Annotated in this window: 43 protein-coding genes and 4 pseudogenes; 26 read left to right on the top strand and 21 right to left on the bottom strand. The window is 55.5% G+C overall.

Annotation, left to right across the window (positions count from 1 at the left end; genetic code table 11):
- The 4 genes and pseudogenes from AC559G_RS18865 to AC559G_RS18880 all read left to right on the top strand — a co-directional run.
- The coding region (locus AC559G_RS18865) for a VENN motif pre-toxin domain-containing protein (RefSeq protein ID WP_498913874.1) at positions 1 to 971 on the top strand (971 nt) is incomplete at its 5' end.
- Entirely contained in the window at positions 958 to 1,215 is a 258-nt protein-coding gene (locus AC559G_RS18870; RefSeq protein WP_498913876.1) for a hypothetical protein, read from the top strand. The genes AC559G_RS18865 and AC559G_RS18870, both read left to right, overlap by 14 nt.
- Before the next feature lie 35 nt (positions 1,216 to 1,250).
- Positions 1,251 to 2,060, top strand: a pseudogene (locus AC559G_RS18875) (VENN motif pre-toxin domain-containing protein); the annotation flags it as partial.
- Between the two features lie 5 nt (positions 2,061 to 2,065).
- The gene (locus AC559G_RS18880; protein ID WP_498913877.1) at positions 2,066 to 2,440 is read left to right on the top strand and encodes a CDI toxin immunity protein; all 375 of its coding nucleotides are present in this window, start codon (positions 2,066 to 2,068) and stop codon (positions 2,438 to 2,440) included.
- A gap of 53 nt (positions 2,441 to 2,493) precedes the next feature.
- Here the strand turns inward: AC559G_RS18880 and AC559G_RS18885 are convergent, their stop codons facing one another.
- Positions 2,494 to 2,757, bottom strand: coding sequence for a SymE family type I addiction module toxin (locus AC559G_RS18885; protein WP_498913933.1), 264 nt, complete (start codon positions 2,755 to 2,757; stop codon positions 2,494 to 2,496).
- Here AC559G_RS18885 and AC559G_RS18890 point away from each other — a divergent pair.
- The 3 genes and pseudogenes from AC559G_RS18890 to AC559G_RS18900 form a co-directional block, all read left to right on the top strand.
- Complete coding sequence (locus tag AC559G_RS18890) at positions 2,713 to 2,850, top strand: hypothetical protein (protein ID WP_498913878.1); 138 nt, start codon at positions 2,713 to 2,715, stop codon at positions 2,848 to 2,850. The two genes, AC559G_RS18885 and AC559G_RS18890, sit on opposite strands and share 45 nt — an antisense overlap.
- A 21-nt stretch (positions 2,851 to 2,871) precedes the next feature.
- On the top strand, positions 2,872 to 3,315 hold the full coding sequence (locus AC559G_RS18895; protein WP_498913879.1) for a hypothetical protein: 444 nt from the start codon (positions 2,872 to 2,874) through the stop codon (positions 3,313 to 3,315).
- A gap of 244 nt (positions 3,316 to 3,559) precedes the next feature.
- A pseudogene (locus AC559G_RS18900) lies at positions 3,560 to 3,796 on the top strand (VENN motif pre-toxin domain-containing protein); the annotation flags it as partial.
- 724 nt (positions 3,797 to 4,520) lie between these two features.
- On the opposite strand, the gene pspF reads toward AC559G_RS18900, so the two are convergent.
- A complete protein-coding gene (gene pspF, locus AC559G_RS18905; protein WP_498913881.1) occupies positions 4,521 to 5,528 on the bottom strand; it encodes a phage shock protein operon transcriptional activator in 1,008 nt (335 codons plus the stop codon).
- A 184-nt stretch (positions 5,529 to 5,712) separates the two neighbouring features.
- Between pspF and pspA the strand changes: the two genes are divergently transcribed.
- From pspA to tyrR, 7 genes are all read left to right on the top strand, one after another.
- A complete protein-coding gene (gene pspA, locus AC559G_RS18910; protein ID WP_121552559.1) occupies positions 5,713 to 6,378 on the top strand; it encodes a phage shock protein PspA in 666 nt (221 codons plus the stop codon).
- A 61-nt stretch (positions 6,379 to 6,439) separates the two neighbouring features.
- Positions 6,440 to 6,667: an envelope stress response membrane protein PspB gene (gene pspB, locus AC559G_RS18915; RefSeq protein WP_438596897.1), complete on the top strand. Its 228-nt coding sequence runs from the start codon at positions 6,440 to 6,442 to the stop codon at positions 6,665 to 6,667.
- Positions 6,667 to 7,026 carry an envelope stress response membrane protein PspC gene (gene pspC / locus AC559G_RS18920; protein ID WP_498913883.1) on the top strand — a complete coding sequence of 120 codons (360 nt, stop codon included), beginning with the start codon at positions 6,667 to 6,669 and terminating at the stop codon, positions 7,024 to 7,026. Before pspB ends, pspC begins: the two co-directional genes overlap by 1 nt.
- A gap of 91 nt (positions 7,027 to 7,117) precedes the next feature.
- On the top strand, positions 7,118 to 7,384 hold the full coding sequence (gene pspD, locus AC559G_RS18925) for a phage shock protein PspD (protein ID WP_095848788.1): 267 nt from the start codon (positions 7,118 to 7,120) through the stop codon (positions 7,382 to 7,384).
- Complete coding sequence (locus AC559G_RS18930; protein ID WP_498913886.1) at positions 7,365 to 8,762, top strand: YcjX family GTP-binding protein; 1,398 nt, start codon at positions 7,365 to 7,367, stop codon at positions 8,760 to 8,762. Before pspD ends, AC559G_RS18930 begins: the two co-directional genes overlap by 20 nt.
- Positions 8,759 to 9,820 (top strand): TIGR01620 family protein, encoded by a 1,062-nt coding sequence (locus AC559G_RS18935; RefSeq protein WP_498913888.1) that lies wholly within the window; start codon positions 8,759 to 8,761, stop codon positions 9,818 to 9,820. The genes AC559G_RS18930 and AC559G_RS18935 overlap by 4 nt, the downstream gene beginning before the upstream one ends.
- A 277-nt stretch (positions 9,821 to 10,097) precedes the next feature.
- On the top strand, positions 10,098 to 11,669 hold the full coding sequence (gene tyrR / locus AC559G_RS18940; RefSeq protein ID WP_498913889.1) for a transcriptional regulator TyrR: 1,572 nt from the start codon (positions 10,098 to 10,100) through the stop codon (positions 11,667 to 11,669).
- A gap of 95 nt (positions 11,670 to 11,764) precedes the next feature.
- Here tyrR and tpx read toward each other — a convergent pair whose 3' ends face one another.
- Positions 11,765 to 12,268 carry a thiol peroxidase gene (tpx, locus tag AC559G_RS18945; protein ID WP_095848784.1) on the bottom strand — a complete coding sequence of 168 codons (504 nt, stop codon included), beginning with the start codon at positions 12,266 to 12,268 and terminating at the stop codon, positions 11,765 to 11,767.
- Between the two features lie 247 nt (positions 12,269 to 12,515).
- Entirely contained in the window at positions 12,516 to 13,223 is a 708-nt protein-coding gene (gene mpaA, locus AC559G_RS18950) for a murein peptide amidase A (RefSeq protein WP_498913891.1), read from the bottom strand.
- Between the two features lie 165 nt (positions 13,224 to 13,388).
- Between mpaA and AC559G_RS18955 the strand changes: the two genes are divergently transcribed.
- Entirely contained in the window at positions 13,389 to 13,739 is a 351-nt protein-coding gene (locus tag AC559G_RS18955) for a hypothetical protein (protein ID WP_498913893.1), read from the top strand.
- 230 nt (positions 13,740 to 13,969) lie between these two features.
- The gene (locus tag AC559G_RS18960) at positions 13,970 to 15,592 is read left to right on the top strand and encodes a peptide ABC transporter substrate-binding protein (protein WP_498913895.1); all 1,623 of its coding nucleotides are present in this window, start codon (positions 13,970 to 13,972) and stop codon (positions 15,590 to 15,592) included.
- 74 nt (positions 15,593 to 15,666) lie between these two features.
- Here AC559G_RS18960 and AC559G_RS18965 read toward each other — a convergent pair whose 3' ends face one another.
- Positions 15,667 to 15,915, bottom strand: coding sequence for a hypothetical protein (locus tag AC559G_RS18965; RefSeq protein WP_498913897.1), 249 nt, complete (start codon positions 15,913 to 15,915; stop codon positions 15,667 to 15,669).
- 255 nt (positions 15,916 to 16,170) lie between these two features.
- Between AC559G_RS18965 and zntB the strand changes: the two genes are divergently transcribed.
- Positions 16,171 to 17,154: a zinc transporter ZntB gene (gene zntB, locus AC559G_RS18970; RefSeq protein WP_498913899.1), complete on the top strand. Its 984-nt coding sequence runs from the start codon at positions 16,171 to 16,173 to the stop codon at positions 17,152 to 17,154.
- A gap of 230 nt (positions 17,155 to 17,384) precedes the next feature.
- Here the strand turns inward: zntB and ttcA are convergent, their stop codons facing one another.
- The gene (gene ttcA, locus AC559G_RS18975) at positions 17,385 to 18,320 is read right to left on the bottom strand and encodes a tRNA 2-thiocytidine(32) synthetase TtcA (protein WP_498913901.1); all 936 of its coding nucleotides are present in this window, start codon (positions 18,318 to 18,320) and stop codon (positions 17,385 to 17,387) included.
- 289 nt (positions 18,321 to 18,609) lie between these two features.
- Positions 18,610 to 18,724 (bottom strand): annotated as a pseudogene (locus tag AC559G_RS18980) (hypothetical protein); the annotation flags it as partial.
- 239 nt (positions 18,725 to 18,963) lie between these two features.
- On the opposite strand from AC559G_RS18980, the gene fraE reads away from it, so the two are divergent.
- The gene (gene fraE / locus AC559G_RS18985; protein WP_438599313.1) at positions 18,964 to 20,007 is read left to right on the top strand and encodes a fructose-asparagine asparaginase; all 1,044 of its coding nucleotides are present in this window, start codon (positions 18,964 to 18,966) and stop codon (positions 20,005 to 20,007) included.
- A gap of 72 nt (positions 20,008 to 20,079) precedes the next feature.
- Here fraE and AC559G_RS18990 read toward each other — a convergent pair whose 3' ends face one another.
- Both AC559G_RS18990 and nifJ read right to left on the bottom strand, forming a co-directional pair.
- Positions 20,080 to 20,937 (bottom strand): arginase family protein, encoded by an 858-nt coding sequence (locus tag AC559G_RS18990; protein WP_498913904.1) that lies wholly within the window; start codon positions 20,935 to 20,937, stop codon positions 20,080 to 20,082.
- 191 nt (positions 20,938 to 21,128) lie between these two features.
- Positions 21,129 to 24,662: a pyruvate:ferredoxin (flavodoxin) oxidoreductase gene (nifJ, locus tag AC559G_RS18995; RefSeq protein WP_498913906.1), complete on the bottom strand. Its 3,534-nt coding sequence runs from the start codon at positions 24,660 to 24,662 to the stop codon at positions 21,129 to 21,131.
- A 293-nt stretch (positions 24,663 to 24,955) separates the two neighbouring features.
- Here nifJ and AC559G_RS19000 point away from each other — a divergent pair, with 293 nt between their 5' ends.
- Together AC559G_RS19000 and AC559G_RS19005 are read left to right on the top strand one after the other, a co-directional pair.
- Entirely contained in the window at positions 24,956 to 25,288 is a 333-nt protein-coding gene (locus tag AC559G_RS19000) for a DMT family transporter (RefSeq protein WP_095848774.1), read from the top strand.
- 261 nt (positions 25,289 to 25,549) lie between these two features.
- A complete protein-coding gene (locus AC559G_RS19005) occupies positions 25,550 to 25,816 on the top strand; it encodes a putative hemolysin (RefSeq protein ID WP_121552566.1) in 267 nt (88 codons plus the stop codon).
- A gap of 56 nt (positions 25,817 to 25,872) precedes the next feature.
- Here AC559G_RS19005 and AC559G_RS19010 read toward each other — a convergent pair whose 3' ends face one another.
- Entirely contained in the window at positions 25,873 to 26,865 is a 993-nt protein-coding gene (locus AC559G_RS19010) for a 2-hydroxyacid dehydrogenase (protein ID WP_498913907.1), read from the bottom strand.
- A gap of 383 nt (positions 26,866 to 27,248) precedes the next feature.
- On the opposite strand from AC559G_RS19010, the gene AC559G_RS19015 reads away from it, so the two are divergent.
- The 3 genes from AC559G_RS19015 to AC559G_RS19025 are packed head-to-tail and all read left to right on the top strand — an operon-like array spanning position 27,249 to position 30,386.
- On the top strand, positions 27,249 to 29,861 hold the full coding sequence (locus AC559G_RS19015) for an intermembrane phospholipid transport YdbH family protein (protein ID WP_498913909.1): 2,613 nt from the start codon (positions 27,249 to 27,251) through the stop codon (positions 29,859 to 29,861).
- Between the two features lie 17 nt (positions 29,862 to 29,878).
- Positions 29,879 to 30,055, top strand: a complete 177-nt coding sequence (locus AC559G_RS19020) for a YnbE family lipoprotein (RefSeq protein ID WP_413541211.1) — start codon at positions 29,879 to 29,881, stop codon at positions 30,053 to 30,055.
- Positions 30,056 to 30,065: 10 nt separating this feature from the next.
- The gene (locus AC559G_RS19025; protein ID WP_498913911.1) at positions 30,066 to 30,386 is read left to right on the top strand and encodes a YdbL family probable chaperone protein; all 321 of its coding nucleotides are present in this window, start codon (positions 30,066 to 30,068) and stop codon (positions 30,384 to 30,386) included.
- 84 nt (positions 30,387 to 30,470) lie between these two features.
- Here AC559G_RS19025 and AC559G_RS19030 read toward each other — a convergent pair whose 3' ends face one another.
- A complete protein-coding gene (locus tag AC559G_RS19030; RefSeq protein ID WP_498913913.1) occupies positions 30,471 to 31,076 on the bottom strand; it encodes an FMN-dependent NADH-azoreductase in 606 nt (201 codons plus the stop codon).
- 271 nt (positions 31,077 to 31,347) lie between these two features.
- On the opposite strand from AC559G_RS19030, the gene hrpA reads away from it, so the two are divergent.
- Complete coding sequence (gene hrpA, locus AC559G_RS19035; protein WP_498913914.1) at positions 31,348 to 35,235, top strand: ATP-dependent RNA helicase; 3,888 nt, start codon at positions 31,348 to 31,350, stop codon at positions 35,233 to 35,235.
- A 32-nt stretch (positions 35,236 to 35,267) separates the two neighbouring features.
- Here hrpA and AC559G_RS19040 read toward each other — a convergent pair whose 3' ends face one another.
- Together AC559G_RS19040 and ydgU are read right to left on the bottom strand one after the other, a co-directional pair.
- Positions 35,268 to 36,077, bottom strand: coding sequence for a trypsin-like serine peptidase (locus AC559G_RS19040; protein ID WP_498913916.1), 810 nt, complete (start codon positions 36,075 to 36,077; stop codon positions 35,268 to 35,270).
- Between the two features lie 113 nt (positions 36,078 to 36,190).
- The gene (gene ydgU, locus AC559G_RS19045; protein WP_095848765.1) at positions 36,191 to 36,271 is read right to left on the bottom strand and encodes a small membrane protein YdgU; all 81 of its coding nucleotides are present in this window, start codon (positions 36,269 to 36,271) and stop codon (positions 36,191 to 36,193) included.
- Between the two features lie 237 nt (positions 36,272 to 36,508).
- Between ydgU and AC559G_RS19050 the strand changes: the two genes are divergently transcribed.
- On the top strand, positions 36,509 to 37,420 hold the full coding sequence (locus AC559G_RS19050) for an alpha/beta fold hydrolase (RefSeq protein ID WP_498913918.1): 912 nt from the start codon (positions 36,509 to 36,511) through the stop codon (positions 37,418 to 37,420).
- 272 nt (positions 37,421 to 37,692) lie between these two features.
- Here AC559G_RS19050 and AC559G_RS19055 read toward each other — a convergent pair whose 3' ends face one another.
- The 7 genes and pseudogenes from AC559G_RS19055 to folM all read right to left on the bottom strand — a co-directional run bounded on the left by AC559G_RS19055 (position 37,693) and on the right by folM (position 43,815).
- Entirely contained in the window at positions 37,693 to 38,157 is a 465-nt protein-coding gene (locus AC559G_RS19055; RefSeq protein ID WP_498913919.1) for a lysozyme inhibitor LprI family protein, read from the bottom strand.
- Positions 38,154 to 38,642, bottom strand: a pseudogene (locus tag AC559G_RS19060) (DUF8812 domain-containing protein); the annotation flags it as partial. The gene AC559G_RS19055 and the pseudogene AC559G_RS19060, both read right to left, overlap by 4 nt.
- Positions 38,643 to 38,654: 12 nt before the next feature.
- A complete protein-coding gene (locus tag AC559G_RS19065) occupies positions 38,655 to 39,074 on the bottom strand; it encodes a peptidoglycan-binding domain-containing protein (protein WP_498913920.1) in 420 nt (139 codons plus the stop codon).
- A gap of 403 nt (positions 39,075 to 39,477) precedes the next feature.
- A complete protein-coding gene (locus tag AC559G_RS19070; RefSeq protein ID WP_498913922.1) occupies positions 39,478 to 40,974 on the bottom strand; it encodes a carboxypeptidase M32 in 1,497 nt (498 codons plus the stop codon).
- A gap of 26 nt (positions 40,975 to 41,000) precedes the next feature.
- Positions 41,001 to 42,305 (bottom strand): two-component system sensor histidine kinase RstB, encoded by a 1,305-nt coding sequence (gene rstB / locus AC559G_RS19075; RefSeq protein ID WP_498913924.1) that lies wholly within the window; start codon positions 42,303 to 42,305, stop codon positions 41,001 to 41,003.
- Complete coding sequence (gene rstA / locus AC559G_RS19080; protein ID WP_498913926.1) at positions 42,305 to 43,027, bottom strand: response regulator transcription factor RstA; 723 nt, start codon at positions 43,025 to 43,027, stop codon at positions 42,305 to 42,307. The genes rstB and rstA overlap by 1 nt, the downstream gene beginning before the upstream one ends.
- Positions 43,028 to 43,092: 65 nt before the next feature.
- Complete coding sequence (gene folM / locus AC559G_RS19085; protein ID WP_498913928.1) at positions 43,093 to 43,815, bottom strand: dihydromonapterin reductase; 723 nt, start codon at positions 43,813 to 43,815, stop codon at positions 43,093 to 43,095.
- 245 nt (positions 43,816 to 44,060) lie between these two features.
- Between folM and AC559G_RS19090 the strand changes: the two genes are divergently transcribed.
- Positions 44,061 to 44,474, top strand: coding sequence for a hypothetical protein (locus tag AC559G_RS19090; protein ID WP_498913930.1), 414 nt, complete (start codon positions 44,061 to 44,063; stop codon positions 44,472 to 44,474).
- Between the two features lie 24 nt (positions 44,475 to 44,498).
- On the opposite strand, the gene AC559G_RS19095 is transcribed toward AC559G_RS19090, so the two are convergent.
- A complete protein-coding gene (locus tag AC559G_RS19095) occupies positions 44,499 to 45,890 on the bottom strand; it encodes an amino acid permease (protein ID WP_498913932.1) in 1,392 nt (463 codons plus the stop codon).
- Positions 45,891 to 46,202: the final 312 nt, after the last annotated feature.

Raw genomic sequence — 46,202 nt, forward strand, 5'->3', positions numbered from 1 at the left:
CCAGCGAACTGAGCGAAAGCGAGAAGCAGACAATCAGCATGTTGGGCACACTGGCGGCAGGGCTGGCAGGAGGGTTGATTGGAGAAAGTAACGCGGATACGTTAACGGCAGCACAGGCCGGGAAGACGACCGTTGAGAATAATTTCCTCGGTGCAACATCCTCAGACAAACTCGATAAGGCCGTTGAGAAAATTAAGAACGGTGATAAGTCATTAGCTACCGCCAATGAACTTATTAAGCTGGAAAACGCCGACAAACGCAGTGATGCACTGGTTTCTAAATTTACTAAAGACCCTTCACAAATGAGTAGTGCTGAGCAGGCTGAACTGGCGGGATATCTGTGTGTTTATGCGTCTGAGATGGAGAGGGAGTACGGTTCTGCTGTTTCGCAGGAACTGGTCAAAGGTTTGCTCTCTGGACAGGATTACATGAAACGTAATCCTGACTCTGAAGCAATGTCTAAAGCTCAGACAATCATGAACACTTGGGGCTATCACAAATCGAATGCCAGTATTGGTGACACGCCGCTGATGTTTGGTGGTAATGTGCTAGGCACTACCATAAAAGAAGGTATGGCGCTTAATGCTGCAATCGGTGTTGGTGTTAATACAGTATCTCAGTTGTCTGGAAAAGAACCGTTCAGTTATGTCGATGCAATAATGGCAGGGATAACATCAGCGGCGGCGACAGGAAAAGGTATTGGATCATCAGCAGCTATAAATATGGCGGGAGCTGCGGTTGGCAGTGGCATTAAAGGGGAAAGTCCTACTAATTCGGTTATTGGGGCTGGACTAGGTTCTGTTGCGGGAAGTAAAGCGGAAAAATATATTACTGGTGGGTTATCGACAGCAGTTAAAGAAGGTACTGCTGAGGTTATTGGTGCTGTTGGCGGTTCTACCGCAAGTGAGATAGTCAGTGATGCTGCAAAAAATGCTCTTGATAAAGCGGAGCATAAAGATGAGAAAAAATAAGTTATATGAAATTATTGCCCTAATCTACCGTTGCTTTTTTGTGTTTTTTTTCATTTGTTTTATAGCAAGTAATTTGGGTTCGTTGCTGGTTTTTTTTAAGACTGGTTATTTTGAATTTAACTGGAAAGAAACTATTTTACTCTCCCTTAAAAAAGGGGGGGGGATCGGTTTAGCTCTTGGATTGGGACTATGGATAAAAGCAAGGCTACAAGAGCGTAAAAGCAGTAAAAAAACAAATCAGTAAGCTGGCAAATCCCAACCCGTGTCGTTGGGGCTGTTGTTGAGAATAACTATCTGAGCAGTAAACAGATAGATGCCTGGTCGGCTGAAATGAAATCCTGCTAGGCAAATGGCGGTGACTGTAGCGGTATTATCAAGAAGTACGAGGAACTGAGTACCGCTCAGCAACAACAGCTTATCAGCGACTGTGCAACCAGTCCGACAATTTGCCAGCAGAAATACGGCGACGTACTGACCGACAGTCTGGCCGTGAAACAGTCAATAGATCGTGCTCTGGATGAAGATATCCCGATCAAGATGGTCTACGATCTGACGGCGACTTTTGCACAACAAATGCAGGTTGAAGGTGTTGTCGCGACAAACAAAGTCTCTGAGGCGCTCCAGAAAGAATATGGTCTGGATAATATTCAGGCAGATATTATTGCGGGTGCGGGTGCGGGTGCGGGTGCGGGTGCGGGTGCGGGTGCGGGTGCGGCGGCGGCAGCATTCGGTGGGATTAGTAAGGCCAAGGGAAGTGCTCAACCGAAAATTGAACAAACTCTAAAACCGGAGAAAAACTGGGAAACTGCTCGAAACAAGGCATTGAACCTTGTAGGTAATTTAGGGGCAGACTCTAAACCAGTTGTCGGGCGTTTAGAAGTAAGTGCTGGAAATGGAAAAATTATTGGACGTCAATCTAGCGACGGAAAAGTTGGTTGGCGTGTTGATTATGATCCTGAAAAAGGTACCCATATTAATATATGGGATTACTCTCAAGGTAAAGGCCCTGGAAAAGCAGTGAAGCAAGTTATACCTTTTGAGGGTAATGAAAAGTCTTTTGAAACTATATTGAAGCAGCTAAATAGGTAGAAGAAATGACTTTATTTGATGAGTGTCGTGAAGCACTATGTGCTGATTTTCATATAGTTGAGGGGCAAGCTGAGCAGGAGGTTGTGGGTATTTTAAATAAATATCCACTTGTAAAAGGAAATATTGTTTGGTCAGAAATAAAACATTCAGATTATGAGAGTGTTGATGAGTTGTTGAACAAAAATACCATAATAAATGATGATGTTTTTGTTTTTGTAGATGATGCTAGCATTCCTATTTTCCGAACGAAGCTAAGTTTGATTGCTGAAAATATTTATGATGTCACGGCGTTATCACCAAAATTATTTATTTTTAATAATGAGATTATAATTCAGCCTTTATTTCCAACAGATGATTTTCGCTTAGGAATAAGCCAGTAACCTGAGGAAATACAAATCCCGCCCCTTAAAACAGGCCGGGATTCTTTTATCCGTCACTCAGCCACAATGCGTATCAGCAGTTGTCCGTGTTCAACGGTGATGACTACCGGGGTATCGGTGCCAAATCCCGCTGCTTCCAGCCAGTGGCCCTTGAGGTGCAGGCAGGGGCTGCGGCTGTAATAGCTGACCTTCAGGTGTCGTAATGCTTGGGGGGCGGGTTCTGACTCATGATACTGCCAAAATCCGTGGGAAAATAACGCAGGGTAAGCGTAATGAAAGCAGCAAGTAAATGGCTGACATGGTTGATTAGCGAGCAGGACAGCGACAACTACGACAGCGCGCTCCAGCAGGGTATCCAGGCGGCGACGGCGGCAGTGCGCCGTATCTGGCGGAGGTCATTCATAATATGACCTCCGCCAGATACGGGCAAAGTGAACACTGAATCCAACCTGATGGACCATGCGGTACTGGGTGCGGTGACCTCGGCCATTAATGGCAATGCTGCAATCGGTGTGGGTGTAAACACGGGGGTAAAACTTAGCGGGGATGATCCTTTCTGCTATGTTGATGCAATTCTCGCCGGTGTGACAGCTGCCGCTACTACAGGTAAAAGTTGGCAGGCATCAGCAGCTATCAATATGGGAGGTGCTGCGATTGGGAGTGCGATTAAAGGGGAAGATCCGACTAACTGTGTGATAAGTAATGCCTTTGGTAGTGCGGCTGGTAGTTTTGGGGGCAAAGTTGTTGATTCATTGCCTCCGGTAACTGATCAAGTGACAAAAGATGTTATTAGTGCAGTTACAGGTTCTACTGCTTCTGAACTTACAGGAAAAGCTGTAAAAGATGAGTTAGACAAGCGGGATAAGAAGCAATGAATCTCTTCAGCAAGGTTGGTATTTTTTGGCTCCTTTTCTTGGTTGTGTACTGTACTGCTTTAATCTCTGTTGTTCTTTTTATATGCCAGTTAGGAGTATCAACAATTTTCTACTTTAATGATGGAACATTCCTTTTTTCATGGGAAGATGCATTACATATCGCATTAAAAAAAAGGGGGCATTGCAGGAGTAGTATTAGGTGCAGGAGCATGGTTGAAAAATAAGCTGCATGAGCGTCATAGAAAAAATAGTCGTTGAGAATAATGCGATGAGCCTTGTCGCCAGAGGTTGTGTAATAGCTTCACCGTGTCGTACAAAGGTTGCAGAACAGTTACTGGAGATAGGCGAAAAAGCTGGGGTTGTTGGTCTTACCGGTGCTGCCATTAAGGATCTCGCTGACAAGATGACATCCGATGAACTGGATTATCTTGTCACGCTGGAGATGATGGGTAACGTAACGTTTCTCTCCGAAATTAATGACGATAAGAAAGAACCGGAAGTGCAGGTGCGTTATTATATCAGCTCGGCTTATTTATCGGCTGAGAAGTTTTCTTTAGTCATGCGAGGTCATTGGAGGATAGAAAATAAATTACACGGGCGTTTATATGTCGGTAGGAATGACTATACTTGACGAATAAGAAGAGGAGATGCGGCGGAATTATTTTCAAGGGTAATGCATATTGCGGTGAATATATTATCAGCAAACCAATTGTAATTGGTTAATCCACAAAAAAGGATGTGTTGAAATTCTTTGGACGGCCGAGTATTCCTCTGGAATATAATGAGACTAATAATTGGGTTTATCTTTCCGCTGTAAAAGACCGACGGATATATTTATTTGTTCCTGTTTTTTTGGGTAAAAAAGTTATGTTAAGTGTGAAATTCAATGGGGGTAATCTTGTTGAAGACATAATTTATAACGAAAACTAATATGATCTGATACGCAACCCCTGATTTTTATGGTTGGGGGTTGTTGTGTATATCAATCAGTTACCATTAATTTTCCAGTCGAATATCGGTTGCCCTGGCCCAGCGATCACATCGATCTTCTGGCCAATGATAAAGCCAAATTGTCCCAGCTCTCGTCCTTTGAAAACCACTTGGGTTGGCGAGCCAGGTTTACTGCCGTTGGGAAGAAACCATAATTCTTTTGTTAAGTTGTGGGACGTAGGCCTGGCTTATGTGATGTGCCACCCATTCGGCATCTATACGTCTTCGTCATGGCCGTTTTGCATTAACGCATGTTTTTTCAACATTCCGCGTAGCTGGTGGTAAGTCAGCCCGAGCAGATCGGCCGCTTTGCGCTGGTTAAAACGGCCCTGTTTAAGCGCCGCTTCCAGCAGTGCTTTTTCCTGCTCCAGTTGCCAGGCTTTCAAATCCAGCGGCAGCGCGGGCTGGCGGATATTCGGCTCGCTTTGGGCAGTTGGCGGCGGCGTATCGTGCCGTGCGAACGGATTGATGACGATCTCGTCCAGCTCGCTGTCGCTGGTGCCATGGCGGTAAACGGAGCGTTCGACCACGTTTTTCAGTTCGCGCACATTGCCGGGCCAGCCGTAGCCCAGCAGTGTGGCGCGCGCCCTGGCGGTGAACCCTGGGAACAGCGGCAGCGAAAGCTCCCGGCACATCTGAATGGCGAAATGCTCCGCCAGCAACATGATGTCCTGCTGGCGTTGGCGCAGCGGCGGCAATTGCACCACATCGAACGCCAGCCGATCGAGCAGATCGGCGCGGAACTTGCCCTGCGCGGCCAGCACCGGCAGATCGTCATTGGTGGCGCAAACCAGCCGCACATCCACCTGCAACGGCTGGCTGCCGCCCACGCGCTCCAGCCGGCCGTATTCAATCACCCGCAGCAGCTTTTCCTGCACCAGCATCGGCGCGGTTGCCAACTCATCAAGAAACAGTGTGCCGCCATCGGCGCGTTCAAAACGCCCCAGGTGGCGCTTTTGTGCGCCGGTAAAGGCGCCTGCCTCGTGGCCGAACAGCTCGGAATCCAGCAGATTTTCATTGAGCGCCGCACAGTTAAGTGAAATAAACGGCCCTTGCCAGCGGTTGGAAAGGTAATGCAGCCGATGGGCGATAAGCTCTTTACCGGTGCCGCGCTCGCCAATCACCAACACCGGCTTATCCAGTTTGGCCAGTTGCGAAACCTGTTCCAGTACTTCGACAAACGAGTTGGCCTCGCCCAGCAGGTTTTCGATCGGTGTCGTCATGATAAAATTCGCCAATGTTTGGTGAAAATACTCACTCTACAGCATGCCGCCAGAGAGTCAAAAATAAATATTACTTAAATTTCAATACAATAAAAGTTGGCACGGGTTTTGATTAATCCAGTAGCAAGCTGTACCAACTCATGTGGCGCTGTAGACGCCGCCAGAAACAAAGAGGAAGTGAATTATGGGTATTTTTTCTCGTTTTGCCGATATCGTGAACGCCAACATCAACACGCTGCTGGATAAGGCGGAGGATCCGCAAAAACTGGTGCGCCTGATGATCCAGGAGATGGAAGATACGCTGGTTGAAGTGCGTTCAACCTCGGCTCGGGCGCTGGCAGAGAAAAAACACCTGCTGCGCCGTATTGAGCAGGCGGAAACCCAGCTCAGCGACTGGCAGGACAAGGCCGAACTGGCGTTGCGTAAGGATAAGGAAGATCTGGCCCGTGCGGCACTGATCGAAAAACAAAAGGTCGCCGATCTGATTACCACGCTCAGCAGCGAAGTGGCCGCGGTGGAAGAAACCCTGAGCCGCATGAAAGGCGAGATTGGCGAACTGGAAAACAAACTGACCGAAACCCGCGCCCGCCAACAGGCGCTGGCGTTGCGCCACCAGGCCGCGTCTTCTTCACGCGACGTGCGCCGCCAGTTGGACAGCGGCAAGCTGGATGAAGCCATGGCGCGTTTTGAGCAGTTTGAGCGGCGCATCGATCACATGGAAGCCGAAGCGGAAAGCGTCAGCATCGGCAAAAAGAAATCGCTCGATCAGGAGTTTGCTGAACTGAAAGCGGATGACGCCATCAGCGAACAACTGGCGGCGCTAAAAGCAAAAATGAACCGTTCAGAGTAACGTAACGGCGTGGCCACAGTGAGTGTGGCCGCCCAATCAAGATGAATAAGAAGGAAAACCAATGACTGCCTTGTTACTTGCCATCCCGTTGACAATTTTCGTGTTGTTTGTCGCACCGATTTGGCTTTGGCTGCATTACAGCAATCGCCAGCAGAATGGTATGCAACTCAGCGGCCAGGAGATGCAACGCCTGGCGCAACTGACGGACAACGCCAAACGTATGCGCGAGCGCATTCAGGCGCTGGAAGACATTCTGGACGCAGAACACCCGAACTGGAGACAGTCTTAATGAGCAATCCGTTGGGCAGTAAAAAACTGTTTCGCGTGCCGGAAGAGGGCATGCTGAAAGGGGTTTGCGCCGGCCTGGCGCACTATCTGGACGTACCGGTGCGGTTGATTCGCGTGATCGTGGTGCTGTCGCTGTTTTTCGGGCTGTTTTTCTTTACCGTAGTGGCCTATATCGTACTGGCGTTTGTGCTGGACGAAGCGCCCTCCAGCAGCTTTGCCGGCGAACAGCAGAAAACGCCGCGCCAGTTGTTGGATCAACTGGAGTATGAGTTGGGCAGCGGCGAACAACAGTTGCGCCAGATCGAACGTTATGTCACATCCGACGCCTTCGGCGTGCGCAGCCACTTTCGCAATCTGTAACCCGCCTTACCCATCAAAGGCCCGCATCATGCCGGATGGCGGGCCTTAGGTGCGCCTGTTTCCCCACATCTAATGCCGGAGGGCAAGCATAATGACGAAAACCTTAAGCGCGAACGCCCCAAAATCGCATGCATTTAAACAAGGGGCAGGTGCAGTGTTGAAGACACTGGCGAAAGTGCTCATCATAGCGCTAATGAGCTATGGGCCAGCGGGCGCCACCTCATGGCTGCTGAAAACCGTTAGCCGCAAGCCGCTGCGCCTGATCCTGGCTATGATACTGGAACCGATGTTTCGCAAAGGGTTAACCAAGGCCTTTGGGCGCTTTGCCAAGGAGAACAATGAAACGACTGCAAAATGAGTTAACGGCACTGGTCAACCGGGGGATGGATCGCCACCTGCGTTTGGCCGTCACCGGCCTGAGCCGCAGCGGCAAAACGGCCTTTATTACCGCATTCGTCAACCAATTGCTACATATTCACAGCGGCGCGCGCTTGCCGCTGTTTTCGCCCGCACGCGAGGAGCGCTTGCTGGGCGTGAAACGTATTCCGCAACGCGATCTGGGCATTCAACGCTTTACCTATGATGAAGGGCTGGCGCAACTGTACGGCGTGCCGCCGAGCTGGCCGACGCCGACGCGCGGCGTGAGCGAGATCCGCCTGGCACTGCGCTACCGCTCCACTGATTCGCTGCTGCGCCATTTCAAAGAGACATCCACCCTGTACCTGGAAATTGTCGATTACCCCGGCGAATGGCTGCTCGATTTACCGATGCTGGAGCAGGATTACCTGGTCTGGTCCCGCCAGATGGCCGGGCTGTTGCAGGGCGAGCGCGCCGAATGGGCCAAACCCTGGCTGGCGCTGTGCCAAACCCTCGATCCGCTGGCGCCCGCGGATGAAAGCCGGCTGGCAGCGATTGCCCAGGCTTATACCGACTACCTGCTGCGCTGCAAAGCCGAAGGGCTGCATTTTATCCAGCCCGGGCGCTTTGTGCTGCCGGGGGATATGGCCGGGGCGCCGGCGTTGCAGTTTTTCCCGTGGCCGAATATTGATGACAGCGGCGAAACGAAGCTGGCCCAGGCGGATAAACAAAGCTATTTCGGGATGTTGCGCACCCGCTTTAACTACTATTGCCAGTCGGTCGTTAAAGATTTTTATAAAGAGCACTTTGTGCGCTTCGATCGCCAGATCGTCTTGGTTGATTGCCTGCAACCGCTCAACAGCGGGCCACAGGCGTTCAACGATATGCGCCTGGCGTTGACCCAACTGATGCAAAGTTTCCACTATGGCAAACGCACCCTGTTTCGCCGTCTGTTTTCCCCCACCATCGACAAGCTGATGTTCGCCGCCACCAAGGCCGACCACATCACTGCCGATCAGCACGCCAATCTGGTTTCGCTGTTGCAGCAGCTGGTGCAGGAAGCGTGGCAAAACGCCGCTTTCGAAGGCATCAGCATGGACTGCGTCGGCCTGGCTTCGGTGCAGGCGACCGAAAGCGGCATGGTGGAATATCAGGGCCAGCTTATTCCGGCGCTGAAGGGCAATCGCCTGGAAGACGGCGCGCCGCTGACGGTCTTTCCCGGCGAAGTGCCGGCACGCTTGCCGGGGCTGCCGTTTTGGCAAAACCAGGGGTTCCACTTTGACGCCTTTCGCCCACGCCCGATGAGCCCGGATAGTCCGTTGCCACATATCCGGCTGGATGCCGTGATGGCGTTTTTACTGGGAGATAAGTTGCGATGAGCGAACCATTGAAACCCCGTATTGATTTCGAAACGCCTTTGCAGCCGCCGCAAGAGCCGCCGCTCCGTTCGGGCCTGACCTTCGACGAAAACCAGGCGGAATATTTTCACCCGGCCGAGCCGGAACGCCAACTGGAGGATGAGGAAGGGCGCGCTGAAGGCATCGTTAACGCGGCGCTGAAACCTAAACGCAGCCTGTGGCGCAAGATGGTTAACGCCGGGCTGGCGCTGTTCGGCGTCAGTGTAGTGGCGCAGGGCGTACAGTGGCTGCATAACGCCTGGGTACAGCAGGATTGGAGCGCTCTTGGCGGCGGCGTCGCCGGCGGTTTGATCGTCTTTGCCGGCGTGGGGGCGCTGGCGACCGAATGGCGCCGCCTGTACCGCCTGCGCCAGCGCGCGCAGGAGCGCGACGTGGCACGTGAATTGCTGCACAGCCACGGCCTGGGCCAGGGGCGGGCGTTTTGCGAGAAACTGGCGCGCCAGGCCGGCCTGGATCAGGGCCACCCGGCTTTGCAGCGCTGGCAGGCATCGCTGCATGAAACGCAAAACGATCGTGAAGTGGTGGCGCTGTACGCCAGCCTGGTGCAGCCGGTGCTGGACGAACAGGCACGGCGGGAAATCAGCCGCTCGGCAGCGGAATCGACGTTGATGATCGCCGTCAGCCCGCTGGCGCTGGTGGACATGGCGTTTATCGCCTGGCGCAATATCCGCCTGATTAACCGTATCGCGGCGATATACGGCATTGAGCTGGGCTATTTCAGCCGTATCCGGCTGTTCCGGCTGGTGTTACTCAACATCGCTTTTGCCGGCGCTTCGGAACTGGTGCGAGAAGTGGGGATGGATTGGGTATCGCAGGATCTGGCGGCACGCCTTTCCGCCCGCGCGGCGCAGGGCATCGGCGCCGGCCTGCTGACCGCGCGCCTTGGGATAAAGGCGATGGAGCTGTGCCGCCCGTTGCCGTGGCTGGATGGCGATAAGCCAAAGCTGTCTGATTTCCGTGGCCAGTTGATCGGCCAGTTGAAAGACGTGATGGCGAAAGGGGGCAAAAAGGATAAATAGCCCGCCGGCTGCGCCTGGCCGGGCGCAGCCAACACCGCGGCGTAAGCTTAATGTGCCGCCCGTGAGATGTTGCGCTAAAAAACCGCCGCCCCTTGCAATCATCCACCAGCCGTGGGGTAAATCATCGCAGATTGTCGCTTGCCTGGTGCAAAAGCCATCGGAAAGCGCGCGAATACGGATTCCTGTCAACTTTTGCTGACAGATGGCTTCTTCCCCGCAGAGGGAGAGAGTATTATCGTTGCCAGTTATCCGCACCTGCAAAGAGAAGGTCTTACTGATGCGTTTGGAAGTATTTTGCGAAAACAGGCTCGGCCTGGCCCGAGAGCTGCTCGATCTTTTGGTTTTGCGTAATATCGATTTGCGCGGTATCGAGATCGCGCCGATCGGCCGAATTTACCTGAACTTTGCCCAATTGGATTTTGACACCTTCAGTGCGCTGATGATGGAGATCCGCCGTATCGACGGCGTGACCGATGTGCGCACCGTGAGCTTTATGCCTTCGGAACATGAGCACCGCTCGCTGCGCGCGTTGCTGCAATCGATGCCGGAACCGGTATTTTCCATTGATATGAAAGGGAAGGTTGAACTGGCTAACCCGGCGGCGCAGGCGCTGTTTTGCCTGGATGAGGACAAGCTGCGCAACCAGACCGCCGGGGCGCTGATCGGCGGGTATAATTTTGGCCGCTGGCTGGAAACCGGCAACAGTACGCCGCACTCCGAGCGGGTGGTGATCCGCAGCCAGGATTTCCTGATGGAGATCACGCCGATTTGCCTGGAAGACGAAAGCCAGCAACAGGCGACGGTCGGCGCCGTGGTGATGCTGAAATCCACCGCGCGCATGGGGCGCCAGTTGCAGAACCTGGCGGTTAATGACGACAGCGAGTTTGCGCATATCGTCGCCACCGCCCCGAAAATGCGCCAGGTGCTGGAACAGGCGCGCAAATTGGCGATGCTGGATGCGCCGCTGCTGCTGATTGGCGAAACCGGCACCGGTAAAGACATCCTGGCACGCGCCTGCCATCTGCGCAGCCCGCGCGGCAAGCAGCCCTTCCTGGCGCTGAACTGTGCAGCCCTGCCGGATGACGTGGCGGAAAGCGAATTGTTCGGCCATGCGCCGGGCGCCTATCCGGGGGCGGCCGAAGGCAAGAAAGGCTTTTTTGAGCAGGCGAACGGCGGCTCGGTGTTGCTCGATGAGATCGGTGAGATGTCGCCGCGGATGCAGGCCAAACTGCTGCGCTTTATCAACGACGGCACCTTCCGCCGCGTGGGTGAAGAGCACGAAGTGCATGTGGATGTGCGCGTGATCTGCGCCACGCAGAAAAACCTGATCGAACTGGTGCAGCGCGGCGAGTTCCGTGAAGATCTGTACTACCGCCTTAACGTGCTGGCGCTGAACATCCCACCGCTGCGCGAACGCCCGCAGGACATCATGCCATTGACCGAACTGTTTGTGGCGCGCTTTGCCGACGAGCAGGGCGTGGCGCGGCCAAAGCTCTCTAACGATCTGAATGCCTTCCTAAGTAAATACGGCTGGCCTGGTAACGTGCGCCAGTTGAAGAATGCCATTTACCGTGCGCTTACCCAAACCGAAGGCTATGAACTGCGCCCGCAGGATATTGTGCTACCGGAGTTTGAATCGGAAATACCGCTGGGCGATGAGGCGCTGGATGGGTCGCTGGACGATATCAGCAAGCGTTTTGAGCGCTCGGTGCTGACGCGCCTGTATCGCACCTACCCGAGCACGCGCAAGCTGGCAAAGCGGCTGGGCGTATCCCATACGGCGATCGCCAACAAGCTGCGCGAGTATGGGCTGGGCAATCGTAAGGCGGCAGACGACGGCGAAGAATAACGCCGCGCCGCGCAATGCGTCGATAAAACAAATAAGCAGCGCGGTTGCGCTGCTTATTGTTTATTCAAACCAAGAAATGCCTGGCTTCTGGCGCTTTATTTCAGTGCCGCCAGCGCTGCATCGTAATCAGGCTCGTTGGTGATTTCATTCACCAGTTCGCTGTAGATCACCTTATCCTGGCCGTCCAACACCACCACCGCGCGCGCAGTCAAGCCTGCCAGCGGGCCTGCGGCGATCGCCACACCGTAATCCTGTTTGAATTCGGCGCCACGCAGGGTGGACAGGGTAACCACGTTGGTCAACCCTTCCGCGCCGCAGAAGCGGGACTGGGCAAACGGCAGATCGGAAGAAATGCACAGCACCACGGTGTTATCCAATTCGCTGGCCAATTGGTTGAATTTGCGCACGGATGTGGCGCAGACGCCGGTATCAATGCTTGGGAAAATGTTCAGAACTTTGCGTTTCCCCGCGAAGCTATTCAGCGTTACGTCGGACAGGTCTTTGGCGACCAGCGTGAAAGGCTTGGCCTGTTCGCCAGCTTGCGGCAGTTTACCATCAACGGTTACCGGGTTGCCTTGAAAATGTACTGTCTGGGTCATTGCTGGATTCCTTTTACAGGTGTTGATAACAAAGGGCACAGCCGATATGAATATCGCCTGCGCCGGGCCGCGCCCGCGGCGATTGACTGCTGTTCGGGGGCGCCGCCTGCGGCTTACTCGTGACGCAAGTTTATGTCAACATGGGTAAATTGGATATATAAAGTTTGCTAATAGACTGTGTCTGCCAGGTTAAACTGCGCCATAAATCAACCGGCCGTAACTGCCAACGGCTTGCCCGAAAGCAGGGTCAGGCGCGGTAGGCCAACAGTGCCACCATCGCCTCAAGGTATTGTTCACTGGCCGCGTCGGCGGAAACTGGCGGCAGTTCTGCGGTAATGCACGGCAACGATAAATCCGCGCACCAACTGCCAAACGATCCCGGCGTTTCATAACCAACGCTGCTCACCAGCGGCAGGGCAAACTGGCGCGCCAGCCAGATCCCAAGGCGCGAGCTGCCGGCATCTTCAATGCACGCCAGCGGTTCATGGAAGGAAACCACCCACTGCGGCTTCAGGCTATGGATCAGGCGGCACAGCGCTCGGGTTTCCGGTTCCGAGCCTGGCCGGCCGCCGGTGGAAAGCCGCACGTCCCGCGTCTTGGCCGCGCTGTTCCAGCGGTAAACCGTATCGCCGGAGCGCCAGTTGGCGGCGGGGAAGTTGCGGTTGAGATCCACGCCGTTCGCGTTGGCCCGCAGCCCCAGTTGGCAGCCGTCGGGGTTCACGGCCAACACCACATGGTGCCGGCGCTGGTTGGGCGCAATACTGCGTAGCGCGCATGATAGCGCCACCACGGCGGCGGTTTCGTCACCGTGGGTACCGGCCAGCACCAGCCCGGCTTCGGTGGTGCCGGTTGCCGCAGGGAAATACAGCAGCGGTGCGCCCAATAACGATTTGCCATAGCTTTCACCGGCTACAGTCAATTGGCCGCGTTCACTGCGTGGGCGTTGTGGGATCATGGTTATCGCTCCGTGCACCAGAAAAAAGGTGATTATTATTTTATTCAGTGTATTAGGCTTGTGCCGCCAGCGACAGATAATGTTTACTGTGTCGCTGATGCCTATGCGTTTACGCTGTTGTTATACTATCCAGGCATCAGCCTAACCCTACCAAGAGGACGTTCTATGCCCATTGCCAGAATAACTGCCCGCTACACCGAAAACGAAAATGACAGCCTGACGTTGCTGTGCGGTGTGGATGATGAAAAACAGATCCGCCAGGGGGAGTGGTTTGGCGTAGTGAGAAACGACGATGGCCGCGGTGACGAATCCAACTATCCGTTCACGCTGCATATCGACTACCAAAATGCCGCCTTTTATCTGGATTACGGCTATGACGATATCAATGCCCGGCAGTTGCAGCGCATTGACATTCAACAAAGCCCGCTGGCGGAAAAAGGCTACTTCACCATTTATGATGACGAAGATGGTGAAGAGTTCTGCTACCAGATCGCCAGTATTCACCTGTACGACTAAGCCGCCAGCCGTGGGTTGGTATTGAACGCCCCGCTAAAGCGCTAGTGGGTGCCGATCTTGTGCTATACCCTTCATACTTCAAGCTGCAGGTGTGTTGGCTTTCCTCGCTCACCCCAGTCACTTACTCAAGTAAGCTCCTGGGGGTTCGCTGTGTTGCCGCCTTCCTGCAACTCGAATTATTTTGGGTATATAGGATAAATAATTCATAGGGTTAACGGGGATAATTGACGATGGCGGGAATCAAAGGGCGAATGGCGCTGTGCGCGGTGCTTGTCAGTACGGGGATCAACAGCGCGGTGGCTGCCGAGGTGCCTGCCGGCACCGTGCTGGCGGACAAGCAGGAAATCGTGCGCCATATCAAGGATGAGCCGGCCTCGCTTGATCCAATCAAAGCGGTGGGCCTGCCGGAAGCACAGGTGGCGCGCGACTTGTTCGAAGGCCTGGTGAACCAGGATGCCAACGGTAAAATCATCCCCGGCGTGGCCACGGCGTGGAGCACCACCGATAACCAGACCTACATTTTCACGCTGCGCAAAGACGCACGTTGGTCTAACGGTGACCCTGTCACGGCAAAAGATTTTGTTTATAGCTGGCAGCGGCTGGTGGATCCGAAAAGCCTGTCGCCGTTTGCCTGGTTTGCACAGTTGGCCGGTATCCAGAATGCCGGCGATATCGTTGCCGGCAAACAACCGGTTAATCAACTGGGCGTCAGCGCAGTGGATGACCATACGCTTAAAGTACAGTTGGATAAACCCGTACCGTACTTTCCCAGCCTGACCGCCAATTTCAGCCTGTTCCCGGTGCCGCGGGCGGTGGTCGAAAAGCTCGGCAACGATTGGACCAAAGTCGGCAATCTGGTCGGCAACGGTGCCTATCAGCTGCAGGAACGGGTGGTGAATGAAAAGCTGGTGCTGGCGCCCAACCCACACTATTGGGATCACGCCCATACGGTGCTGACCAAGGTCACCTTTGTGCCGATTAATCAGGAATCCAGCGCGACCAAACGCTACCTGGCGGGGGATATCGATATTACCGAGTCTTTCCCGAAAAACCTGTACCAGAAACTGTTGAAAGATATCCCCGGCCAGGTGTACACCCCGGATCAGCTCGGCACCTATTATTATGCCTTCAACACCCAACGGCCGCCGACCAGCGATGTGCGGGTGCGCCAGGCATTGTCTTATGCCATCGATCGCAAAATTATTGCCGAAAAGGTACTCGGCACCGGTGAAAAACCGGCCTACCATTTCACCCCGGACGTGACCGCCGGCTTCACGCCGGACAACGGCCTGCTGAAACAACAATCCCAGGCCGAGCTGGACGCACAAGCCAAAACGCTGCTGCAGGCGGCAGGCTTCGGGCCAGGCAATCCGTTAAAACTGACGTTGCTGTACAACACCTCGGAAAGCCACCAGAAGATCGCCATTGCCGTCGCCTCGATGTGGAAGAAGAAGCTGGGCGTGGAGGTAAAACTACAAAATCAGGAGTGGAAAACTTACATTGATAGCCGCAACAGCGGGAATTTCGATGTGATCCGCGCCTCTTGGGTGGGGGATTATAACGAAGCCTCAACGTTCCTTTCATTGCTGACTTCCAGCCACAGCGGCAATATCGCCAAATTCCGCAGCGCCGATTACGATCGGGTGTTGGAGCAGGCCAGCCGCGAAACCGATCCTGCCGAACGCAACGCCGATTACAACCGAGCCGAGCAGATCATTGCCGAACAGGCGCCGATTGCGCCGATTTATCAATACACCAATGGGCGTTTGATTAAGCCTTGGGTAAAAGGCTACCCGATCACCAATCCGGAAGACGTGGCGTACAGCCACACGATGTATATCATCAAGCACTAAACGCGTTTATCGGTGCCAGGGGTCATTGCGGCCCCTTTGCGGATAAGGCGGGGGAGAGAATCAGTGTGTTGCTATCAGAGGCGATCCGGCATGATATCAACGACAACATGCCCGGCCATATCGGTTTGCGTCACGCGGTAATAGGTGGGGTAAGAGCGGCGGGTGCTGAAGTGATCGTGTACCGAAACCTTGCCCACCGGCTTGCCGGTAGCGTCTTTGACAATAAATTCGCTGATTTCTTCTTGGCCTTGGTTATGCAGGTGAATATTGCGTACTTTCTCTAATGTGCAGCTTTTATCGATTTTTAAGTGATCTCTTAACATAACTACCTCCTCGTAGTTAAATAGAGTATAGACCTCATATCAGTGAGGTTAAACAAACTTATGTTAATCTTTTATTTTATTTCTTCATTACAATTGATGCGATTATGTTATCGATTGATAAGGCGTTGGCCGGCCGGTGGCCGTTTGGGGTACATCGCACGTGGCGTTATCGGCAATTACTCCCCAGCTGCGTCTTTGATTTGTAAGCTATTAACGCTAGACTCACGCGTATTGGCACAATAAAGGGGATGACGGATGGATGTCATTGAAGGGCGAACAGTACAGGTATCTGACGCGGTCTATGCCTATCAGTTTGACGGCAAGGGCGGTGTCACCCCGATCGATAATGAAGCCGCAATTACCAGTGAAAAGCCTTGCTGGCTGCATCTGGACTACGCCCACCCGGCCAGTGCGCAATGGCTGAACACCACACCGCTGCTGCCTGATTCGGTGCGTGAGGCCTTGGCCGGTGAAAGCACCCGCCCACGGGTCAGCCGGCTGGGCGACGGCACCATGATTACGCTGCGCGCTATAAACTTCAATGCCGACTCGCGGCCGGATCAACTGGTGACTTTCCGGGTTTATATGACCGATCGGCTGATTGTTTCTACCCGCCACCGCAAGGTGTACTCGATTGATGAAGTGGTCAACGATCTGCAAAGCGGCACCGGGCCGATCAACAGCGGCGACTGGCTGGTGGAGATTTCCGATGCGTTGACCGACCACGCCAGCGAATTTATTGAAGATTTGCACGACAAGATCATCGATCTGGAAGATGCCTTGCTGGAACAGCAGATCCCGGAGCGTGGACAACTGGCGCTGATACGCAAACAGCTGATTGTGCTACGCCGCTACATGGCGCCGCAGCGCGACGTCTACTCCCGCCTGGCCAGCGAGCGTTTGCCGTGGATGGAAAATGACGATCGCCGCCGCATGCAGGATATCTCCGACCGTTTGGGGCGCGCGCTGGACGATCTGGACAGCAGCATTGCCCGCACCGCGGTGTTATCCGATGAGATCACCACGGTAATGGCGGATGCCATGAACCGCCGCACTTATACCATGTCGTTGTTGGCGATGGTGTTCCTGCCCACCACCTTTCTGACCGGGCTGTTTGGCGTAAACCTGGGCGGGATCCCGGGGAATACCGATAATTACGGATTCGCCATCTTTTGCCTGATGCTGGTGGGGTTGGTGCTGGGCGTCGCCTGGTGGCTGAAACGCAGCCGTTGGCTGTAGCGAAAGCGGGGATAATTCGGTTTTCTATTGAGCAAAATCAATATTTGGCCGGGCAAACTACGGCATTCTTGATCTCGCAGGTGAATGCAACGTCAAGCGATGGGCGTTGCGCTCCATAATTGTCTTACTTTCTTATTTTAGAATTACTGCATAGCACATTTAATTCGTATGATGCCGGCCTAAACGCCGGCATTTTTTTTGCCTGCCGCCTGTGCAGCGGCAGGCAGGGCTTATTTGATTTCCAGCACGTCCAGGCGTTGCACCACCGGCGCGTCTTCGGCATCTTCCGGCTGCCAGCCCACCGGTTGTAGGGGAAGCTCCTCACGATCAAACGCCAGATCGCCGCCGCCAACTACCTCACTGCCGTGATGGATCCCTTTGAAATCGAACAGTTCGGTATCGCACATGTGCGATGGCACTACGTTCTGCATGGCGCTGAACATGGTTTCCAAACGGCCTGGGTAGCGTTTATCCCAGTCGCGTAGCATATCGCCGATCACTTGGCGCTGCAGGTTGGGCTGTGAGCCGCACAGGTTGCAGGGGATGATCGGGAAGGCTTTGGCCTGCGCGAAGCGTTCAATATCTTTCTCGCGGCAGTAGGCCAGCGGCCGAATCACCACGTGCTTGCCATCATCGCTCATCAGCTTGGGCGGCATGCCTTTCATTTTGCCGCCGTAGAACATGTTGAGAAACAGGGTCTGCAGGATGTCGTCGCGGTGGTGGCCAAGGGCGATTTTGGTTGCTCCCAGCTCGGTGGCGGTGCGGTAAAGGATGCCGCGGCGCAGGCGGGAACACAGCGAACAGGTGGTTTTGCCTTCCGGAATTTTTTCTTTCACGATGCCGTAGGTGTTTTCTTCAACGATCAGGTACTCCACACCCAAATTTTCCAGATACGCCGGCAGAATGTGCTCAGGGAACCCAGGCTGCTTCTGATCCAGATTCACCGCCACCAGAGAGAAATTCACCGGCGCGCTTTGCTGCAAGTTGCGCAGGATTTCCAACATGGTGTAGCTGTCTTTACCGCCGGACAAGCAGACCATGATGCGATCGCCTTCTTCAATCATGTTGAAGTCGGCGATGGCTTCGCCCACGTTGCGGCGCAGGCGCTTTTGCAATTTATTCAGGTTATACTGCTCTTTAGGGGTAACTGACTGATTTTCTGTCATTTTTAAACTTCTCAATCTCAAAGGGGCAACGTTGGGGCAAAACCTGGCATTGTGCAAGCCTGGCGCCGGGCCTGCTGATTATTCAATCCGTGCGCCATAAATTACAGACACCATTTTCGCCTTATCATGCCCCATTTGATTCACGATAAAAAACGGGTTTCACCGGTTGGCAATCGCCAGCATATATACACTAAATCATTCGAGTTGCAGGACAAAAACGCAAAAGCATTTTTGAACAGCGCTAGCTCAGGCCCCGAAGGGGCAAGGCCCAGGGATGGGCCGAGTCACCAAGCCAACACACCCGCAACTGAAGTATGACGAGTATAAAAGTATGCCGCGTATGGTACGGATTACGGCGGCAAATGCCAGCGCGTTTTATGCCGCGCCCACCTTGCGCCGAACGATCATTGCCAATAGCGCGGTTTTTGCCTTGGAATGATCCGGCCGGGCTGGCGTTTGTACGGCTCATTGCCCCGGCAGGGCGCGCCAATGCACTGATTTAGGGCATAATAATGCTGCAAGCGTGTTTTTGTCTGATATTTGAACATTATACCGTGGATTAACACGACAAATTCTGGCGCAGGGTTTGCATTAAGCTTGCCGCCAGTTTTTGCTGGTTTCTATTTTTTGGGGATGTTGAACTATGAATTTTAGAGCATTGCTTGCTGTAGCGTTATTCACTATAACCACTTGCGCCTTCAGCGCGACAAAATTACCCCATGTGGTAATCCTTGCCACGGGCGGCACCATTGCCGGCTCTGCCGCCAGCAATACGCAGACCACCGGGTATAAAGCGGGGGCGCTCGGCGTTGAGACGCTGATAAATGCGGTGCCTGAATTGAAAAATGTGGCGCAGGTTGATGGCGAGCAGATCGCCAATATCGGCAGTGAAAACATGACCAGCGACATCATTCTGAAACTGTCGCAGCGGGTCAATGAACTGCTGGCGCGTGACGATGTTGATGGCGTGGTGATTACCCACGGCACCGATACGTTGGATGAAACACCGTATTTCCTCAACCTGACGGTAAAAAGCAATAAACCGGTGGTGTTCACGGCGGCAATGCGGCCGGCGACGGCCATCAGTGCAGACGGTCCGATGAACCTGCTGGAGGCGGTGACGGTCGCGGCGGATCCTGCGGCCAAAGGGCGTGGGGTGATGGTGGTGCTGAATGACCGCATTGCCGCGGCGCGTTTTGCGACCAAAACCAATGCAACTACCCTGGATACCTTCAAGGCACCGGAGCAAGGCTATTTGGGCGTGATTGTCGGCGGCAAACCGCAGTTTGAAACCCGTGTTGATAAGATCCATACGCTGCGTTCGGTGTTTGATTCACGCAATATCAAAACATTGCCGAAGGTGGTGATTATCTATGGCTACCAGGACGATCCTGAATATATGTACGATGCCGCCATCGCCCATCATGCGGATGGCATTATCTATGTCGGCACCGGCGCCGGTTCGGTTTCTGTCAGAAGCAAGGCTGGGATTGAAAAGGCACAAAAAGCCGGCATTATCGTGGTCAGGGCATCACGCACCGGCAGCGGTGTGGTGCCGCCGGATGACGGCCAGCCCGGCCTGGTTGCCGATTCCCTCAACCCCGCCAAAGCACGTATTCTGCTAATGACGGCGCTGACCCAAACCAAGGATCCCGCGTTGATCCAGCAGTATTTCCATACCTACTAAGTAAAGCCCGCGAATCACGACAGGCCCGCAACGATGCGGGCCTGTTGCCATCAGCACCCGTGTGTACGTTTGTTAATGCACGTTACGCGCTATGGTGGCGATCACCTCAAGCGCCACTTCAGTAACCGTGCCGTTAATATCCAGCGCGGGATCAAAAGAGGCGATCCCCATCGCGGCCACCGCAGCGTGGGTAGAAAGCAACTCTGCGCACTGAATCAGCGTTTCTGGCCGCAGCCCGCCCGGCGGCGCGAATTCATTCCCCATGCCAAACGACGGATCGAGAACATCGACATCAAGGTGGAAATAAATCTGGCTGATGCCTTGGCCTGTCAGGCGGTGTATCGCCGCCATCAGCCTGTCGAGGATATCCGTATCGGGCGAGATCTGTTCAATGGCTGATTGGGAAAGAACGCGTTTGGCGCCCAGATCGGCCCCGTGGCCGCCTACCAGGACGACGTTTTCATCGGGAAGCGGGCGGAAGCCGGCAACCGTGGTGACAAGCGCCTGCCAGCAACGGCCGGTGAGGGTGCTGATGCCCATCGCATCGAGAAAATCCCCGTTGAAGGTGGCCGGCGTATTACAGTCGCCATGCCCATCAAACCAGATCACCCCTAGCAGTTTCTCTGGGCTGGCGCGTTGTATGCCGGCTACCGTGCCCAATGAACTGTTGCAGTTGCCGGATAATACGATGGGCCGTTTTCCCGCTCTTAAGGCCGTTTCAACCGCCGATGCTCCCGCGCGATGCAGCGCAAAAGCGGTACCAATTTCGGTCGGGAATCGGGGGGCAATGTCGAGCGTTTGCAGCACAACCGAACCGTAATGCTGCAGCCGCGCAATGGCCCCATATTTGGCAAGGTGCATGGGGCCTGCGCCCATCCGGGCATGAGGGTGCCCGGAGTCATAGGGAATACAAATTAACTGATGGATCATGGGTTGGCTCCTCAGTCGTAATCATGAAAATAGCCGGGTTTATGGCTGGAGTATATCTATTCGGCAATGCCATTAATGCAAGCGAATGAACAGAATGTGAGGGCGGTCTGCAAGGCAGTAGCGACGAATAAGTGAGGCAGGCAATAAGAACAGGCAATAAGAAAAGGGCGCGGTGGCGCGCCCTTTGCGGTTTACTCGCTGGTGGATTTTTCCGCTTTACCCGCCAGCATGCTGAGGAAATCGTATTTTTCCTGCAGCTCTTTTTCCGCGGCCTGGTACAGCGCGCTGGCGACCTCTGGTTGCTGCGCGTTGAGGCGGCGGAAACGCTGTTCCTTCAGCAACGTTTCGCTCAGGTTGCTGCTTGGCGGCCGTGAATCCAGTGCCAGCGCGACTTTTCCTTCCTGCGCGCGGCGCGGATCAAAGCGGTACAGCGGCCAGAAGCCGGTAGCGGTCAGCTGTTTCATCTGATCGTGGCTAAGCGCCAGATCGTAACCATGCTCTTCACACGGGCTGTAAGCGATGATCAGCGAAGGGCCCGGGTAGGCTTCGGCTTCCTGAATCGCTTTTACCGTTTGGTTAAGCTGCGCGCCCAGCGAGATTTGCGCCACGTACACGTGGCCATACATCATCATGCTGACGCCCAGATCCTTGCGCGCCTTGCGCTTGCCGTTCTCACCGAATTTGGTCACGGCCCCAAGCGGCGTAGCCTTCGACTGCTGCCCACCGGTGTTGGAATAGCACTGGGTATCCAGCACCAGCACATTGACGTTTTCCGTCAGGCTCAGCACGTGATCCAGGCCACCGAAGCCGATGTCATAGGCCCAGCCGTCGCCACCGATCAGCCAAATGGATTTATCCACCAGATAATCGGCGTCGGTCGCCAACTGGCGCGCATCGTCGCTGTCGATGGCAATCAGTTGCGCACGCAGCTCGGCAATTTGCTGGCGGCGAGGTTCCGGTGCGATATCCGGCATCTGCAGGCTGGCCACCAGTTGGGCCGGCAACTGCGGCGCCAGGGTTTCCAACAGCCGCAGCACGCGTTTGCGGTGTTGATCCACCGTCAGACGGAAGCCCAGGCCAAATTCGGCGTTATCTTCAAACAGCGAGTTGGCCCACGCCGGGCCGCGGCCTTCGGCGTTGGTGGTGTAGGGCGTGGTGGGCAGGTTGCCGCCGTAAATCGACGAACAGCCGGTGGCGTTGGCAATCAGCAGGCGATCGCCATACAACTGGGTCAGCAGCTTGATGTATGGGGTTTCGCCGCAGCCGGAGCAGGCGCCGGAGTATTCAAACAGCGGGGTGATCAACTGCGAAGTGCGGATATCGATACGCTCCAGTTGCGCAGGATCGATTTCCGGCAACTGCAGGAAGAAGTCGTAATGCTGTTTTTCCTCCGCCAGATTATCCAGGCGCGAAGCCATATTAATGGCTTTGATTTCCGGGTTCTGGCGGTCTTTCGCCGGGCAAACTTCAACGCACAGGTTACAGCCGGTGCAGTCTTCCGGGGCAACCTGCAGCACGTATTTCTGGCCGCGCATATCGCGGGCTTTCACGTCCAGCGATTGCAGCGAAGCCGGGGCGCCCTCCAGCGCGGCCGGTTGCACCACTTTCGCTCGGATCGCCGAGTGCGGGCAGGCGGCCACGCAGTGGTTGCACTGGGTGCATAAGTTCGGGTGCCAGATTGGGATCTCTTCGGCAATGTTGCGTTTTTCCCACTGGGTGGTGCCCACCGGCCAGGTGCCGTCCGGCGGGAAAGCAGAGACCGGCAGCGCGTCGCCCAACCCGGCCAGCATGGCGGCGGTCACGGTTTTGACGAAGTCCGGTGCGGCATCGGAAACTACCGGCGGGCGCATTGGGCTGCTATCGTCAACCGGCTGCAACGGAATTTCGATCAGCGCTTCGCGCGTGGCGCCCAGCGCTTGCCAGTTGCGCTCAACGACTTCCTGGCCTTTGCTGCTGTAGCTGCGGGCGATGGCATCCTGCAACTGTTGCAGTGCAACGTCGCTGGGCAGAATTTGCGTCAGATGGAAGAATGCCATCTGCATCACGGTGTTGATGCGCGCACCCAGTTGGCATTCACGCGCCAGCTTGGCGGCGTTGATGATGTAAAAACGGGCCTGGCGCTGGTTGAGCACCGCCTGCACGTCTTTCGGTAAGCGGCTCCATACCTCATCGGCGCTGTACGGCGTATTGAGCAGGAAAATCCCACCGGGTTTCAGCCGCTCCGCCATTTGATATTTGTCGATAAACTGCAGTTGGTGGCAGCCGACGAAATCGGCGTGGCTGACCAGGTAGGCCGAGTTGATCGGCTGCTCGCTCACACGCAGGTGCGAAACCGTCAGGCCGCCGGCCTTTTTGGAGTCGTAAACAAAGTAACCCTGGGCGAACAGCGGTGTGCTGTTGCCGATAATCTTGATGTTATTTTTGGTGGCGGAGACGGAACCGTCGCTGCCCAGCCCGTAGAACAGCGCTTCCAAGGTGGCGCGCGAAGGTAGGGTTTCGTCACTGAGCGGCAACGAAAGGCCGGTCACATCGTCAAAGATGCCGACGGTAAAGCGTGGGCGCGGTTTATCCTGCGCCAGTTCTTTGAACACCGCCAGCGCGCAGTCCGGGCCGAACTCTTTGGAAGAGAGGCCGTAACGGCCGCCGATCACTAACGGCAGGGTAGCGCGCTCGCCGCGGCTGAAGGCTTCCGCCAGCGCGGTGATCACGTCCAGATACAGCGGTTCGGCCTGGGCGCCCGGTTCTTTGGTGCGATCGAGCACGGCGATTTTCTTGACGCTTTGCGGCAGCACCGCCAGCAGGTGTTCGGCCGCAAAGGGGCGGAACAGGCGCACTTTCAGCACGCCGACCTTTTCACCGCGGGTGAGTAGGGTATCGATGACTTCTTCGCAGGTGCCGATGGCGGAGCCCATCAGGATCACTACGCGCTCGGCCTGCGGGTGGCCGTAGTATTCGAAGGGGTGATAATGGCGGCCGGTGAGTTGGCCGAATTGCGCCATGGCGTCTGCGACGTGCTTGTAGGTGTTGTTGTACCAGGGGTTAGTGGCTTCACGCGACTGGAAATAGGTATCCGGGTTGGCGGAGGTGCCGCGCACCACAGGATGATCCGGCGACAACGCGCGGTGGCGGTGGGCGGCGATCGCGTCTTGCGGCAGCATTTGCTGCAGCGTGTCATCGCTCAGCGGGACGATTTTATTGATTTCATGCGACGTGCGGAAACCGTCGAAAAAGTGAATAAACGGCAGGCGGCTGTTAAGGGTCGCGGTTTGTGAAATCAGGGCAAAATCCTGCGCTTCCTGGACGTTGCTGGCGCACAGCATTGCGCAGCCGGTTTGGCGCACGGCCATCACGTCGGAGTGGTCGCCAAAAATTGACAGCGCGTGGGTCGCGACGGTGCGTGCCGCGACGTGCAGCACAAACGGCGTCAGTTCACCGGCCAATTTGTACAGCGTGGGGATCATCAGCAGCAGGCCCTGCGATGAGGTAAACGAGGTTGATAATGCGCCTGTCTGCAACGCGCCGTGCACCGTGGCGATAGCGCCGCCTTCGGATTGCATTTCTACTACCCGCGGTACGTCGCCCCAGATATTTTTACGGCCATCGCCGGACCAGGCGTCCGCCTGTTCCGCCATGGTGGAGCTGGGGGTAATCGGGTAAATGGCAATCACTTCATTGGTGCGATAGGCCACGGACGCTACTGCATTATTACCGTCTGTAGTAATCATTGATAGTACCTTTCATTGCTCGCAAAGCTGCAAAAGGATCTGTGCTTTTGCAGTAATGGGCGAAGTCTAGCAGAGTGGCGCATTGGCTCTCTATCGCATTTGTGTGGCCGAATGAATAGAATAGCGGAGGGAGTGGCACGGAATTTTTGCAGGCGCCACATTGCTTTAACGTCAGTTTAACTCTGCCCTAATATACTGGGCCGGTATTACGCTATTTCAGCCGCCTTACGCCTAAAACGGTTGCAGTAGCGCAGAACCTTTTTTGTCAATATGACGACACATGGAAGAAGCCTATGTCTGGATTTATGTATTTAATCATGGCGATTATTGCGGAAGTTATTGCCACGACGATGCTTAAAGCATCGGAAGGTTTTACCCGGCTTTGGCCTTCGCTGCTGGTGGTTGCCGGTTACTCCGTATCATTTTATGGGCTTTCCGTGGTGGTAAAAACCATGCCGCTGGGGATTGTGTATGCGCTCTGGTCGGGGCTGGGCATCGTGTTGGTGACAATTGCCGCGATGTTTATTTATCAGCAAAAGCTCGACTGGCCGGCGGTGTTTGGCCTGGCGTTGATCATCGCCGGTGTTTTGGTGATTAATCTGTGGTCGAAGGCGTCGGTGCACTAGGCAGTTTTGTATATGTTGATAAGAGCGGCATTATCTGCGTTTTAACCTATGTGGATTATTTTTTCTTTCGTGCTGAAATAAACGTGAAAGTCTATTTTCATTATTTATATATCGGTCTAAATTAGACGCTGCACATCGTCAAACGCCAATGCCTGGCCAATTATCGGCTTGGTCAGTTTGTATCTGCACAAATTAGCTCCGTGGATTATCGTGAAAAGTTAATTGGCGGGGATAGCATAATATCGGTTCGGGAGTGGAAGAATGATCGTAGCGAGAGGGTTGTTTGCCAGTGCCGTGTTGCTGTTGGCTGCCTGTAGCAGCAACGGCAGTAATGATGAACCCGTTCAAAAGGCAACCAGCCTGAATATTAATACGTTACCGACCAGTGCGCTCTGTGCCCGCGCTGGCGGCGTCACCACCATCGCCCATTCCTTGAATGGCGATGCGGTAAAAATGTGCCAGATGCCGAACGGCAAGCGCTGTGAAGAGTGGGCGCTGGGCCAGGGGGCGTGCTCCGCGGCCGGCTGATTGCCACGGCTCACGAGCAGGGCGTGAAGCGGGGTGCGGCGGGCACCCCGTCGGTTTTATTCGTTCAATAGATTGGGGCACGGTTCGCCGCGTGAAAGCTGCTCGATGTTTTTCAGCGTGGTCTGCCCGATGCTGGTTAACGCCTCTTCCGTCAGGAACGCCTGATGGCCGGTAAACAGCACGTTGTGGCAGGCGGAAAGGCGGCGGAATACATCGTCCTGAATCACATCGTTGGATTTGTCCTCAAAGAACAGATCCCGTTCATTTTCATAGACGTCCATGCCCAGTGCGCCAATTTTTTGCTGTTTAAGCGCCTCGATGGCGGCCGATGAATCAATCAGCCCGCCGCGGCTGGTGTTAACTATCATCACGCCTTTTTTCATCAACGCAAAGGCTTCGGCATTCAGCAAGTGGTGGTTCTCCGGCGTCAGCGGGCAGTGCAGGGTAATCACGTCTGAGCGCGCGTATAACGTTTTTAGCGGCACATATTCAGCACCCAATTCCAGCGCCTGTTCGCTGGGATAGGGATCGTGAGCCAGCAGCGTCATACCGAAGCCTTTCAGAATACGCATCGCCGCCACGCCGATTTTGCCGGTGCCGATAATGCCGGCGGTGCGGTTGTACATGTTGAAGCCAATCAGCCCTTCGAGCGAGAAGTTGGCATCGCGGGTGCGCTGATAGGCGCGGTGAATGCGGCGGTTAAGGCACATCATCATGCCGATGGCGTGTTCTGCCACTGCTTCTGGCGAATAGGCCGGCACGCGCACCACTTTAATCCCCAATTCGCTGGCGGCCGCCAGATCGACATTGTTAAAGCCGGCGCAGCGCAGCGCGAGGATTTTGATCCCCATCTGCGCCAATTCCTCCAGTACCTTGCGGCTGCCATCGTCATTGACGAAAATACACACGGCATTACAGCCGGCGGCGGTTTTGGCGGTCCTTGGGCTGAGCATAAAATCGAAAAACTCCAGTTGATAACCGAACTGCTGGTTTACCAACTCGAGGTATTTACGGTCATACTGTTTGGTGCTGTATATCGCCAATTTCATCGTGGTTTCTCCCACTGTGATCCTGCGGCCATCTTAATGAGTTTCACACCATTGGACAATGAATTTACAACCCTACAGTTGGTGAGTTAACTAATTGTTTTTATGCTTTTATTTCTATTTCCATGATTGTTAATCAACCAGGGCGAAAGATGTAAAATTCTCTCAGCAAATACCCCTGCAGGAATTCAGGTTAACACGTTGGGCATGGGCTAACTGCATTAATTAAGAGGAATGCCGAATTTGGCTGGTAGCTTCATCCTCTGGCTAATTCATGCCATCATAACGGCCAGAATAGGGACAGGCTCAATGCCGCCGTGGCCTACTATTATACTTTCGGCCATCAGGTACAGTGATGCCTTCAACAGGAATGAAGCAATTATTCAATGAATAAGCGCCTGAAAATTGTTATCGGGGTTTCCGCCGGGGGCATTATCCTGCTGGCCGCGTTGTGGCAAACCCTGCCGCGCTGGCTGCCGCGTTTGGCTGCGCATTGGTTGCCGCCGGGCACGCAACTCACCCTGGCCGGCCCCTTGCGCTGGCAGCAGGGGGCGCTGCAGTTGCCGGGCCTTAGCCTGCGCGCCCAAGGCTGCCCGCTGGCCATGGTAGGCGCAACCAGCCTGGGCCATGCGGACGGGCGCTGGCAGTTGGCCAGTGAGCGCGTCAGTGTGGATACCGCCTGCCTGGCCAGGCTCCCGGCTGGGGATGGCGCCGGCGAACCGCTTTCTATCGACAAGCTTCAGCAACGGTTGCCTGCGCTGGATGTTACCGTGGCGCATTTCACGCTGCTGCCGTGGCAACAGTATGCCGGCAAACTGCAGTTGCATGCCGCCAGCGGCGGCCAGCAGTTGAGCTACCAGGACGATAACCTCAGCCTGGCCGCATGGCTTGACGACAAACAGCAGCTCACCCTGAACAACCTCACGATAATGCCGCCCGGCGGCACCCAGCCCTTGCACTTCAACGGCAAATTGACCGTGCCGCTCAGCCTGGATCGCCTGCCGGAACAGGGGGCGATCCAGGGGGAGATGCTGACGCCGTATCTGCAGCAACCGTTGCTGCTGAATCTACAGTGGCAGCAACAGCAAGGGGTGCTGGTGTTGCAGGAAAAGGGCGCCGGGCAGCCGCTGGCAACGCTGCCGTGGTCAGTCAGCGCACAGGCGTTGAACATCAACCAGGGGCAGTGGCGCTGGCCGTACGCCGGCCAACCGTTGAGCGGCGGCGTCAGCGCCGGGGTAAGCAACTGGGCCGAGGGGCTGGATGCGATGCAGATCAGCGCTCGCCTCAATGTGATCACCGCGGGGCATAACGGCAAAGGTAACGCCGTGTTGACGCTGGGGCCGGGCAAACTGAGCCTGGTTGACAGCGATCTGGCCTTCCGCCTGACGGGCCAGGCCAACTTTGCGGATTTTTCCGCCACGGCATCGATTCCCGGTGTGATCGGCGGCAGTGCGCTGAACCCCACGCTATCGCTGCAGCCGGGGTCGTTATTACGGGCCTGGGGCAATGTCTCGCCAGAGATGAAGCTGGAAGAGATGCGTCTGCCGTTGGCCGGGGTTAACGTGACGCTGGCCGGGATCAGTGGGCGTTTACAGGCGATAATCCGGGCCAGCGACAGTTACTGGGGCAAGGTGCATGTGCATCTGGATGGCAAGGCGCAGAACTTCTGGCCGGACAGCGGCGACTGGCAGTGGCGCTATTGGGGCCGTGGCCGCCTTCCGCCGCTGCAGGCCAATTGGGATGTGGCGGGCAGCGGCCGATGGCAGGGGCCGACGCTGGTGCTCGATCGTCTCTCCAGCGGCTTTGATCGCCTGCAGTATGGGTTGGTCACGGTAGCGGCGCCGCGCCTTAGCCTGCGGGAGCCGCTGGTATGGCAGCGGGGTGATGAAGCCCCATCGCTCGGCGGCGCATTGCAACTGGTGGCGGAGCAGATTGGTTTCAGCAACGGCGGGCGCTTGCCGGCGCCGGTGCTGGATTTGCAACTCGCCGGAAGCGATCCTTTACACTTCCTGCTGCGCGGGCAACTGCAGGCGCGAGATATCGGGCCGATTAAGCTGCGTGGCCGCTGGGACGGCGAACGTTTGCGCGGCGAGGGGTGGTGGCCGAAGCAGTCATTGACGGTGTTCCAGCCATTGCTGGCTAAAGACGCCAACATCACGCTAAACAACGGCGAATTTTATGCCCAGGCGGCGTTTTCCGCCGCGCGCGAGCAAGGTTTTGAGGCCGGCGGGCACTGGGTGGTGAAAAACGGCGGTCTGTGGCTGAAAGACGGTGACGTGAGCGGGCTGGATTTTGTTTTGCCTTATCGGCTGAAAGATCACATCTGGCAGTTGGGCACCAAGCAGCCGGTGGCGCTGCGGATAGCGGCGCTCAATAACCTGTTCCAGATGCAGAATATCACCGCCGATCTACAAGGCAGCTACCCGTACAGTGAAGCGCGGCCGCTGACGCTCAGCAACGTGGGCGTCGATATGTTGAATGGGCATATCAGCCTGTCGGCGCTGCGGCTGCCGCAGCACGCCGCCGCGGTGCTGAAGCTGGAGCGGATCGACCTCAGCGCGCTGTTTACCGCCCTCAAGCCCAAACAGTTTGCCATGTCCGGCCGGGTGAACGGCGAACTGCCGCTGTACCTGAACGATCCGCAGTGGCTGGTGCGCAACGGCTGGATCGCCAATGCCGGTATGTTGACGCTGCGTTTGGATAAAGACATGGCCGATGCCATTGGTAGTAAAAATCTGGTCAGCGGCATGGCCATCGATTGGCTGCGCTATATGGAAATTAACCGCACCCAGGCCCGGGTCGATCTCAATAACCTGGGCGAACTGGCGTTGCGGGCGAAGATTGAAGGATTAAACCCGCAGAAAAACGCCAAACGCGAGGTTATTCTCAACTACAGCCATCAGGAAAACGTGTTCCAACTCTGGCGCAGTTTACGCTTTGGCGACAATTTACAAGAGTGGCTGGAGCAGGCCCTCTCAAAATCTGGGGATCAACAATGAAGACCGTGACCGGGCCGATGCTGGCTGCCGTACTCTCTGTTTGTGGCCTTGCCGGCTGTGTGCCGCGCATTGAAGTGGCCACGCCTAAAGACCCGATAACCATCAACATGAACGTCAAGATTGAGCATGAGATCCACATCAAAGTGGATAAAGACGTGGAAAATATGCTGAAAAACCGCAGCGATCTGTTCTAAAGGGCCGGGTATGAAAAAACGATATCTGTGGCTGTTGGCGGCCTGGTTGGTGTGCGGCATGGCAATGGCGCTGACGCTGAACGAAGCCAAGCAGCAAGGGCGCGTGGGCGAAACGCTGAGCGGCTATGTGGCGCCGCTGAAGCAGGACGCGCAAACGCTGGCGCTGGTCGAGCGTATTAATACCGGGCGCACCGAGCAATACCAGCAGGTGGCGGCCAGTAACAACATTGCGCTTGATGAGGTGGCGCGGATGGCGGGGCAGAAATTGGTGGCGCGGGCGCCGGCCGGGGAGTATGTGCGCGGCATTAACGGCCAATGGTTGAAGAAGTAAAAAAAAAAAGCGCGTCTGATGGCGCGCAATAATGTAGACACTTTTGATTATTATGAGGATAACGCAGGTGATAAACCGGCGGCGTTATGCGCCGGCGATTTCTGCCAGTGCGGCCTTGGCTTCGGCCTGGGCTTTGGTCGCCATGTCCGGGCCAAAGGCGATGCCTTCTTCGAAGACAAACTCAACGTCGGTGATGCCGATGAAGCTCAGGAACAGGCGCAGATATGGTTCAACCAGATCGGTCGGGGTGCCTTTGTGGATGCCGCCGCGGCTGGTCAGGATGATCGCGCGTTTGCCTTTAACCAGGCCTTCCGGGCCGTTTTCCGTGTAACGGAAGGTCACGCCGGCACGGGCGATCAGATCAAAATAGTTCTTCAACTGGGTGGAAATGTTGAAGTTGTACATCGGCGCGGCGATCACGATGATATCGTTGGCCTGCAGTTCGGCGATTAATTTGTCAGACAGCGCCAAGGCTTCTTGCTGGCGTGGGCTGAGCGGCGCATCGGAAGGGCGCAAAATGTTGACCAGTTCACCGTCCAGAACCGGAACCGGATCGGCAGCCAGATCGCGCACGGTGATGGTATCGCCGCTGTGCGTTGAAGACCACTGCTCAACAAAGAAATCAGCCAGTTGGTTAGACTGTGAATAGGTCGCCAGGATGCTTGATTTAAGAACCAGTACGTTGCTCATCAATAATTCCTTTCAGTTGTGACGGTGACATCAGGGCTTATGCCCGTTGCATGAAACATACTGTAAATAGCTTTCCTCAACAGAGATAGCGGAATATTTCGAGATCTTCGTTCGATTTTATTGAATGAGCATGTTTTGCGCTAACCAGATGGATTACGGGAAATTTTTGTGATGTGCTACCCTAGGCGCCGCAGTTGAAAATTGCTGATCCCATTTTGAAAACGTTGCTCAATACCTAATCCGGGCAGCGAAGAAACAAGGAATACCGATAGTGAAATCACCGCTCGCGGCATTATCAGGCCCGTTGAATGAACTGATGCTCCGTGATCAACAACGCCTGCGCCGCCGGCTGCACGGCAGCAAAAAAATAAAAGACCCTGCGGCGCAGCAGGCCGTCATTGGCGAAATAACCCAGGATATTGCCGCTGCACGCCTGAAAGTGCAGCAGCGCCAGGCCTCGTGCCCGAAAATCACCTATCCGGCCGGCCTGCCGGTCAGCCAGAAAAAAGACGATATTCTTAATGCGATTCGCGATCATCAGGTGGTGATCGTCGCCGGTGAAACCGGTTCGGGCAAAACCACGCAGCTGCCAAAAATCTGCCTGGAGCTGGGGCGCGGGATTAAAGGCGTGATCGGCCATACCCAGCCACGGCGCCTGGCCGCGCGCACCGTCGCCAACCGCATCGCCGATGAGCTGGAAACCCCGTTGGGCGGCAGCGTGGGCTACAAGGTGCGTTTTAACGATCAGGCCGGCGACAACACGCTGGTCAAACTGATGACCGATGGTATCCTGCTGGCGGAGATCCAGCAGGATCGGCTGCTGATGCAATACGATACGTTGATCATCGATGAGGCGCACGAACGCAGCCTGAACATCGATTTTATCCTCGGCTACCTGCGCGAACTGTTGCCGAAACGCCCCGATCTGAAAGTGATTATCACCTCGGCGACCATTGATCCGCAGCGTTTCTCGCGCCACTTCAACAACGCGCCGATTATTGAGGTTTCCGGCCGGACTTATCCGGTTGAAGTGCGTTACCGCCCGGTAGTGGATGATGCCGACGACACCGAGCGCGATCAGCTCCAGGCCATTTTTGACGCCGTGGACGAACTTGGCCGTGAAGGGCCGGGGGACATTCTGATCTTTATGAGCGGCGAGCGTGAAATCCGCGATACCGCCGATGCGTTGGCGCGGCTGAACCTGCCGCACACGGAAGTGCTGCCGCTGTATGCCCGCTTGTCGAACAGCGAACAGAACCGCGTTTTCCAATCGCACCACGGCCGCCGCATTGTGCTGGCGACCAACGTGGCGGAAACCTCGCTCACCGTGCCCGGCATCAAATACGTGATCGATCCGGGCACCGCACGCATCAGCCGTTACAGCTTCCGCACCAAGGTGCAACGCCTGCCGATCGAACCGGTTTCCCAGGCTTCGGCCAACCAACGTAAAGGGCGCTGCGGCCGCGTTTCGGAAGGTATCTGTATCCGGCTGTACTCCGAGCAGGATTTTCTCTCTCGCCCGGAATTTACCGATCCGGAAATTCTGCGCACCAACCTGGCATCGGTTATCCTGCAGATGACGTCGCTGGGGCTGGGCGATATCGCCGCGTTCCCGTTTGTCGAAGCCCCGGATAAACGCAATATTCAAGACGGTGTGCGCCTGCTTGAAGAGCTTGGCGCCATCAAAACCGCCGCCAGCGGGCATTATCAGCTCACGCCGCAGGGCCGGCAGTTGGCGCAGTTGCCGATCGATCCGCGCCTGGCGCGCATGGTGTTGGAAGCGCAAAAAACCGGCAGCGTGCGCGAAGTCATGGTCATCACCGCGGCGCTCTCGATTCAGGACCCGCGTGAACGGCCGTTGGAAAAACAGCAGGCGTCGGATGAAAAACACCGCCGCTTTGTCGACAAAGACTCCGACTTCATGGCGTTCGTCAACCTGTGGGACTACCTGCAACAGCAGCAGAAAGAACATTCATCGAACCAGTTCCGCCGGCTCTGCCGCAATGAATTCCTGAACTACCTGCGGGTGCGCGAGTGGCAAGATATCTACACCCAACTGCGCCAGGTGGTGAAAGAGCTGGGGCTGCCGGTGAACAGCGTGCCTTCTGATTACCGCGCCGTTCACCTGGCGCTGCTCACCGGCCTGCTGTCGCACATCGGCCAGAAAGACGCGGATAAACAGGAATACACCGGCGCGCGCAACGCCCGCTTTGCCGTTTTCCCTGGGTCGGGGCTGTTCAAGAAGCCGCCGAAGTGGGTGATGGTGGCCGAACTGGTGGAAACCAGCCGCCTGTGGGGGCGGATTGCCGCACGTATCGAACCGGAGTGGGTGGAACCGCTGGCGCAGCATCTGGTGAAGCACAGCTACAGCGAGCCGCATTGGTCAAAATCGCAGGGTGCGGTGATGGCCACGGAAAAGGTCACACTGTTTGGCCTGCCGATCGTGGCGGCGCGCCTGGTGAATTACAGCAGTATCGATCCGCTGTTGTGCCGCGAGCTGTTTATCCGCCACGCGCTGGTGGAAGGGGATTGGCAGACGCGGCATGCGTTTTTTGGCGCCAACCTCAAGCTGCGGGCCGAAGTGGAAGAGCTGGAGCACAAGTCGCGCCGCCGCGATATTCTGGTGGACGATGAAACCTTGTTTAATTTTTACGATCGTCGCATCCCGAACGAGGTAGTTTCGGCTCGTCACTTTGATCAATGGTGGAAAACCGCCGCCGCGCAGCAGCCGGATTTGCTCAGTTTTGAAAAAGAGATGCTGATCAAAGACGGCGCCAATAAGGTGAGCGCACTGGATTATCCGAACGCTTGGCACCAGGGCAACCTGAAGCTGCGGTTGAGCTACCAGTTTGAACCGGGCGCCGACGCCGATGGCGTCACGGTGCATATCCCGTTGCCGATCCTCAACCAGGTTGAGGAAGCCGGCTTCGAATGGCAGGTGCCCGGCCTGCGGCGCGAACTGATTATCGCCCTGATTAAATCACTGCCAAAACCGGTGCGCCGCAATTTCGTGCCGGCGCCCAACTATGCGGAAGCGTTTCTGGGGCGGGTGACCTCGCTGGACATGCCGCTGGTGGACGCGCTGGAGCGGGAACTGCGCCGCATGACGGGTGTTACAGTGTCACGTGATGACTGGCAGTGGGATCAGGTGCCCGATCACCTGAAAGTGACCTTCCGCGTGGTGGGCGAAAAAAACAAAGCGCTGCGCGAGGGCAAGGATTTGGCGGCGCTGAAACTCAGCCTGAAGGAAAAGGTGCAGCAAACGCTTTCCGCCGTGGCCGATGACGGGCTGGAGCAGCGCGATCTGCACGTCTGGAGTTTTGGCAACCTGCCGACGTTCTACGAACAAAAACGCGGTGGCTACGCGGTGAAGGCCTACCCGGCGCTGGTCGATGAAAAAGACAGCGTGGCGATCCGCCTGTTTGACAGCGAGTTGGAACAGCAGCAAATGATGTGGCAAGGCACGCGCCGCCTGCTGCTGTTGAATATCCCATCGCCAATCAAATATCTGCATGAGAAATTGCCTAACAAAGCCAAGCTGGGGCTGTATTTCAACCCGTACGGCAAGGTGTTGGATCTGATCGACGACTGCATCGCCTGTGGGGTGGATAAACTGGTTGCCGAGCACGGTGGGCCGGTGTGGCAGGAAACGCAATTTGCCGCGTTGCAGGAGCAGGTGCGCGCCGAGCTAAATGAAACGGTGGTCGAGATCGCCAAACAGGTGGAGCAAATCCTGACGACCGTATTCAACATCAACAAGCGTTTGAAAGGGCGCGTGGATATGTCGTTGGCGCTGGCGCTTTCCGACATCAAAACCCAGCTTGGCGGCCTGATCTATCGCGGTTTCGTCACCGCCAACGGCTGGAAGCGCCTGGCGGATACCCAGCGTTACTTGCACGGCATTGAGCGCCGGTTGGAGAAGCTCAGCATCGATCCGCACCGTGACCGCGCCCAGATGCTGCGGGTGGAGCAGGTGCAGCAGGCGTGGCAGCAGTGGCTCAACAAGCTGCCTGCCAAACGCCGGCAGGACGACGAGGTGAAAGAAGTCCGCTGGATGATTGAAGAGCTGCGCGTGAGCCTGTTTGCCCAGCAGTTGGGCACACCGTACCCGATCTCCGACAAGCGTATCTTGCAAACCATCGATCAGCTATCGGCATAGGCGCAAGGCAGGCCTGCTTGCCGCAGGCCGCGTTACTTTCTGGCCGCCAGCGCCTGCAGGGCATCGCTGATGGCGGTGACCGCCAGCGCCCGGTTATCGGCGCGGTAGCGGTCTTTCGCCGCCGGGGCGGAGCTTTGAATGGCGATCAGCCGCCAGCCTTCGGCGGTTTTCAGCAACAACGGAGAGCCGCTGTCGCCTGGCAGGGTATCGCACTGGTGCGACAGCACACCCTGTTGCGCCCAGCCGGTAATTTTACAGTTTTGGTGGCTGTACAAATCGCCCAGGTGGTCGGCCGGGTAACCGGCCTGGGTGATCAACCGCCCGGCCTCTTTCAGCGCCTGAGTCAGCGCTTTGCTGTCGCCTTGCCACAACGGCAACGGGGTGATGGGCAACGGTTTGGGATCTTTTAAACGGATCAGAGCAAAATCATAGGCCGCCGCGGCCGGCGGCACAATCCAGCCCTCGCCGTCCGGCTGCAATTTTTTCCCCAGCTTTCTGTCCACCAGCGTTTCAATCTTCCCGGCCTGGTAACGCCAGTGCTCGTTGTTAACCACAAACCGCAGGGCGATCGCCTTATCCAGCTTGCCGGGCGGCGCCAGCACGCAATGCCCGGCGGTGAGCGCCAGGTGTGGGGAAATCAGCGTTGCGGTGCACAGATTCCCGCTGGCCGTTTCAACCTGGCCGATGGCTTGCCAGGGCAACGTGTTGGTTTCCGTTATTTTGACGCGGTCGTCCTTGCCGAAGAACAACCGCGTTTGCTCGGCGAGCGATTCGTCAGCCTGGGCTGATAAGGATAATGAAAACGGGAACGCGCACAGCAACAGCAATAGGGGTCTATGCATAAGTCTCTTGCCTGACAACGACAGAACATCCATAAATTCATCGCGCTAACTTAACCCGCGCACGGGTGCCCGGCAATGGTTTTTCAACAATTCCGGTATTAAGCCAAACGGGGTTAAAGATAAAAAAAGAAGGCGATCAGGCCGCAGGCGATCAAAATGACCAATATGATTTCGAACCGATAACGCTGCAGCATGGGTATGCCCCCCGATAATAAAACGCCCGGTGAACCGGGGGTTGATGCAATGGCCGCTGGCGGCCGCGGGTGTTTCAGCCCGGCGCCAGAGTGGATATCATAAAGAACGGCCGCAATGCTTTCCGTAAACTATTGGTTTCGGTATGTAACCCAATGTACAACCTGGGTTTTACCGGCCAGGCCGGCTATGATGATCGTGTGACTGGCCAGTTTGGGCCGCCGATAACAGGAATGAACATGACTGATATTGCTATCCGCAGTGGGGTGACGGCCGGCGGTGCCGTACCGATAGCCTATGAGGATTGGGGCGATGAACATGCGCCGGCGTTATTGATGATCATGGGCATCGGCGCCCAGATGTTGCTGTGGCCGGATGATTTTTGCCGGGCGCTGGTTAAGCGTGGCCTGCGCGTTATTCGTTTTGATAACCGCGATGTGGGGCTGTCGGGCAAAACGCAGGGCCGGCGCAGCCTGCCGCTGTGGCGTTTGATCCTGCGTGCCCAACTCGGCTGGCAGACGCCGGTGCCGTATTCCCTGGCGGACATGGCGGCAGATGCCGTGCAGGTGCTGGATGAGCTGCAGATTGCGCGCGCCCATGTGCTCGGTGGCTCTATGGGCGGCATGATCGCCCAGGTGTTGGCGGCCGAGTACCCGCAGCGCGTGCGCAGCCTGAGCATTCTGTTCTCCAGTACCAATCAGCCGCTATTGCCGCCGCCCGCGCCATCGTTGCTTTACCTGCTGTTGAAAAAGCCGGCGGTAGGCAGCGTGGAACAGCAACAGGCATACATCAAGGCGCACCTGCGCAAGATCGCCAGTCAAGCCTATCCCATGGATGAGCACGAGTTAGATGCTACGGTGGAACGCATCTGCGCGCGCGGCGTGGATAGCGAGGGGTTGCAACGCCAACTGTCGGCCCTGTTGGGCAGTGGCGATCTGCGCCGCTATAGCCGGCGTATTCAGGCGCCGACGCTGGTGATCCACGGCAGTGCCGATCGCCTGGTGCGCAAAGCCGGCGGGGTGGCAGTGGCGCGGGCGATACCTAACGCCAGGCTGCAAATTATCGCCGACATGGGGCATGATTTGCCGCAGCCGCTGCGGCCGCAGTTGGCCGAGATGATTGCTAAACACGCCCTGGCGGCGGGGGATTAAAGCGGGCATCGCCAATGGAAAGCGGCGATGCGGCAATCATTTTAGTTACAACATACATGTAGAGGCGGTACAACCCGCAGTCTGCAGCAACAGTGCAAAAACGCAGCAACTCGCGCTATGTAACATCCATAGGCCAACCACCAGGGGGCAGAGCTAGCGCTGTTCAAAAACGCTTTTGCGTTTTTGTCCTGCAACTCGAATTATTTAGAGTATCTAGCCTGGAAGGGAAGAACCAGGCTATAAGTCACGCCGGATTTGAGGCATAACGCATCCTATGGGGTACCACTTTCCATCTCCGATGGGGTGTGAATTAAATTAATTTCCTCTATACGTCTTTTATTCATGTTGAGTTCACAACTTGTTTGCACTTCCCCGAGGTGATCAGAGTTCTGATAAGGCCACAGAGCAACACCGCAATAACTATCTCTGTATTCTATCCATTTCTTTTGATTTGCAATAAATGAATTTATTACTTCTATTTTTTGTTGTTTATCACCCATCCACCACTCATCCGGTGAGGTGTTTTTAATTTCATTCAGTTTTGATTTGTAAGCCTTATCAAGCTGATCTTCAGACTTATGTATTACGTCATCAAGGCATTCTATATTTTGATCTTTATATTTATTTATACAGCCTGCGACGGCTATGTTGTCCTCTATTCGAGGTGTTTCTGCGAATGAATTGGCAAAATACAAAGATGAAACCGCCAAAATGAGTATTCCTATAATTTTTTTCATTGTAAGTTCCTTACACGTGATCTCAGTCTTTCACTATACCTTTGTTCATTGGGATCATTTTGCAGATTTTCTATCATGTCCGACCTGCTTCCCCCTGAAGCAATGAGCTCAATTAAAGGGCCAAGTTTTGGGATCCCTTGGTACACAATATCTACGAATGTTTCCCGGATTTTGCTGTCAAGACTATCCCACGATAAAGCATTAGGTATATGACGGGAATAATTGGAATAAATCCCTCTCGCATAGTCTTTTTTTACACGGTATGATATTTCGAAAAGTTTAATCTTTTGGATATGTGTTATTTCTCCTACTAATGGGCCATATGCTTTGATAAAGCCCGTTGTTGCCTGTTTTCCAGACAGGCCGCTTGCCTTTGAACAAATAACTGCTTTGTACTCCTCTATTCCCGCTTGTCTCAGTTCTGTTATTATCTGGCCTGGGCTACGTTCTTTCATATCATATCCTCGTCCGATAGCTACTCCTGATACGTATTTAGGTCAGTGCAAAATTCGAGAAAAGTTCTTTGTATTTTCCGGCTGTCTGAAGGATTCTACTGCTGTCAGATAATCCAAACCTTCAGCATCAAATGTTATTTGACCTTCACTGACGTATAAAGGACCAATATCGCGTGGACGCCACTGCGGCGCGATAGCCTGGCTGAACATCGTAAAAAACCAGATCTCCTGGGGATGCACCATACCAGATGGAGACATGTTCAGCAGGCGCTGATACCAGATAATCGCCGCTTCGGTTTGTGGATCACAGTGGCCGGTTGCGCGCAGGCTGTTACCGTGTATGTGATTATATCCGGCGCTGATGATCATTTTCTGAAGCGTTTTTACATCATCAGGGTTATTGGTGCCGAACACGCCCACAGAGCTTATCGGACGAAATACGCAGGGAGGATGGTATGACACAATTTGATTCTCCTTGCAGATTGTCACGCCGTTAGACGTGGCATTTCCATTATAATTTTTTACCCGGAAACGCGTCCGGTAGTCAGTGTGTCTGGACACAGAAAGCAACTCTGCCAGATCGCTCTCAACAGGTAAATCAGTTTATGAATACCGCCTTGCTGTTCCCCTGAAATCAACACGAGCCGGATAAATTTCATCGTGCGGCATGACGTATACAGGGACACTGAATGCGTTGCATTATTGTAAGAGTCCACATGTAATAATGATAAATATTACTGTTTGGTACTGTTTGCTGAAAGATTCAGAAAAGCAGATGTGTGCAAAAAGATACCGGGATCCAGCCGGCACACAACGCCCAACAAACAAAATTTGTTGGGCGTTTCTGCCATAGGCGAGGTTTGTTTTACAGGTAACGGCTTTCCAGGTGTTGGCGGAAATAACGTGGATTTAACGGCTCGCCGGTGGCGTTGCCGATTAACTCGGCCGTCGGGTAGCGGCTGCCGTGTTGCCAGATATTCTGTTGCAGCCAATGGAACAGTGAGGTGAGGTTACCCTGGGCGATATCGCTATCCAGCGTTGGGATTGCCTGGCGTGCGGCATAGAACAACTGTGCCGCGTACATGGCACCCAGCGTATAGGTCGGGAAGTAGCCGAAAGCGCCGTCGGTCCAGTGAATATCCTGCATACAGCCGTCACGGTAGTTGCCAACGGTGTCCAGCCCCAGATAGCGCTGCATTTTCTCGTTCCACAACGCGGGGATATCCGCCACCTCGATATCGCCTTCAATCAGCGCTTTTTCTATTTCATAGCGCAGGATGATGTGCGCCGGGTAACTGACTTCGTCGGCGTTAACGCGGATTAAGCCCGGCTTTACCCGCTGGTTAAGCCGAATAAAGTTGTCTTCAGCCAGCGCCGGCTGTTCACCAAACTGTGCAACCACCAATGGGCGCAGGTGCTTAAGAAAACCTTCGGTGCGCGCCAACTGCATTTCAAACAGCAGGCTTTGCGATTCGTGAATGGCGGTGGAACGGGCAGAGGAAATCGGCTGCCCCAGCCATTCGCGCGGCAGGTTCTGTTCATAACGGGCGTGGCCGGTTTCATGCACGATGCCCATCAAGGCCGTAAGAAATTCCGTGTCGTTATAGCGGGTGGTGATGCGAACGTCTTCCGGCACGCCGCCACAGAAGGGGTGGGCGCTAACGTCCACACGGCCGGCGTCAAAGTTGAAACCGAGCAATTTCATCACGCTAAGCCCCAGTTGGCGTTGGCACTCAATGTCGAATGGCCCCTGCGGTGCCAGAACCGGTTCCTGTTGCTGTTTGGTGACCACCCGTTGCAGCAGATCCGGCAGCCAGGTGGTCAAATCGGCAAAAATACGATCTAGCTCACTGCTGCGCAGACCGGGTTCAAACATAGCCAGCAGGGCGTCATAGCGGCCGCAGCCTGCGGCCTGCGCACGGATCTGCGCTTCCTGGCGGCTGAGTTTCACCACCTCCTGCAGGTTTTCGGCAAAGCCTTGCCAGTCGTTGGCCGGGCGCTGCACACGCCAGGCATGTTCGCAGCGCGCGCCGGCCAGCCATTTGGCTTCCACCAGATCGGCCGGCACCACCACAGCATTATCATATTGGCGCCGCATTTCCACCAGGTTGGCGCGCTCAACCTCGCTTAGCGTTTCCTGCCAGGCGCGATCGAGCAGGGCGCCGGTTGTCTGTGCCGACAACAACTGGTGTCGCAGCACGCTAAGTTCTGCCAACGCTTCGGCCCGCGCTTTGCTGCCGCCGGGCGGCATCATGGTCTGCATATCCCAACCGGCGATGGCAGAAAGATGATCAAAGCGCGCCAGGCGCGTGAACAGAGTACAAAGTTCGCCATAGGCGGATGAAGATGTTGCAGCAGTCATAGTCAGCTCCCGAGTGCCGGCGGGCGTTAAGCCGGCTCGGCGGTTAAACCAAGAGGGTGTTTCACCGGCCAGCAGAAACGGAAACTGGCGCCGCCTAGCGGGCTACCCTCAACAAAAACCTGCCCCTGGTAGGCCAGGGCAATGGAATGCACGATGGCCAGGCCCAGCCCGCAACCGCCAGTGGCGCGATCGCGGCTGGGATCAAGGCGAACAAAGGGTTCGAATACCCGTTCACGCTCTTCCAGTGGGATACCCGGCCCATCGTCCTCAACCTGCAGACAGGCCAAATCGCTATCCAGCCACAGGCTAATGCGCAGCCGTTGCCGGCAGTAGCGCAGTGCATTGTTGACCAGATTATCCAACACCCGTTCCATCAGCCGCACATCGGCGCCGCCGAAATTGCCCGGATGCGGGATATCCAGCAGAATTTCGCGGCTAGGGTGGATCAGGCGCACATCAGCGATTTTATCCTGTAGCCAGGCGGGTAAATCAATCGGCCCGATATTCAGCGCCACCTGCGGGCGATCCAGCCGTGCGTAGGTCAGCAGTTCATCGATCAGCGATTCCAACTGGCCGATATCGCGATTAAGCGCCTGTTGTTCGTCATCCGTCAGGTTATTACTCATCGCCAGGCGGTAGCGCAGGCGCACCAACGGCGTGCGCAGCTCGTGCGCGATACCATCAATCAACTGTTTCTTGCTGGCGATCAGGGTATTGATGTTATCGGCCATTTGGTTGAACGCCACGCCAAGCCGGCTGAGGCTGGAGGTGGGTTCGAAATGGGCGCGCTCGTCCAGGTGCCCGGCGCCCAGACGCTGCGCGGCGTTTTCCAGCTTCATCAAATCGCGCCAGTGCGGGCGCATCCAGAGAAACACCGGCAGCGCCAGGGACATACCGATTAACAGCAGCACCGCCAGATCGAGCAGGCGCATCTGGTGCAGATAAAACAGATAAGGGATCGGGCCGACCACCAGAACGTAATGGCTGCGCGGTATGCGCTGCATAAAGGTGTATTGATCGTCGAGCGCGACGATCTCGCCTTGCCGCAGGCGCTTTTTCAAATCTTCACTTAGCGCCTGTTTGCCCAGTGGCTCAATATGCAGTTTGAAAGACAGGTTCAAATCCAGCGTAGCGATGGTTTTATTCCAGTCTTTAAGCGGGATTTCCCGCAGTTCGCTGCGCATCAGATACAGCGAGCTTTTCATCAGATCGTCCATTGACTGCCGGCCGGCACGTTCGGCGGTAACCTTGTAGACCAGGCCAACCAGCATGGTCATCACCAGAAAACAGACAAAAAGCAGGAGAAAAAACTGGATGAAAAGTTTTTTCATTACTGCACCACATCCCAGGCATTCGGTGCGAACAGATAGCCTTTGTTGCGCACGGTTTTGATGCGAAAAGGTTCCAGCGCATTATCGTAAAGCTTGCGGCGCAGCCGTGAGATCGCCACATCAATGCTGCGATCCTGCCCGTCATAGCTCACGCCACGCAAGTTTTGCAGCAGCGCTTCGCGATCCATGATTTGCCCGGCGTGGGTGGCAAGCTCCCACAACAGATCAAAATCAGAGGTGGACAGGGTGATGTTTTCATCGTCGAGCGTCACCTGCCGGTTGGTCGGATCGATGCACAGCAGCCCAAAGTGCAGGGTGTTATGCGGGGTAATGGCTTGCGTCAGCACTTCTTTCGGCTGGTTGCCGTGTTGGCGCAGATGCAGCCGCAGACGGGCCAATAGCACGGCCGGCGGCGTGGTTTTCAAAATATAGTCATTGGCGCCCATCTCCAGCGACAAAATATGGTTCATATCGCTGTCGAGCGAGGTGAGCAGCACGATCGGGCCGGGGAATATCGGGCGCAGATCGCGGCACAGCGTCATCCCGTCTTTGCCCGGCAGCATAATGTCCAACAACACCAAATCCGGCTGTTCTTGCTCAATACGCGCCTGGGCGGTATCACCGCGCGGTTCAATCAGCACATCGATATCATGTTTACCCAAATAGGCAGCGATCAGTTTGCCCACTTCCAGATCGTCTTCTACAAAAACAATTTTATGCATTATTCGTCGTTTCGTTAGGGACACCGTCAGCAGCATAACGCGCCGCTATGGCCTGCGCCATGCCTTTAGCGCAGCGGGCGGCCGCCATCGACGCCGTGGGTGCGCCCGGTGACGTAGCAACTGCCCAACAGATAATCGACCAGGTTGACCACCTCATTTTCACCCGGCGCAATTTTCATCAGCGATTTCTGCAGCGCCTGTTGGCGGTAGGCTGCGTCGTCGCCGGGGTTGAACAGGATCAGCGAAGGGGCGATGGCATTCACCTTCACCTCCGGCGCCAACTTGCGGGCAAACGAGCGCGTCATGTTGTCCAATGCGGCTTTGCTGGCGGCGTAGGCGATATGCTTATCGCTGCCTTTTTCCACCACGTAGTCGGTCAGGTGGATGATATCCGCGCCGGCCAACCCCTGGCCGCGCAGGTTCTGCTCCAGTAACTGATTAAGCAGATAGGGCGTATAGACGTGGATTTGCAGCATCGCTGCCATAACTTGTTCCGGCGGCATATCGGCTGATTCCGCCAGCCAGGCGCTGGCGTTATGGATAATCGCCCGCAGTTTGGGCGCGGCCTGCTGTACGCGCCCGGCAAAATGGTAGATGCCTTCGTGAGTGGAAAAATCACCCTGGATACAAATGGCGCCAAGCTGTTTTAATTCCGCCAGCGTGGGGTAATCGCTGCGGTAAGCGATGATCACCGGAATATCCCGCTGTAAAAATGACCTGGCGAGGGCAAGCCCAATCCTGCGGGCGCCGCCAGTAATCAGTATGGGGGCCGGGTGATGTGATTCCATTAGAAAAGCTCCTGAGCAGGCTGGCAAACAGTAGGGGAATTATGCCATTATACGGCGGAAAATAGGTATACCTTCATACTTCAAGTTACAGGTGTGTTGGCTGTATTCTGTTACCCGAATCACTTACTTGCGTAAGCTCATCGGGGTTTGCTTGCCGCCGGCCTGTAACGCTAATGATTTGGGGTAGGGTTTCGCGTTGAGTCCCCAATAGGGATGTATCCACTGGCCATGAGAGGAAGGAAGGGATGAGCAGCAGTCACCTTGCATCCGTCGAGCACAGTGAGAAAATCTGTTTTGATTACATGGATTTTCTGTCCGCATCGTGCAAGAAGCATTGGCGTTTTGTCGATGCCATTTATGGCGTGATGCCAATTTTTGGCATGGTTTTAAAATCGCGGGGCGCTGCGGCGGCACAAACCCGTAACGAGCGCTTAAAAGAGCTGGCGTTGCAGGTGGTCTCGACGCAAGTCAGCGATGAAACCAACATTGTGCGTCTGATCGATCTGGCGGAGAAACAGGGGCTGTCGGCCTTTGATATTCAACTGCCTTACGCGTTGGATGCCCGGCAGTTGAAGGCCATTCAGCGCGAGTGCGCTGCGCATATCGTGATTTCTCAAGTGGGGGAACGTATCGTTATCACCCATTGCCAGGGTGGCTGACCGGGGCTTACCCGGCCAGTTTCATTAATGCAGCAATAACCAGCCGGCGGGCACGGTAGCCAGCAGCAGCAGGCAAATCCCGCCTTTCTCTAACCGGTTTAGCAGTTCAGCGGCCTGATGGCTGCGGCGGGCGGCGGTAAAGACCAACAGCCCCGGCGCATACAGCAGCACCGACATCAATAAGTGCATCATCCCCGAAGCGTACAACAACCATAAGCCATAGGCGCATGCGCCCAGGGCCACCAGCAGCAGGCGGTTATCCCGGCGTTGCAGTGCGATTTTAAATAAGAACGCGCCCACCAGAAAATACGGCACCAAAATCATCTCGGAAGCGATGGTCAGCAATGCGTTATAGTTGCTGCCGGTCAGCCAAATCAGCAAGAGTGCGGCCTGCACGGCGCCATTGGTTAGCCACAGCGAAGCGGCCGGGGCGTGGTGGCGGTTCTGTCGGCGGAAAATCTTGGGGAAAGCGCCGTGTTGCGCGGCCAATAGCGGGACTTCCGCCGCCATAATCGTCCAGCTTAAGTAGGCGCCGCAGACCGATACCACCAACCCTGCGGCAATAACAATATCGCCCCATGGGCCGAGCAGCGTTACCATTAACCCGGCCATGGACGGGTTGCGCATTTGCGCCAGCTCATGCCGCGGCACCACGCCAAGCGAGAGCAGCGTGATCAGCAGGTACACCGCCAGCGCCGCCAGCACGGCAAGCAGGGTGGCGCGGCCAACGTCTTTCTTCTGGTGCGCCCTGGCGGAAACCACCACCGCGCCTTCCACGCCGATAAACACCCACAGCGTGATCAGCATGGTGTTTTTGACCTGTTCCCAAACCGGTTGGCCCAGGGCCACGCCGTGGAAATCCAGGGTGAACACATCCAACCTGAACGCAAAGATAGCCAGCACGGTAAACAGACCGAGCGGCAACAGTTTGGCCAGCGTCGCCGCCAGGTTGATGCCGGCCGCGGTCTGTACGCCGCGCAGCACGAGCAAATGAACCATCCACAGCAGCAAGGATTCGCCCAGCAACGCCTGCCAGGTATTCCCGTCGCCAAAAATCACTACGCCGCTGCGATCGGTAAACAGGCTCAGGGCGGCAAACACTATCACCAGATAAGACACGTTGGCGATCACCGCGCACAGCCAGTAACCCCAGGCAGAGAAAAAACCGACCAAATCGCCAAAGCCTTCTTTGGCGTAGGTAAAAATGCCGCCGTCCAGATCGGGGCGCAGCCGGGTCAGCAACAGCATAGCGAACGCCAGGAACAGAATGCCCACGCCGGTGATCCCCCAACCGAGCAGCAACGCCGCCGGGCTGGCGATCGCGGCCATGTTTTGCGGCAGGCTGAACACACCGGCGCCAAGCATAGAGCTGAGCACCAGTGCGGTTAATGCGGTGAGACCAAGTTTTTTTTCCAATGACAGACCTTGATTGCAGAATAATCAACTACGGAGCATTAAATGGTTGCAACAAAGCAATAACCATACGTAATTAAAAAGAGGATTGCCCTAATTTTTGCCGAAGATTCTACGGTGGGAGGCAACAGCATGCAATGATTGAATATGCGGGATGGGTAAAAAGTTATTCATTTATTCGCTGGCGGAAATAAATATCCTCCGGCATAGCCGGAGGTTTTTCTGATGCGCCTATAAGGCTCTGTTACCAGCCGCGCCCTAACAGGCGCATACGATCTGACATTTGCATCAGACTCCGTTACTTACGGCCCGTAA

It is taken from the genome of Gibbsiella greigii, from assembly GCF_039540155.1.
In the GTDB taxonomy this organism is placed as follows: Bacteria; Pseudomonadota; Gammaproteobacteria; order Enterobacterales; family Enterobacteriaceae; genus Gibbsiella; species Gibbsiella quercinecans.

Bases quoted from the DNA above. Each gene is read 5' to 3' on its own strand.
- AC559G_RS18870 (WP_498913876.1), top strand. From the start codon at position 958: ATGAGAAAAAATAAGTTATATGAAATTATTGCCCTAATCTACCGTTGC.
- AC559G_RS18880 (WP_498913877.1), top strand. From the start codon at position 2,066: ATGACTTTATTTGATGAGTGTCGTGAAGCACTATGTGCTGATTTTCAT.
- AC559G_RS18890 (WP_498913878.1), top strand. From the start codon at position 2,713: ATGAAAGCAGCAAGTAAATGGCTGACATGGTTGATTAGCGAGCAGGAC.
- pspF (WP_498913881.1), bottom strand. From the start codon at position 5,528: ATGACGACACCGATCGAAAACCTGCTGGGCGAGGCCAACTCGTTTGTC.
- pspA (WP_121552559.1), top strand. From the start codon at position 5,713: ATGGGTATTTTTTCTCGTTTTGCCGATATCGTGAACGCCAACATCAAC.
- pspB (WP_438596897.1), top strand. From the start codon at position 6,440: ATGACTGCCTTGTTACTTGCCATCCCGTTGACAATTTTCGTGTTGTTT.
- pspC (WP_498913883.1), top strand. From the start codon at position 6,667: ATGAGCAATCCGTTGGGCAGTAAAAAACTGTTTCGCGTGCCGGAAGAG.
- pspD (WP_095848788.1), top strand. From the start codon at position 7,118: ATGACGAAAACCTTAAGCGCGAACGCCCCAAAATCGCATGCATTTAAA.
- AC559G_RS18930 (WP_498913886.1), top strand. From the start codon at position 7,365: ATGAAACGACTGCAAAATGAGTTAACGGCACTGGTCAACCGGGGGATG.
- AC559G_RS18935 (WP_498913888.1), top strand. From the start codon at position 8,759: ATGAGCGAACCATTGAAACCCCGTATTGATTTCGAAACGCCTTTGCAG.
- tyrR (WP_498913889.1), top strand. From the start codon at position 10,098: ATGCGTTTGGAAGTATTTTGCGAAAACAGGCTCGGCCTGGCCCGAGAG.
- tpx (WP_095848784.1), bottom strand. From the start codon at position 12,268: ATGACCCAGACAGTACATTTTCAAGGCAACCCGGTAACCGTTGATGGT.
- mpaA (WP_498913891.1), bottom strand. From the start codon at position 13,223: ATGATCCCACAACGCCCACGCAGTGAACGCGGCCAATTGACTGTAGCC.
- AC559G_RS18955 (WP_498913893.1), top strand. From the start codon at position 13,389: ATGCCCATTGCCAGAATAACTGCCCGCTACACCGAAAACGAAAATGAC.
- AC559G_RS18960 (WP_498913895.1), top strand. From the start codon at position 13,970: ATGGCGGGAATCAAAGGGCGAATGGCGCTGTGCGCGGTGCTTGTCAGT.
- AC559G_RS18965 (WP_498913897.1), bottom strand. From the start codon at position 15,915: ATGTTAAGAGATCACTTAAAAATCGATAAAAGCTGCACATTAGAGAAA.
- zntB (WP_498913899.1), top strand. From the start codon at position 16,171: ATGGATGTCATTGAAGGGCGAACAGTACAGGTATCTGACGCGGTCTAT.
- ttcA (WP_498913901.1), bottom strand. From the start codon at position 18,320: ATGACAGAAAATCAGTCAGTTACCCCTAAAGAGCAGTATAACCTGAAT.
- fraE (WP_438599313.1), top strand. From the start codon at position 18,964: ATGAATTTTAGAGCATTGCTTGCTGTAGCGTTATTCACTATAACCACT.
- AC559G_RS18990 (WP_498913904.1), bottom strand. From the start codon at position 20,937: ATGATCCATCAGTTAATTTGTATTCCCTATGACTCCGGGCACCCTCAT.
- nifJ (WP_498913906.1), bottom strand. From the start codon at position 24,662: ATGATTACTACAGACGGTAATAATGCAGTAGCGTCCGTGGCCTATCGC.
- AC559G_RS19000 (WP_095848774.1), top strand. From the start codon at position 24,956: ATGTCTGGATTTATGTATTTAATCATGGCGATTATTGCGGAAGTTATT.
- AC559G_RS19005 (WP_121552566.1), top strand. From the start codon at position 25,550: ATGATCGTAGCGAGAGGGTTGTTTGCCAGTGCCGTGTTGCTGTTGGCT.
- AC559G_RS19010 (WP_498913907.1), bottom strand. From the start codon at position 26,865: ATGAAATTGGCGATATACAGCACCAAACAGTATGACCGTAAATACCTC.
- AC559G_RS19015 (WP_498913909.1), top strand. From the start codon at position 27,249: ATGAATAAGCGCCTGAAAATTGTTATCGGGGTTTCCGCCGGGGGCATT.
- AC559G_RS19020 (WP_413541211.1), top strand. From the start codon at position 29,879: ATGCTGGCTGCCGTACTCTCTGTTTGTGGCCTTGCCGGCTGTGTGCCG.
- AC559G_RS19025 (WP_498913911.1), top strand. From the start codon at position 30,066: ATGAAAAAACGATATCTGTGGCTGTTGGCGGCCTGGTTGGTGTGCGGC.
- AC559G_RS19030 (WP_498913913.1), bottom strand. From the start codon at position 31,076: ATGAGCAACGTACTGGTTCTTAAATCAAGCATCCTGGCGACCTATTCA.
- AC559G_RS19040 (WP_498913916.1), bottom strand. From the start codon at position 36,077: ATGCATAGACCCCTATTGCTGTTGCTGTGCGCGTTCCCGTTTTCATTA.
- ydgU (WP_095848765.1), bottom strand. From the start codon at position 36,271: ATGCTGCAGCGTTATCGGTTCGAAATCATATTGGTCATTTTGATCGCC.
- AC559G_RS19050 (WP_498913918.1), top strand. From the start codon at position 36,509: ATGACTGATATTGCTATCCGCAGTGGGGTGACGGCCGGCGGTGCCGTA.
- AC559G_RS19055 (WP_498913919.1), bottom strand. From the start codon at position 38,157: ATGAAAAAAATTATAGGAATACTCATTTTGGCGGTTTCATCTTTGTAT.
- AC559G_RS19070 (WP_498913922.1), bottom strand. From the start codon at position 40,974: ATGACTGCTGCAACATCTTCATCCGCCTATGGCGAACTTTGTACTCTG.
- rstB (WP_498913924.1), bottom strand. From the start codon at position 42,305: ATGAAAAAACTTTTCATCCAGTTTTTTCTCCTGCTTTTTGTCTGTTTT.
- rstA (WP_498913926.1), bottom strand. From the start codon at position 43,027: ATGCATAAAATTGTTTTTGTAGAAGACGATCTGGAAGTGGGCAAACTG.
- folM (WP_498913928.1), bottom strand. From the start codon at position 43,815: ATGGAATCACATCACCCGGCCCCCATACTGATTACTGGCGGCGCCCGC.
- AC559G_RS19090 (WP_498913930.1), top strand. From the start codon at position 44,061: ATGAGCAGCAGTCACCTTGCATCCGTCGAGCACAGTGAGAAAATCTGT.